Source organism: Microbispora sp. CA-102843 (genome assembly GCF_050936215.1).
Taxonomy (GTDB): Bacteria; Actinomycetota; Actinomycetes; order Streptosporangiales; family Streptosporangiaceae; genus Microbispora.
On the sequence record NZ_JBNJNF010000001.1, the window covers coordinates 3,320,064 to 3,377,734 of the forward strand.

Sequence of the window (57,671 nt, forward strand, 5' to 3'; positions counted from 1 at the left end):
GCTGCCGGGCTGGGGCCCCGACGGCAACGTGATCGGCTTCCTCGGGCGGATGGACGAGCCGCGCAAGGGCCTGGCCGTGCTGCTGGAGGCGTTCGCCCTGCTGGCCCCCGAGCGGCCCGCCCTGCGGCTGCTGATCGCCGGCCCGGGCGACCCCGACGACGTGCTCGGGCGGGTGCCCAAGCCCTACCGGGACAGGGTCGGGCTGCTCGGCATGGTCAGCGAGGCCGACAAGGTGCGCGCCTACCACTCCGTGGACGTCTTCTGCGCGCCCAACCTCGGCGGGGAGAGCTTCGGCATCGTGCTCACCGAGGCCATGTCGGCCGGGGCGCCGATCCTCGCCAGCGACATCCCCGCCTTCCGGCGCGTGCTGGGCGACGGGCAGGCGGGGGCGCTGTTCACCACCGGGGACCCCGCCGCCCTGGCCAGGGAGGCCGCCCGGCTGCTCGACGACGCCGAGCGTCGCGCGAAGCTCTCCGACGAGGCCCGCCAGGCGGTGTGGAAGTACGACTGGTCGACGGTCGCGCGGGAGGTCGTGCGCGTCTACGAGACGGTCACCAACGCCAGCGCGGGCGTGGTGGAGGACGTGCTGCCGTGACCACGACCCTGATCCTCGTGGCGGCCGTGGTCGTCGTGCTGTTCGCCGTCTACGTCTCCTGGCGGGCCGGTCGGCTCGACCGTCTCCACATCCGCCTGGAGACCGCGCAGGCCGCGCTCGACGCCGCGCTGCTGCGCCGCGCCGCGGTCTGCCTGGAACTCGCCGGCTCGCGCATCCTCGACCCCGCCACCTCGCTGGTGCTCGCCGCGGCCGCCCACGAGGCCCGTACGGCGGGGCCGGACGAGCGCGAGCACGCCGAGAGCGACCTGTCGAGGACGCTGCGGGCGGTGGTCGACCAGGAGCGGTTCCGCGAGAAGCTGGCCGAGCACCCCGCAGGGGCGGCGCTGCTGGAGGAACTGGCCACGGCGGTCGCCAAGGTCGTCTACTCGCGCCGGTTCTACAACAACGCCGCCGGCGTCACCCGTACGGCGCAGCGGCGCTGGCTGGCCCGCACGCTGCGCCTGGCCGGGCACACCGATCCGCCCCGGTTCTTCGACATCGACGACGAGCCGCCCGAATCCCTCGCTACTGCGTAGTCACTTTTTGTCGGGTATTTCGGGCTAATCCCGGTAAGCTCATGCCGGTTCATTGCCATGCTGGTCAACGGGTCCGCGTGTGCCAGGTCCGTCGTGCCTGGTGGCGGGGGCTCTCCACCGGGAGGAGCGGATACGGTGCGGGCAGGGATCGGCTTCACGCTGGCCATGGCGGTCATCCTGACCGGAACCGCGTGTTCGGGCGACGACAAGCCCGCCGCCCAATCCCAGGATGCGAGCCCGCTGGAGTCCCCGTCGCCGACACCGCCTCCCGAGCACCCGTTCACCGGCCGTCCCGTCGCCGCCCGCAAGCCGGTCCTCGCCGTGAAGATCGAGAACACCCACGCGGGCAAGCCGCAGATGGGTCTGCGCAGCGCCGACGTCGTCTTCGTCGAGCAGGTCGAGGGCGGGCTCACCCGGCTCATGGCGATCTTCTCCTCGAAGCTGCCCGCCCAGGTGGGTCCGGTCCGCAGCGCCCGCATCTCCGACCTGCACATCCTCCCGATGTTCGGCAAGCCGGCCCTGGCCTACTCCGGGGTGCAGACGAAGATGATCCCCTACGTCCAGAAGGCCTCGCTGTTCGACGTGTCCGACAGCCGGGTCCCCGGCGCGTACACCCGGGCGCAGGGCCGCGTCGCGCCGTACAACCTGGTCGGCAGCCCCCGGCAGCTGCTCGCCAAGGCGTCGCAGGCGAGCAAGGCCGACGACATCGGCTTCGTCTTCTCCGACGAACCGCCGGCCGGGGGCACGCCGCAGAAGAGCGTCAGCGTCCGCTATCCGGCGGCCCGCTTCACGTTCGCCTGGTCGGCGGCCCAGAAGCGCTGGCTGGTGACGCAGGACGGCGAGAAGGACATGGCCGCCGAGGGCGGCCAGCAGGGCGCCCCGACGATCGTCATCCAGTGGGTGAAGACCGACCGCTCGGAGTTCCACGACTTCACCGGCAGCTACACCCCGCTCGTGCACACGGTGGGCAAGGGCACCGGCGTCGTGCTCAGGGACGGCCAGGCCTACCGGGTGAAGTGGTCGCGCGCCTCGGAGAAGGAGGGCACCACCTACACCATGGCCGACGGCACGCCCATGCCGTTCGCCCGCGGTCAGGTCTGGGTCGTGCTCGCCTCGCGCAAGCCCGTCGCGCCATGATGGACAAAAGCCCTGCTCGACCCTGACATATGGGTGCGTCGGGGGCGGGATCGGCCAGCACCTACCATGGAGGGGATTCCGTAGGCCCGCCGTCGTGAGGTAGCACCGTGTCCAGCAGCACCCCCGAAGTCAACGAGACCACCGCAGTCGGCACCGCCCGCGTGAAGCGCGGCATGGCCGAGATGCTCAAGGGCGGTGTCATCATGGACGTCGTCACCCCGGAGCAGGCCAAGATCGCCGAGGACGCCGGAGCCGTCGCCGTCATGGCGCTGGAGCGCGTCCCCGCCGACATCCGCGCCCAGGGCGGCGTGTCCCGGATGAGCGACCCCGACATGATCGAGGGCATCATCGGCGCCGTCTCCATCCCGGTGATGGCCAAGGCCAGGATCGGCCACTTCGTCGAGGCCCAGGTGCTCCAGGCGCTCGGCGTCGACTACATCGACGAGTCCGAGGTCCTCACTCCGGCCGACTACGCCAACCACATCGACAAGTGGCAGTTCACCGTCCCCTTCGTGTGCGGGGCCACCAACCTCGGCGAGGCGCTGCGCCGCATCACCGAGGGCGCCGCGATGATCCGCTCCAAGGGTGAGGCCGGGACCGGCGACGTCTCCAACGCCACCACCCACATGCGCAAGATCCGGGGCGAGCTCAAGCGCCTCACCTCGCTGCCCGAGGACGAGCTGTACGTCGCCGCCAAGGAACTGCAGGCGCCGTACGAGCTGGTGGCCGAGGTCGCCAAGACCGGCAAGCTGCCGGTGGTGCTGTTCACCGCGGGTGGCATCGCCACCCCGGCCGACGCCGCGATGATGATGCAGCTCGGCGCCGAGGGCGTGTTCGTCGGCTCGGGCATCTTCAAGTCCGGCGACCCCGCCAAGCGCGCCGCCGCCATCGTCAAGGCCACCACGTTCTACGACGACCCCGACGTGATCGCCAAGGTCTCGCGCGGCCTGGGTGAGGCGATGGTCGGCATCAACGTGGACGACATCCCCGTGCCGCACCGCCTCGCCGAGCGCGGCTGGTAGACCCCTCCGGCGTGCCGGAAGTGAGACGAGACGCTCGGCTGGGACATCCCAGCCGAGCGTTCTTGCTGTCCGCGGCCTGACGCCGGCTCCGGGGCGCCGCCCGCTTCGTCTGTTCCAGGCCGCTCACCGTTATGGTGACCTGCTATGACGACCGACGACACCGGACGGCTCGCCGAGAACCTGTCACGTGAGCTGCGCCACATCGTGATGCTGCTGCGCCGTACGACGGCGGGGCAGCCGGTCACCGCCCAGCAGTACTCCGTGCTCGGCTCCCTGGAGGACGGCGCGCGCCGGATGACCGACCTGGCCGAGGAGCACGGCGTGCAGCTCCCGACGATGAGCGTGCAGGTCAACCGCCTGGAGGAGGGCGGTCTCGTCGCGCGGGGCACCGACGCCTCCGACGCGCGGGTGCGCACCGTCGAGCTGACCGGCGACGGCCGCGACCGCCTCCGGGCCGTACGGCGGGCCAGGATCGCCTACCTGTCCGGCCGTCTGAGCGCGCTGACCCCCGAGGAGCGCTCGGCCATCGCCCGCGCCCTTCCCGCCCTGGCCAAGCTAGGTCGTGTCTGACCTACCGTTTTGGGCGCGCAAGACCGCGGCCATACCCTGATTAGGGTCACCACAGGAAGGGAAATCGTGACGTCCGCACCCAAGATCGGCGTGCTCGCCCTGCAGGGCGACGTGCGCGAGCACATCCGCGCTCTGGAGGAGTCGGGCGCGACCGCCACGCCGGTGCGCAGGCAGGAAGAGCTCGCCGCGGTGGACGCGCTGGTCGTCCCGGGCGGGGAGTCGACCACGATGTGGAAGCTCGCCACCATCTTCGAGCTGCTCGAACCGCTTCGGCTGCGGATCAAGGAGGGCATGCCGGCCTACGGCTCGTGCGCCGGGATGATCATGCTGGCCGACCGGATCGAGGGCGGCATCGAGGGCCAGGAGACGCTGGGCGGCATCGACATGGTGGTCCGCCGCAACGCCTTCGGCCGCCAGGTCGACTCGTTCGAGGCCGATCTCGACTTCGCCGGGCGCGGGACGATCAGGGCCGTCTTCATCCGCGCGCCCTGGGTCGAGTCCGTGGGGCCCGACGTGGAGGTGCTGGGCCGCACCGAAGCTGGGGATAGGATCGTCGCGGTCCGACAGGGACCGCTGCTCGCGACGTCCTTCCACCCGGAGCTGACCGGCGACGCGCGGGTGCACTCGTATTTTGTCGAAATGGTGAGGGAGCTCTAGGCGATGTCCGGCCACTCCAAATGGGCGACGACGAAGCACAAGAAGGCGGCGCTGGACTCCAAGCGCGGCAAGCTTTTCGCCAAGCTCATCAAGAACATCGAGGTCGCGGCCAGGACCGGCGGGCCCGACCCGGACGGCAACCCCACGCTGTTCGACGCCATCACCAAGGCCAGGAAGAACTCGGTCCCGATCGACAACATCGAGCGGGCGCGCAAGCGCGGCGGCGGCCTCGAGGCCGGCGGCGCCGACTGGCAGACGATCATGTACGAGGGCTACGCCCCGGGCGGCGTCGCGGTCCTCATCGAGTGCCTCACCGACAACCGCAACCGCGCGGCGTCCGAGGTGCGTGTGGCGCTGACCCGCAACGGCGGCTCGCTCGCCGACCCCGGCTCGGTGTCGTACATGTTCAACCGCAAGGGCGTCGTGATCGTCCCCAAGGGGGCGCTGACCGAGGACGACGTGCTCATGGCCGTCCTCGACGCGGGGGCCGAGGAGGTCAACGACCTCGGCGAGAACTTCGAGGTGGTCTGCGAGGCCTCCGACCTCATCCCGGTGCGCAAGGCGCTTCAGGACGCGGGCATCGACTACGAGTCGGCCGAGATGAGCTTCGTCCCGACGCTCAACGTCCCGCTGGACGAGGACGGCGCCCGCAAAATCTTCAAGCTCATCGACGCGCTCGAGGACAGCGACGACGTGCAGAACGTCTGGGCGAACTTCGACGTGAGCGACGAGGTCATGGAGAAGATCGAGGCCTGACGCGGGAGCCGGGCAGGGAGGCGGAAAACCGGTGGCAGAGGCCGCCGGGGCCCGCATAGCTTGGCCCGTTGTGGAAATCCGTCATCTCACGAGCGACGACCTGGACGCCGTCCTCGACAACCGCAGGCGCGCCTTCGGCCCGCTGTCGGGCGGCGGCGCCGAGACCTGGCGCAAGCTCGTCTCCCCGATGCTGCCCGAGGGCCGTTACCTGGGCGCCTTCGACGGCCCCCGCCTCGTCGGCGCGGCCAGGATCAACCCGTATGTCCAGTGGTGGCACGGTCGCCCGCTGTCCATGGGCGGCGTGGCGGGTGTTACGGTGTCGCCGGAGGACCGCGGCAGGGGTGTGGGCCGGATGCTCACGCACGCGGCCATCGAGCGCTGCGCGGAACTCGGCCACGCGGTCTCCGCACTCTATCCGGCCACCACGCCGGTGTACCGGAGCGCGGGCTACGAGCACGCCGGCGTGCTCCAGCGGATCACCGTGCCCGCCGAGGCGCTGCGCACGCTGGGCGGCCCGGGCGGCGCGGCCGGCGCGGTCAAGCTGCGCCGGATGGGCCCCGCCGACGCGGCCGAGCTCGTGGCCCTGATCGGCAGGGTGCACGCCGCCACGCGCGCGAGCGGGCCGCTGTGCCTCGACGAGCGGACCTGGCGCCTGTGGCTGGAGGACGACGACGACTTCTGCTACCTGGCCGAGGACGGGTTCGTCGTCTACCGGTGGAGCGACGGGAACATCGAGGTCGACAACCTGCTGGCGGGGTCGGAGGCGACGGCCCGGGCCCTGTGGTCGGTGGTCGGCAGCGCCTCGACCGTCGCGAAGTCGGTGACCGCCTGCGTCGACCCGGCCGACCCGGTGCTCTGGATGCTGCGGGAGCGGTCGAAGGACGAGGTCACCCAGACCCGGTGGATGTTCCGGCTGATCGACCTGCCCGCCGCGGTCGAGGGGCGCGGCTTCCCCGCCGGGGTCCACGTCGAGACCCCCGTCGAGGTGACCGACTCCCGGCGCCCGGGCAACGCGGGCGCGTGGCTGCTGCGGGTGGACGGCGGCTCAGGCTCCGTGACGCGGCGGGACACGCCTCCCGGGGAGGCGGCGCGGCTCACGATCGGGGGGATGTCCGCGCTGTTCGCCGGCGTGCCCACGGCCACGCTCCGCCGCGCCGGTCTGCTGACCGGCGGCTCTCCCGACGCCGACGACGCACTGGACGCGGCGTTCGGCTGCGGGGCGTACATGATCGACTACTTCTGACGCGCCCGCGCGGCCGCTGATCGCGATAGAGTGACCGACCGAACAGGTGTTCGGCGCAGTGGCGGCCGCGCGGTGGCCGCGCCGCCCGGATCAGGGAGGCGTGCCGGTGCGGTTGCCCCAACTGCGGGTGATGGGCGTGGACCCGGGGCTGACGCGGTGCGGTCTCGGCGCCGTGGAGGGTCGTCCGGGCGCGCCGCTGAGCCTGCTGTCGGTCGGGGTGGTCCGCACCCCGGCCGACGACGACATCGGGTCCCGGCTGGTCGTCATCGAGGCGGAGATCGAGCGCTGGCTCGACGAGATCAGGCCGGACGCGGTCGCCGTCGAGCGGGTCTTCGCCCAGCACAACGTCCGTACGGTCATGGGGACGGCCCAGGCGTCGGCCGTCGCGATCGTCTGCGCGGCCCGGCGGGGGCTGCCGGTCGCGCTGCACACGCCGAGCGAGGTCAAGGCCGCCATCACGGGCAACGGCAACGCCGACAAGAAGCAGGTCGGCACGATGGTCACCCGGCTACTGCGGCTCGACGCCATGCCCAAGCCCGCTGACGCGGCCGACGCGCTCGCCCTCGCCATCTGCCACGTCTGGCGCGGCGGTGTGCAGCACCGCCTGGCCGACGCCCTGGCCAGGGCCCGTTCCGGCGGTGCGGGCACCGCGGGCTCTGGTAGGACTGGGACGCCCGGCGATGTCGCGGCCGGGCGTCCGGACCGGGGAGGGAGCACGCGGTGATCGCATCCGTTGCGGGGCAGGTGGCGGCGATCGGGGCCGACAGCGCCGTGGTCGAGGTCGGCGGCGTCGGGATGCTCGTCCACTGCGCCCCGGGCACCCTGGCCGGGCTGCGCGTGGGGGAACCCGCCCGGCTGTCCACCTCGCTCGTCGTCCGCGAGGACTCGCTCACGCTGTACGGCTTCGCCTCCGACGACGAGCGAACGGTCTTCGAACTGCTCCAGACGGCCAGCGGGGTCGGGCCGCGCCTGGCCCTGGCCATGCTCGCGGTCCACGCGCCCAACGCGCTGCGGGTCGCGGTGGCGAGCGCCGACATCAAGGCCCTGACGATGGTGCCCGGCATCGGCCAGAAGGGCGCGCAGCGCATCGTGCTCGAACTCAAGGACAAGCTCGGCACCCCGGCGGCGGCCGTCGACGCCGCGCTGAACGGCGCGGCCGCGCCGCCCGCATGGCGCGACCAGGTCCACTCGGGGCTGGTCGGGCTCGGCTACTCGTCGCGGGACGCCGACGAGGCGGTCGCGGCGGTGACCGCGGAGGCCGAGGCGGAGGTCGCGGCCGGTCGCGCCCCGCAGGTGGCCGCGCTGCTCAAGTCCGCCCTGCGCGCGCTGAGCGTGCGGTGACCTCGTGACGGGCCGCGCCTCGCCCGCCGTGCGGGGTGCGTGGTGGGTAATGGTTCGATGAAATTTTCACCGGGAAACAGACGGGTCCCGGCAGGCCGAGCGGATGGTGTCGAGTGAGCTTCGAGCGGGATCTCGTGTCGCCTGAACCCGAGGGCGACGAGCGGGTGATCGAGGCCGCGCTGCGTCCCCGGCGGCTGGACGAGTTCATCGGGCAGGGCCGGGTGCGCGAGCAGTTGTCGCTGGTGCTGGAGAGCGCCCTGCGCCGCAACCGCCCGCCCGACCACGTTCTGATGAGCGGCGGCCCCGGGCTCGGCAAGACGACGCTCGCCATGATCATCGCCTCTGAGCTGGGCGCGCCGCTGCGGATGACCTCAGGGCCGGCGCTGGAGCGCGCGGGCGACCTCGCCGCGATCCTGTCCACGCTGACCGAGGGCGAGGTCCTGTTCATCGACGAGATCCACCGCATGGCACGTCCGGCGGAGGAGATGCTCTACCTCGCCATGGAGGACTTCCGGGTCGACATCGTCGTCGGCAAGGGCCCAGGCGCCACCTCGATCCCCCTCGACATCGCCCCGTTCACGCTGGTCGGGGCCACCACCAGGGCGGGGCTGCTGCCCGCGCCGCTGCGCGACAGGTTCGGCTTCACCGCGCACATGGACTTCTACGAGGTGGCCGAGCTGGAGCTGGTGCTGCGGCGGTCGGCCCGGCTGCTGTCGGTGGAGCTGCCGGACGAGGGCGCCCACGAGATCGCCCGCCGCTCGCGCGGCACGCCCCGCATCGCCAACCGCCTGCTCCGGCGGGTGCGCGACTTCGCCGAGGTCCGCGCGGAGGGCGTGATCACCCGGGAGACCGCGGCGGCGGCGCTCAACCTGTACGAGGTCGACGCCGAGGGGCTGGACCGGCTCGACCGGGCCGTGCTCGGCGCGCTGCTGCGCAAGTTCGGCGGCGGCCCGGTGGGCCTGTCGACGCTCGCGGTGGCCGTGGGGGAGGAGCCGGAGACCGTCGAGGTCGTGGCCGAGCCCTTCCTGGTGCGGCAGGGGCTGCTGGCCCGCACCCCGAGGGGCCGCGTCGCCACCGCCGCCGCCTGGGCGCACCTGGGCCTGACTCCGCCTCCTGACGCGGTCGGCTCGGTGCCGGTGCCCGCGCTCTTCGACGAGTCATGACCGTCGCGGCGGCTGAAGCGGAAACTGGGGCAAAGAGGTAACAGACCGATTGCGAAGCCCATGAAACGGGAACTTTCCTGCCCGCCGGGCCGTGGGCTCGTTGCCGGGCTTCTGCGGGCTCGCATACACTGCGTGGCTTGACTGGCTGCTCACGCTGACATGAGAAAGCGTCGAGGTGGCCCGCGTGTGAAGCGCACAAGACCTCCGGCGTCAGGCCGGTTCATCACGTTACGGAAGGGTGGCCCCCGTGGGTAACAGCCCGCTTGGGACGTTCCTACCACTGATCTTGCTGGTAGTGGTGTTTTACTTCCTCCTGATCCGCCCGCAGCGCAAGCGGCAGCAGGAGCAGGTCCAGATGCAGAACTCTCTCACCCCGGGCGTCCGGGTCATGACTACGACAGGCCTGTTCGCGACGGTCGTCGCCCTCCAGGACGACGACGTCGTGCTGGAGGTGGCCCCCGGCGTCGAGACCCGCTGGGCCAAGGCGGCGATCGGCCGGGTGCTCACTCCCGTGGACGAGGTGACGGACGGGGAGGCCGAGGAGACCGTGACGGAGGGTTCCGACACGGGGAACGGTGACGATACGAGCACCAAGCACTCCTGAGTAGGCTGATCACAACCTTTCGACGAAAGAACTGACCTCCAGTGGCCCCACCGACCAGTAGCCAGAGCAAGCCTGGACGCACACTCCTGCTGCTCCTTGCGCTCATCCTCGTCATGGGCGCGACAGTCGCCCTCCAGAAGGCGTTCGTCCCCAAGTTCGGCCTCGACCTCGCGGGCGGCACCACCGTGACGCTCTCGCCGGTCACGGCGAACGGGAAGGCGCCGTCGCAGGAGAGCCTCGACCGAGCCGTGACGATCATCCGGCAGCGCGTCAACGGCACCGGCATCTCCGACGCCCAGGTCGCGAAGTCGAACGACAACATCGTGATCCAGATTCCGGGCGCGGGCCGGGACGAGGCGCTCCGGCTGGTGTCGACCACCGCCGAGCTGCGCATGCGGCAGGTGCTCGCGGTGGCCGCCGCCACGAACCAGCCGGCTCAGGTGCCCACCGCGGCTCCCACCCCCGACGGGTCGGCGACGGCGACGCCCGCGGCCACGTCGAAGGAGTCCACGCCGGCCAGGGAGAGCGCGCCTCCGAACGGCAACGCGTCTCCCGCAGGCCGTGCCCTGTCGAAGGCGCTGACCGCGCCGTCGCCGGAGCCGAGCACCTCGACGAGGGCCACGACCCACCACAGGGCGGGCGCGGGAACCGCCCGGGGCAACCGGGCCAAGGCGTCACCCTCGGCCACTCCCAGCCCCACGCCGACGGAGAGCCCGGAGGACACGGGCGACCCACTGGCAGGTCAGGACACCAGCGGCATCGACCCGGCGCTGATCGCCGAGTTCCGCAAGATCAACTGCACCGCGAAGAACCGCGGCCAGGGCGCCATCGACGACCCGAACAAGCAGATCGTCGCCTGCAGCGACGACGGCTCCGCCCGGTACATCCTGGACAAGGCCGCGGTGCAGGGCACCGAGATCAGCGGCGCGCAGGCGGGCACCGACCCCACCACCGGTGAGTGGATCGTCCAGGTCGACTTCAAGTCGAAGGGCGCCACCCTGTTCGCCGACATCACCCGGCGCATCACGAGCCTGCCGGCCCCGCGCAACCAGCTCGCCAACGTGCTGGACGGCGTGGTCATCGTCGCTCCGACGATCGAGGAGGCCATCCCCGGCGGCAGCGCCCGCATCTCCGGCAGCTTCACCCAGAAGACCGCCACCGAGCTGGCCGACCAGCTCAAGTACGGCGCGCTGCCGCTGAAGTTCCAGCAGAGCTCGGTCGTCTCGGTCTCCTCGACCCTCGGCCAGGACCAGCTCAACGGCGGCCTCATCTCCGGCGCGCTCGGCCTGATCGTCGTCATGATCTACCTGCTGCTCTACTACCGCGGCCTGGGGCTCATCGGCATGGCCAGCCTGGGTGTGGCCACCGTCTTCACGTACCTGACGGTGGACGTGCTGAGCCACAACGCCGGCTTCCGGCTCTCGCTGCCGCACATCATCGGTCTGGTCGTCTCGATCGGCATCACCGCGGACTCGTTCATCGTCTACTTCGAACGGATCCGCGACGAGATCAAGGAGGGCCACCGGACGCTGCGGTCGGCGGTGGAGGTGGCCTGGCGGCGCGCCCGGCGCACCATCCTGGTCGCCGACGCCGTCATGTTCATCGCCGCGGTGGTGCTCTTCTTCCTCGCGGTCGGCGACGTGGCCGGCTTCGCGTTCGCGATGGGCCTGACGACGCTCATCGACATCGTGGTGGTGTTCCTGTTCACCAAGCCGCTGATGTCCCTCGTGGCGCGGTTGCGGTTCTTCTCGAAGGGCCACAAGCTGTCCGGACTCGACGCGGAGCGCATGGGCCGCACCAGCCCCGCCGAGCAGACCCTGCAGGAGGCGTGATGCCGGGAGTGATCAGCCGCCTCTACCGCGGCGACATCAATATCGACTTCGTCGGCAAGCGTAAGACCTGGTACGGCCTGTCGATGTTCCTGCTGGCCGTCTCCATCCTGGGCCTGGCGCTGCACGGGCTGAACCTGGGCGTGGAGTTCCGCGGCGGCTCGGTCTTCGACTTCAAGCGCACGCCGGGATCCAGCCTCGAACAGGTCCGCGAGACCGTCGCGGACGCCGGAGTCCACCAGGTCATCGTGCAGCAGGCCGGTCCGAACTGGCGGGTCACCACCGAGAGCCTCAAGGGCGACGAGGTGACCAAGGTCCAGCAGACGGTCGCCCAGAAGTACGGCATCCAGGAGGAGCAGGTCAGCTCCCAGGTCATCGGCGCGACCTGGGGTGGCGAGGTCTCGCAGAAGGCCTGGATCGGCCTCGTGGTCTTCATGATCGCGATCATGCTGTACCTGTCGGTGGCCTTCGAGTGGCGGATGGCCCTCGCGGCGATCGTCGCCCTCGTCCACGACCTCGTGATCACCGCGGGCGTCTACGCCTGGTCGGGCTTCGAGGTCACCCCGGCGACCATGCTCGGCTTCCTCACGATCCTCGGTTACTCGTTGTACGACGCGGTCGTCGTCTTCGACATGATCAAGGAGGTCACGGGCAAGCTCGGCACGAGCGCGAAGATGACCTACACGCAGGCCGCCAACAACGCGCTCAGCCACACGCTGATCCGGTCGCTGAACACCTCGCTGGTGGCGATCCTGCCGGTGGCGGCGATCCTGTTCATCGGCACCACGCTGCTCGGCGCCGGCACGCTGAAGGACCTGTCGCTGGCCCTGTTCGTCGGCATGATCGTCGGCACCTACTCGTCCCTGTGCGTGGCGACGCCGATCCTGGTCACGCTCAAGGAGCGGGAGCCCAAGTGGCAGGCGCTGGCCCAGCGGGTGCACGCCAAGGAGGCCTCGGCCGCCAAGGCCGCCCGTGCGGCCAAGGAGCCCGTCTCCGCCGGCTCGCAGAACGTCACCACGACGACCACGGAGAAGCGCAAGAAGCGCTGATCCCGGCCCGTCGCAGGCGCCCCCGGAACCCGCCCGGTTCCGGGGGCGCCTTCGTGTTCCCCGATCGCATTAGGCTTGGGCGTCGTGACTGACTGGACGGCTCTCATCAGGGATGTCCCGGACTACCCCAAGCCGGGCATCCTCTTCAAGGACATCACCCCGCTGCTGGCGGACCACGCGGCCTTCACGCAGGTCGTGGACGAGCTCGGGGGCGGCCTGACGTTCGACAAGGTGGTCGGCATCGAGGCGCGGGGCTTCATCCTCGCCGCGCCGGTGGCCTACCGCAGCGGTGCGGGGTTCGTACCAGTACGCAAAAAGGGCAAATTGCCCGCCGACACGTACGAGGCGTCCTATGATCTGGAGTACGGCTCCGCGACGATCGAGGTGCACGCCGACGCCTTCGACCCCGGCGACCGGGTTTTGATCGTGGACGACGTCCTCGCCACGGGCGGCACGGCCCGGGCGGCCGTGGAGCTGGTCAGAAGGACGGGCGCGGAGGTCGTGGCCGTGTCCTTCCTGATGGAGCTGTCCTTCCTCTCCGGCCGCGACCGGCTGCCGGGCCTGGACGTCCGCACCCTGCTCACCGTCTGAGCCGCGCGGGCCGGTCAGGGGGCACGCGGCCGAGAGCGCTGTGGCAGCACGGATACACTGTGGAATCTGGACTCGACGTGAGGAGTCTGTGTGCCCCGTGATGTGGTCGTGCCCGACAGCGCGCGGGTCGATCGCGGAGTGACCTCCCGCGACGCCCCCGAGCCCGTCGCAGACGTGCCCCCCGACGCGGCGCGCGACCCTGCGGCGGTCCCGGAGGACAGGCCGGCGTCGCCGGCCACGCGACGGAGGCTCGCCCGTTTCGGGGGGCAGTGGGGTGCTATGAATCCGGTGTTGGAACCGCTCTTCAAGACGGTCCGTGCCACCCATCCCAAGGCGGACCTGCGGCTGATCGAGCGCGCGTACGACGTCGCCGCTTACCACCACCGCGATCAGAAGCGCAAGAGCGGCGACCCGTACATCACCCACCCGCTCGCGGTGGCGACGATCCTGGCGGAGCTGGGCACGGACGACGAGACGCTGTGCGCCGCCCTGTTGCACGACACCGTCGAGGACACCGCCTACAGCCTCGACGAATTACGAGCCGACTTCGGCGACAACATCGCGTTGCTCGTCGACGGCGTGACCAAGCTCGACAAGGTGAAGTTCGGCGACGCGGCGCAGGCGGAGACCGTGCGCAAGATGGTCGTCGCGATGTCGCGCGACATCCGCGTGCTGGTGATCAAGCTGGCCGACCGGCTGCACAACATGCGGACCATGCGCTACATGCCCGAGCACAAGCGCCAGCAGAAGTCCCGCGAAACGCTGGAGATCTTCGCGCCGCTGGCCCACCGGCTCGGCATGAACACCATCAAGTGGGAGCTGGAGGACCTCGCGTTCGCCATGCTCTACCCGAAGCGGTACGACGAGATCGCCCGGATGGTGTCGGAGCGCGCGCCGCGGCGCGACCTGTTCCTGCACGAGGTCATCGAGAAGGTCTCCGCCGACCTGCGCGAGGCGAAGATCAAGGCGACGGTGCGCGGCCGGCCCAAGCACTACTACTCGATCTACCAGAAGATGATCGCCAAGGGCGTGGCCTTCGACGACATCTACGACCTGGTGGGCATCCGCGTCCTGGTCGACACGGTCCGCGACTGCTACGCCGCGCTCGGAACGATCCACGCCCAGTGGAAGCCGGTGCCGGGGCGGTTCAAGGACTACATCGCGATGCCCAAGTTCAACATGTACCAGTCGCTCCACACGACGGTCATGGGACCCGAGGGCAAGGCCATCGAGCTCCAGATCCGCACGCGGGCCATGCACAACCGCGCCGAGTACGGCGTGGCCGCGCACTGGAAGTACAAGGAGGAGATGACCGGGTCAGGTCCCGGCAAGGTCAAGCAGGTCAACGACATGGCCTGGCTGCGCCAGCTCCTCGACTGGCAGAAGGAGACCTCCGATCCCGGGGAGTTCCTGGAGTCGCTGCGCTTCGACCTGTCGGTGTCGGAGGTGTTCGTCTTCACCCCGCGCGGCCAGGTGATCGCCCTGCCCGAGGGCGCCACCCCGGTCGACTTCGCGTACGCCGTGCACACCGAGGTCGGCCACCGATGTATCGGTGCGCGGGTGAACGGCAGGCTGGTCCCGCTGGAGTCCCGCCTCGGCAACGGCGACACCGTCGAGATCTTCACGTCGAAGTCGCCGGACGCGGGGCCGTCGAGGGACTGGCTCAAGTTCGTCAAGAGCGGCCGGGCCCGCAACAAGATCCGCCAGTGGTTCACCAAGGAGCGCCGCGAGACCGCCATCGAGGCGGGCAAGGAGGCGATCGGGCGGGCCATGCGCAAGCAGGGCCTGCCGCTGCAGCGGCTCATGTCCGGAGAGGCGCTGCTGGCCCTGGCCAGGGACCTGCGCTACGCCGACGTCTCGGCCCTGTACGCGGCCGTCGGCGAGGGGCACCTCACCGCACAGTCGGTCGTGGACAAGCTCGTACAGGCCCTGGGCGGCGTCGAGGGGGCCGAGGAGGACATCGCCGAGGCCCAGGTCCCCACGCGGCTCAAGGGCCGTCTGAGGGCCAACTCGAACGCCGGTGTGATGGTCGCGGGCGACCCGGACGTGTGGGTCCGCCTGTCGCGCTGCTGCACCCCGGTGCCGGGGGACGAGATCGTCGGGTTCGTCACGCGGGGGCACGGCGTCTCCGTGCACCGCACCAACTGCCCGAACGTCGGGCAGCTCAGCGCCCACGCCGACCGGCTGGTGGAGGTCTCCTGGTCGCCGGGGGACGACTCGGTCTTCCTCGTCGCCATCCAGGTGGAGGCCCTCGACCGGCCCCGCCTGCTGTCGGACGTCACGCGGACCCTGTCCGACCAGCACGTGAACATCCTGTCGGCCTCGGTGACGACCAGCCGCGACCGGGTGGCGATCAGCAAGTTCACCTTCGAGATGGGCGACCCCAAGCACCTCGGCCACGTGCTCAAGGCGGTGCGCAACGTCGGGGGCGTCTACGACGTCTACCGCGTCACCAGCTAGCGGAATCCCCGGAGACGGCGATCCCGGCGTGACTCGCGGTCACGCCGGGATCGAAGCGTCGTACTCCGGGCCGGTCAGGAGAACTCGGCGAGCGTCCGCTCCGCCTCCTGGAGCCAGGAACGGCGGGCGGCCAGCGCCTCCTCCGCCTCCTTGACGTCCTTGTCCCGGCCGGCCGTCTGGGCCTTGGTCAGCCGGGTCTCCAACTGGTCGATGGACCTGCGGAGCTGGTTGACCGTGTCCTGGGCGCGGGCCCTGGCCTCGGGGTTGGAGCGCTTCCACTCGGAGTCCTCGGCCCTGCGGACCGCGTCGTCGACCTTGCGCAGCCCGCCCTCCAGGCGGTCGCGCTGGTCGCGCGGCACCGGGCCGGCGGCCTCCCAGCGCTCCAGGAGGTGCCGCAGCGCCGTGCGCGCGGCACGCGCGTCGGTGACCGGCAGCAGCTTCTCGGCCTCGGCCAGCAGAGCCTCCTTCACCTCCGCGTTGGCCGCGAAGGAGGCGTCCCGCTCCGCGAACACCGCCGAGCGGGCCTGGAAGAACTGGTCCTGGGCGCCCTTGAAGCGCGTCCACAGCTCGTCCTCGACCTCACGGGAGGCGCGCCCCGCGGCCTTCCACTGGTGCATCAGCTCCCGGTAGGCCGCCGCGGTGGCGTTCCAGTCCGTCGAGTCCGCCAGCGCCTCCGCCTCGCTCACGATGCGCTCCTTGGTGCCGCGCACCGCGTCGCGCTGCTGGTCGAGCGAGGAGAAGTACGCCTTGCGCCGCTTGGCGAAGGCCGTACGCGCCGTGGACAGCCTCTTCCACAGCGTCGCCTCGGTGGCCCGGTCGACCCGCTCGGCGGCCTTCCACTCCTCGACGAGCTGCCGCAGCCGCTCGCCGCCGGACTTCCAGTGCGTCGTCTCCTCGGCGATGCGCTCGGCCTCGGCGACGATGCGCTCCTTCACCTCGCGCGCGTGCGCCCGGGCCTGGTCGCGCACCGCCCGCAGCTCCTCGCGCCGCTTGCCGACCAGCTCGGTCAGCGCCGTCAGCCGGTCCTGCAGCGAGCCGAGGTCGCCGACCGCGTGCGCCTCGGCCACCGACTCCCGCAGCTTGCCGATGCTCGCCTCGGCCTGGGCCGGCGCGAGGTCGGTGCCGCGCATCCGCTGCTCCAGGAGCTGCACCTGGCCCGCCAGCTCGTCGAACTTCCGGCGGTAGTAGGCCAGCGCTTCCTCCGGCTCGCCGGCCTGCCAGGACCCGACGGCCCGTTCTCCCTCAGCCGTACGCACGTAGACGGTGCCGTCCTCGTCTACCCGGCCCCACGGGTCGGTGCTCACCGTGTCCTCCCGCACTTGAATCAGCCTCCAGGGCTCGATGTGCCCTTGGTTGTATTACGTCAGCTCTTGCTGGTGATTGTCACGTCTTTGATGACCACAGGCTGCTTCGGGGCACCAGTGCCGTCCCCGCCGGCACTGGGGATGACGCCCTTCTTGGCGACCTTGTCCACGATTTCGAGTCCTTTGGTCACCGTACCGAAAGGCGTGTAGTCGGGGCTCAGCCCGGTGTCCCCGAACACGATGAAGAACTGGCTTCCGTTGGTGTTCGGGCCGCTGTTCGCCATCGCGATCACGCCCCGCGTGTACTTCGCGCCCGCCAGGTTCTCGTTGGCGAAGCGGTAGCCGGGGCCGCCCTGACCGTCGGTGGGGTTCTCGCCGTCGGCCTTGGCCAGCGGGTCGCCGCACTGCAGGATCGGGAAGTCCGTGCCCATCCGGTGGCACTTCGAGTTGTCGAAGTAGTCCTTGGAGGCCAGGAACTTGAACGAGTTGACCGTGCAGGGGGCCTTCTCGCTGTCCAGCCTCGCCACGATGTCGCCGAGGTTGGTCCTGATGGTCATGGTCGCCGGGGCGGTGCTCACCTTCTCCGGCGGCATGCCGACGTTCTTGACCTGGCCGCTGCCCTCGTCGGCGACGTAGCCGCAGGTGCCCTTGGCCGGGTCGTACGGCTTGGGGTCGTTCACGGCGGGCTTGCTGCTCGCCGACGCCGACGCGGCCGCCGTCGCGTCGCTGTCGTCGCGGCCGAGAAGGGTCGTCGCCGCCACCACGCCGCCGATCACCACCACCACGGCCGCGGTGGTGCCTATGATCGCGTTGCGCCGCGACTTCTGCTCGCGTTCCACGCGTGTCCGCAGCTGCCGTTCGTAGTGCTCACGGGCCAGCTGCTTCTGCCGGTCCTTGCCGGTGACCACTTCGACCTCCCGACTCGTCCTGTTTCCCATGGTCGTAACGCCCGGACGCGATCTCGCCGGCGCGTGTCCGCCACTCCCGGAAGGTGCTCCGGGAACGGCGGCCCGTTCTATAGCATCCGGCTCGACTGCTCCAAGAATGACTATTGAGGTGGGCGAATCGTATCGGCTGACGGGTATTGGTTCGCAGCCTGCCGACCCGCACCGGTACCCTTCGGTTACATTCGCTCGCGCAATCCTTGATTGATCCGTAGAGACGCAGAGGCCGCTTCCGTGCTCGTCGCCGGGTTTCCCGCAGGGTCGTTCCAGACCAACTGTTACGTCGTCGCTCCCGCAGCAGGCGAGGAGTGTGTGGTCATCGACCCAGGTCAGGACGCCGTGGAGGATCTCGACGCGCTGCTGCGCGAGCACAGGCTGAAGCCGGTCGCGGTGCTGCTCACCCACGGCCACATCGACCACGTGTGGTCGGTGGCCCCGGTGTGCGGCGCCCGCGACGTGCCCGCGTGGATCCACCCGGAGGACCGCGATCTGCTGTCGGACCCGGCGAAGGGATTCCCGCCGCAGGCGGGCCAGGCGTTCGGCGGGCTGAAACTTTCCGAGCCCGACGACGTGCGGGAGCTGGCCGACGGCGCCGTGCTGTCGCTGGCAGGGCTGGAGCTCACGGTCGAGCACAGGCCGGGCCATACCGGGGGGTCGGTGACGTTCCGGACGCCCGTCGAGGACTCCCAGGTCCTGTTCGCGGGCGACCTGCTGTTCGCCGGCTCCATCGGCCGTACCGACCTGCCCGGCGGCGACTACGCCGCCATCCTGCGCAGCCTCGCCAAGACGCTGACGCTGCCGGACGAGACCACGGTCCTGCCCGGCCACGGACCTCAGACGACTATCGGCCGCGAGCGCGCGACCAACCCCTTCCTCAGGGACGTCGCGCCGCACGCAGGCCCGACCAGGGGATTGTGATGACCTTTCAGGCGCCCAAGGGCACCTTCGACTGGATGCCCCCGCGTTCGGAGTGGGCTCTCGCCGTACGGGACGCCCTGGCCGCGCCGGCCCGCCGCGCCGGCTACGGCTACGTCGAGACGCCGGCCTTCGAGGACACGGCGCTGTTCTCCCGGGGCGTCGGCGAGTCGACCGACATCGTGACCAAGGAGATGTACACGTTCACGAGCCGGGGCGGCCAGTCGCTGACGCTGCGCCCCGAGGGCACCGCGAGCGTGATGCGTGCCGTGCTCGAACACGGCCTGTACGGCGGGCCGCTGCCGATCAAGCTCTGGTACTCGGGCAGCTACTTCCGCTACGAGCGGGCGCAGGCGGGGCGCTACCGCCACTTCTCCCAGGTGGGGGCGGAGGCCCTGGGGGCCGAGGACCCGGCGCTCGACGCCGAGCTGATCGTGCTGGCGATGGACGGCTACGCCTCGCTGGGCCTGCGCGGCGTCCGGCTGCTGCTGAACTCGCTGGGCTGCAAGGAGTGCCGCCCGGCCTACCGCGCCGCGCTGCAGGACTTCCTGCGCGGTCTGGACCTCGACGAGCCCACCCGCGACCGGATCGAGATCAACCCGTTGCGCGTGCTCGACGACAAGCGCCCCGAGGTGCGCGCGCAGCTGGAGAACGCGCCGCTGGTCACCGATCACCTGTGCGGGGCCTGCAAGGCCTACCACGAGGAGGTCAGGGGCCTGCTGACGGCCGCCGGCGTGGCGTACGAGGACGACCCCCGGCTCGTGCGCGGCCTGGACTACTACACGCGAACGACCTTCGAGTTCCTGCACGACGGCCTGGGCGCCCAGTCGGCGGTCGGCGGGGGAGGGCGCTACGACGGGCTGAGCGAGCAGATCGGCGGCCCGGCGCTGCCCAGCGTGGGCTGGGCCCTCGGGGTCGACCGCACGGTGCTGGCGATGGAGGCCGAGGGCCTGCTGGCCGAGCGGCCCGGCGGTGTCGAGGTGTTCGCCGTTCCGCTCGGCGAGGAGGCCAGGCGGCGCGTGTTCCCGCTCGTGAGCGAGCTGCGCCGGGCCGGTCTCGCGGTCGACATGGCCTTCGGCGGCCGTGGCGTCAAGGGCGCGATGAAGGCCGCCGACCGCAGCGGCGCGCGGTACGCGCTCATCCTCGGCGACCGAGATATCGAGGCGGGAGCCGTGCAAGTGAAGGACCTGACCACAGCCGACCAGACCGCGGTTCCGCTCGCGGAGGTCGTCGCGTTCTTGAAGGGGAAACTCTCGTGATCCGCACCCACGAGGCAGGCACGCTCCGCAAGGAGCACGCGGGCCAGAAGGTGACGCTGGCCGGATGGGTGGCGCGCCGGCGCGACCACGGCGGCGTGGTCTTCATCGACCTGCGCGACGCCTCCGGCTCGGCCCAGGTGGTCTTCCGCGAGGAGGACCACGCCCACGACCTGCGCGCGGAGTACTGCGTGAAGGTCACAGGCGAGGTACGCCAGCGCCCGGCCGGCAACGAGAACCCCGATCTGCCCACGGGCGAGATCGAGGTCGTCGCCTCCGAGGTGGAGGTGCTGAGCGAGTCGGCGCCGCTGCCGTTCCCGATCGAGGGCAGCTCGGGCGTGTCGGAGGAGGCCCGGCTGAAGTACCGCTACCTCGACATCCGCCGCCAGCGGATCGCCGACGCGCTGCGGATCCGCTCGCAGGCGACCTACCTCGCCAACGAGGTCATGCGCGAGCGCGGGTTCGTCTACGTCGAGACCCCGAACCTGACCCGCTCGACGCCCGAGGGCGCACGCGACTTCCTGGTGCCCGTACGGCTCCAGCCGGGCAACTGGTACGCCCTGCCGCAGTCGCCGCAGCTGTTCAAGCAGCTCCTCATGGTCTCCGGCCTGGAGCGTTACTACCAGCTCGCCCGCTGCTTCCGGGACGAGGACCTGCGGGCCGACCGGCAGCCCGAGTTCACCCAGATCGACATCGAGATGTCGTTCGTGGACCAGGACGACGTGATCGAGCTGGGCGAGGCGCTCATCGCGCGGATCTGGAAGGAGACGCTCGGCTACGAGCTGCCCACGCCGCTGCCCCGGATGACGTACGCCGAGGCGATGGCGCGGTATGGCTCGGACAAGCCCGACCTGCGCTTCGGCGTCGAGCTGACCGACCTCACCGACTACTTCTCCGGCACCTCGTTCCGCGTCTTCCAGGCGCCGTACGTGGGCGCGGTCGTGATGCCGGGCGGCGCCTCGCAGACCCGCAAGGAGCTCGACGCCTGGCAGGAGTGGGCCAAGTCGCGCGGGGCGCGCGGCCTGGCGTACGTGCTGGTGCAGGAGGACGGCACGCTGGGCGGCCCGGTGGCCAAGAACCTCTCGGAGACCGAGCTGGCCGGCCTCGCCGGGGCGACCGGCGCCAAGCCCGGCGACGCCATCTTCTTCGCGGCCGGCGCGCCCGCGGCCTCCCGCGACCTGCTCGGCGCGGCCCGCCTGGAGATCGGCCGCCGCTGCGAGCTGATCGACGAGTCGCAGTGGTCGTTCCTGTGGATCGTCGACGCCCCCATGTTCGAGCCTGTGTTTGACGAGAAGGGCGGCGAGGTCGGCTGGACCCCGGTCCACCACCCGTTCACCTCTCCGAAGCCGGAGTGGGCCGACACCTTCCAGGACAACCCCGGCGAGGCCCTGGCGTACGCGTACGACATGGTCTGCAACGGCATGGAGATCGGCGGCGGCTCGATCCGTATCCACCGCGCCGAGATGCAGCAGCGCGTGTTCGACGTGCTCGGCATCTCCAAGGAGGAGGCCGAGAGCAAGTTCGGCTGGCTGCTCGAGGCGTTCAAGTACGGCCCGCCGCCGCACGGAGGCATCGCCTACGGCTGGGACCGCGTCTGCATGCTGCTGGCGGGCGGCGAGTCGATCCGGGACGTGATCGCGTTCCCGAAGACGGCGTCCGGCTACGACCCGCTGAGCGGGGCGCCCACCCCGATCAGCGTGGAGCAGCGCAAGGAGGCCGGCGTGGACGCCACGCCGAAGGGCGACAAGCCCGAGCCCGCCGCACAGCAGAGCTGATCCAGACACAGGACGGCCCCCGCGACACCGGTCGCGGGGGCCGTCGCGCGTCGGGACGCTCAGACGATGGCCACGTCCTTGATCACGACCTTCCTCTTGGGGGCGTTGGAGCCCTCGCCCCGCACGTCGGCCGTGGGGTCGTCGTTGAACGGGATGATGCCGCCCTTGGCGATCTTGTCGATGACGTCCATGCCCTTGGTCACGACACCGATCATCGTGAAGGCGGCGCCCATGGCGGTCAGCTGCGTGTTCTCGTCCGTGAAGGAGATGAAGAACTGGCTGCCGTTGGAGTTGGCGTCCTCCGTGGCCTGCGCCAGCCCGACCGTGCCGCGGCTGAGCGGCAGGCCGCCGAGGTTCTCGTCGTTGAACAGGTATCCCGGGCCGCCCGAGCCGTCATCCTTGCTCTTGCCGTCGCCCTTGGCCAGAGGGTCGCCGCACTGCAGCATGCCGAGGCCGACGGTCTCCACCGTCGCGAGGCGGTGGCAGACGGTGTTGTCGAAGAAGTTCTTCTTGGCCAGGAACGCGAAGGAGTTCACCGCGCACGGCACGTCCTTGGTGGCCAGGTCGATGACGATCCGACCCTGGTTCGTGGTGATGACCATCTGCTTGGCCGCGATGACCGGCCTGCTCAGCTTGCTGGGCGGGAAGCCCACGAACTTCGACGGGGCGCCCGAGTCGTCCTTGCGGTACTCGCAGGTGACCTGGCGCAGGTTGGTGGGCTTGGCCTCCGGTGTGGGATCGGCCAGCTCGGTGTGCGTCACGGTGGGACCGTCCGACGCGGTGGGCGAGGCGGAGGCCGACGGAGTGGCCTCGGCTGTGTTCTCGGCCGAGCCGTCACTGCAGGCCACCAGGCTGCCCGCCAGCGCGAGGAGCCCCAGCCCGGCGCCGAGGGTGCCACGCAGGCGGCGACGAGGGGTGGTCGCGCGCCCGGCCGTGCTCACGCGCGAAGCCGGTTGCTTCTGCCGATCAGTGTCGGTCACCGCTATGCCTTCCCTTTCCCCTTTTGTTATGACTGATGCGCCACTCTATCCGTGATCCCGTCGGCTTCGTGTAAAGCAGACGTCCCAGGGGTATCAGGACAGTTTGCGCTCATCTTGCTCTCAGATCTGCCTGGGAACCTCCTGCCGAGCGAATCCGTACACCGGATACGGCCCGCAATCCGCGTCCCCGGTTGCCGTCTCAGGAGCGATGCACGATGTTCGATCAGGTCTTCGGACTCCCAGCCCATGCTCTCATCGTCCACGCGGCGGTGATCTTCGCGCCGCTCCTCGCGGCGCTGTCGATCGCGTACGCCGCGCTGCCCCGCCTGCGGCACAAGCTCGACTGGGCCCTGGTCGTGACCGCCGTGGTGGCCCTCGGCGCGGTGTTCGCGGCCAAGGAGAGCGGGGAGGCGCTGGAGCACCGGATGTTCCAGGGCCGGCCCTCCCCGGCGATCGGGGTCCACAGCGGGTTCGCGGAGACCCTCGTGCCGATGACCGCGCTCCTGACCGTCGCGTCCCTGCTGATGGTGTGGCTCACCCGGGCCCGCCGCGCCCCCCAGGGCGCCGGCTCGCGGGTGGGCGTCCTGCTCGTGTCGGCCGCCGCCGTGATCCTCGCCGTGGCCGTCGGCTACTACGTCGTACGGACCGGGCACACCGGGGCGACGGCCGTGTGGGGCGGCTGACGGTAGTGTCGGCGATGTGGAGAGCCTGTTCGATTCGGCCGCCGAGGAGGCGCACCGGGGCCAGGAGCCGCTGGCCGTGCGGATGCGGCCGCGCTCGCTGGAGGAGGTGATCGGCCAGCGGCACCTGCTGGGATCCGGCACGCCGCTGCGCCGGCTGGTGGAGAGCGACGCCCCGATGTCGCTGTTCCTGTGGGGACCCCCGGGCACCGGCAAGACCACGCTGGCGTACGTCGTGGCGGGCGCGACCAAGCGGAGGTTCGTGGAGATCTCCGCCGTCTCCGTCGGGGTCAAGGACGTGCGCGCCGCCATCGACCAGGCCCGTCGCGAGCTCGGCATGACCGGCAGGCAGACCGTGCTGTTCGTGGACGAGGTCCACCGGTTCAACAAGGCGCAGCAGGACGCGCTGCTGCCGGCGGTGGAGAACCGCTGGGTCACGTTCATCGGCGCGACCACGGAGAACCCGTTCTTCTCCGTCATCTCCCCGCTGCTGTCCCGCTCGCTGCTGCTCACCCTGGAGCCGCTGGCCGAAGACGACGTCCGCGCCGTCCTGGAGCGCGCGGTAGTCGACCCGCGCGGCCTCGGCGGGCGCGTCACGCTGCACCCCGACGCCCTCGACCAGCTCGTACGGCTGGCCGGCGGCGACGCCCGGCGCTCGCTGACCTACCTGGAAGCCGCGGCGATGCTGGCCGACGACGTCACGGTCGAGGTCGTGGAGAAGGCCGTCGACAAGGCGGCCGTGCGCTACGACCGGCAGGGCGACCAGCACTACGACGTGGTCAGCGCGTTCATCAAGAGCATGCGGGGCTCGGACGCCGACGCGGCGCTGCACTACCTCGCGCGGATGGTGGAGGCGGGGGAGGACCCGCGGTTCATCGCCCGCCGGATCGTGATCTTCGCCAGTGAGGACGTGGGGATGGCCGACCCCACGTGCCTGCAGGTCGCGGTGGCCGCCGCCCAGGCCGTGGAGTTCATCGGCCTGCCCGAGGGCAGGATCAACCTCGCCCAGGCCGTCATCCACTGCGCGCTGGCGCCCAAGTCGAACGCGGTCGTGAAGGCGATCGGCGCGGCCTCCGACGACGTGCGGCGCGGCATGGTGGGCCGCGTCCCCGACCACCTGCGCGACGCCCACTACCCGGGCGCGAAGAAGCTCGGCCACGGCAGGGGCTACCAGTACCCGCACGACTTCGAGCACGGCCTCGTCCGCCAGGACTACGCCCCCGAGGAACTGCGGGAGCGCCGCTACTACGAGCCGACCACGCACGGAGCGGAGTCGCGGTTCGCCGAGCGCTGGGCGAAGATCCGGAGCTTCCTGCGGGGAGGCTGAGCGCCGCCGGTGTGCGGTCCGGTGTGTGTGGTGCGGAACGGCGGGCAGGGCGTTCGCGGTAAGGTCTTGCCATTCCAGCTCCGTTGATCTAGGGAGATCGGCACATGCTTACCGCGGGAGAGCTGGCGGGCCTCGTGGTCGCCATTTTCTGGGTGATCCTGGTCTGCTTCATGGTCGTCGTACTGGTCAGACTGGCCAGACTGCTGACCGAGACCCGCAAGTCGGTGGCCGAGCTGAGCGACCGCATCGCCCCCCTCCTCGACGACATGAGCCAGACCGTCTCCGAGGCCAACCGGCGGCTGGTGGCGGCCGAGGAGATCACGGACAACATGCGTGACGTCAGCGGCAACATGGTCAAGATCACCGGGGTGGCGTCCACGCTGTTCGCCGGTCCGGTGCTCAAGATCTCCGCATTCCGGGACGGCTTCCGCCTGGCGCTGGCCCGGCGCGCCGCCCGCAGGGCCCCGGCCCGGAGGGTCGCCCGCGGCGGCCCGCGCACCGGGGACAGGATCAGCGAAAGGCACGCGGCCGAGCGCGCCGTGGAGCGCCGGGCGATCGGGAGGGGACGCGGATGATCCGACGGCTCTTCTACATGTCCCTGGGCGCGTTCCTCACGGTCTGGACCATGCGTAAGCTTCAGACGTTGCGGCCCGACCACGTCGCCAGGCGCACCGCCGACCGCGCGGTGACCCTCGCGGACCAGCTCAGGGACTTCGCCGGCGAGGTGCGCCACCTGTCGGCGAGCAGGGAAACCGAGTTGCGTGCCGAGTTCGGACTCGACACGGTTGATGGAACCACCACAGGCAAGACCACCACAGGCAAGACCACCACAGGCAAGAACAGAATCTACGACGTAAAGGACGGCCGCTGAAATGGAGTCGGCAGAGATCGCGCGCCGCTTCCTGCGCTTCTTCGAGGAGCGCGGGCACACAGTCGTGCCCTCGGCCAGCCTGGTCGCCGAGGACCCGACACTGCTTCTCGTGAACGCGGGGATGGTCCCGTTCAAGCCCTTCTTCCTGGCGCAGCAGACGCCGCCGTACCGGCGGGCGACCAGCGCGCAGAAGGTCATGCGCACCCTCGACATCGACGAGGTCGGCAAGACCACCCGGCACGCCAGCTTCTTCCAGATGCTCGGCAACTTCTCCTTCGGCGACTACTTCAAGGAGCAGGCGATCCCGTTCGCCTGGGAGCTGCTGACCCGGCCCGAGTCCGACGGCGGCTTCGGCTTCCCCGAGGACCGCCTGTGGGCGACCGTCTACCTGGACGACGACGAGGCCCAGGACATCTGGCACCGCAAGGTGGGGCTGCCGCTCGACCGCATCCAGCGCCGCGACCTCGCCGACAACTACTGGCACATGGGCGTCGCCGGGCCCGGCGGGCCGTGCTCGGAGATCTACTACGACCGCGGCCCCGAGTACGGCCGCGAGGGCGGGCCGATCGCCGACGAGAACCGCTACCTCGAGGTGTGGAACCTCGTCTTCATGCAGTTCCAGCTCAGCAAGGTCCGCAGCAAGATCGACTTTGACGTCGCGGGCGAGCTGCCGGCGAAGAACATCGACACCGGCATGGGCCTGGAGCGCATGGCGGCCATCCTGCAGGGCGTCGACAACATCTACGAGATCGACACGACGTACAAGATCCTCGACACGGCGGCCGAGCTCACCCGGTCGCGCTACGGGCGCGACAAGCGCGCCGACGTGTCGCTGCGGGTGATCGCCGACCACATGCGGGCGGGCGTCATGCTCGTCGGCGACGGCGTGCTGCCGTCCAACGAGGGCCGCGGCTACGTGCTGCGCCGCATGCTGCGCCGCGCGATCCGCAACCTCCGCCTGCTCGGCGCGGGCGAGGAGCGGCACCTGCACGCGCTCACCGCCGTCACCATCGACGTGATGGGCGAGCAGTACCCCGAGCTCAAGGCCGACGCCGCCAACATCCACACGGTCGTCGACGCCGAGGAGGCGTCGTTCCTCGGCACGCTCCGCACCGGCACGGCGATCTTCGACGTCGCCGTGGAGGAGACCAAGCGCAAGGGCGTCGCGACGCTCAGCGGCGACCAGGCGTTCCAGCTCCACGACACCTACGGCTTCCCGATCGACCTCACCCTGGAGATGGCGGCCGAGCAGGGCCTCCAGGTGGACGAGGAGGGCTTCCGCCGGCTCATGAAGGAGCAGCGGGACCGGGCCAAGGCCGACGCCGCGGCGAAGAAGACCGGCAACGCCGACATCTCGGTGTTCACCGGCATCCTGGAGAAGGCCGGGAAGGTCGACTTCCTCGGCTACGACCACACCACCGCCGAGGCGAACGTCATCGGCCTGCTCGTCGACGGCGCGTCCGTCCCGGCGGCCGGCGCGGGGACCACGCTGGAGGTCGTGCTCGACCGCACCCCGTTCTACGCGGAGGGCGGCGGTCAGCTCTCCGACCAGGGCCTGATCCGCACCGGCGGCGCGGAGATCGAGGTCGTGGACGTCCAGTCGCCGGTGCCCGGCCTGGTCGTGCACCGCGGCAAGGTGCGCACCGGCGAGGTGCGGGTCGGCGACCAGGCGCAGGCCGACATCGACCTGGAGCGGCGCCGCGCGATCTCCCGCAGCCACACCGCGACCCACCTGGTCCACCGCGGGTTCCGCAACGCCCTCGGCGAGTCGGCGGCCCAGGCGGGCTCGGAGAACTCCCCGGGCCGCTTCCGCTTCGACTTCACCGCGGCCGGGGCGGTCTCCCCGTCGATGCTGCGCGACGTCGAGGACGAGGTGAACGCCATCCTGATCAACGACCTCAAGGTCAACGCGTTCTACACCAGCCAGGCGCAGGCCCGCGCGATGGGCGCGCTCGCGCTGTTCGGTGAGAAGTACGGCGACGAGGTCCGGGTGGTCGAGGTCGGCGACTACTCCCGCGAGCTGTGCGGCGGCACGCACGTGGCCAGCTCCGGCCAGCTCGGCCTGGTGAAGGTGCTGGGCGAGTCGTCCATCGGCGCCGGCGTGCGCCGCGTGGAGGCGCTCGTCGGCATCGATGCGTTCCGGTTCCTGGCCCGCGAGAGCGTGCTGGTCGCCCAGCTGAGCGAGCAGCTCAAGACCCGCCGCGAGGAGCTGCCCGAGCGCATCGAGGGCATCGTCACCCGGCTGCGCGCCGCAGAGAAGGAGCTGGAGAAGCTCCGCTCCGCCCAGGTGCTCGCGGTGGCAGGCGAACTGGCCGCGCAGGCCCGCGACGTGCAGGGCGTCTCCGTGGTGACGCACCGCGCGCCTGATGGCACCTCCGCCGACGACCTGCGTAAACTCGCCCTCGATGTGCGCGGCAGGTTCCCTGGCGACCGCGCCGCGGTCGTCGTCGTCTCCGGCGCCCCCTCCGACCGGCCGGTCGTCGTCGCCGCGGTCAACGAGGCGGGACGCGAGCGGGGCCTGAAGGCGGGCCGGCTCGTCGGCGTGGCCGCCAAGGCACTCGGGGGTGGCGGTGGCGGCAAGGACGACGTGGCCCAGGGCGGCGGCACGCGGCCCGAGGCGATCGGCGACGCGCTTCGCGCGGTCGAGGAGGCCATCTCCTCCGCGGTGGCGTGAGCGGCCGATGAGGCACGGCGTCAGGATCGGGGTCGACGTCGGCTCCGTCCGCATCGGCGTGGCCCGTAGCGACCCGTCGGGTCTGCTGGCCACGCCGGTGGAGACCGTACGGCGTGGCCGGGGCGACCTGGCGAGGATCGCGGAGATCGCGGCCGAGCACGAGGCGATCGAGGTCGTGGTCGGGCTGCCCACGTCGCTGTCGGGCAAGGAGAGCCACGCCGCCGGGGCTGCGCGCGAGTTCGCCGCGCGGCTGGCGCCCAGGGTGGCTCCCGTTCCGATCCGGCTCGTGGACGAACGGCTCACCACGGTCAGCGCCCAGCAGGGCCTGCGTTCCAGTGGTGTGAAGGCCCGCAACCAGCGTGACGTGATCGACCAGGCGGCGGCCGTCGTGCTGCTGCAGGCCGCGCTCGACGGCGAGCGGGCCACCGGCAATCCCCCCGGCAGACCTCTCGAACCACCGCGGCCCGGCACCGGGCCCGGTGAGGAAGCGAGCGGCGGGACCGCACGGTGAGGCGGACCGCGGCCGCCGTGGCCGGGGGGCTCGCCCTGGTCGCGGTGGCGGTGGCGTACGGCGTGCACCAGGTGATCGGGCAGTCCGGCGAGGCTCCCGACTACTCGGGCGGCGGCGCGGGGTCGGTCACGATCGAGATCACGCCGGGCGCGAGCGCCGCCGAGATCGGCCAGACGCTGGAGAAGGCCGGCGTGGTGGCCAGCGCCCAGTCGTTCGTCGAGCAGGTGATCACGCGCTCCAAGGAGAGCGGCCTGCACCCGGGCCGTTACACCCTGCGGCGCCGCATGGCCGCCGCCAGCGCCCTCGATCTGCTGCTCGCGCCCTCGAGCAGGGTCGTGCAAACGGTCACCGTGCCCGAGGGGCTGCGCACGAGCGAGGTGCTGCACACGCTCGCGAGCGGGACCGGCATCCCCCTGAAGGACTTCACCGAGGCGGTCGCCCAGCCCCGGCGCCTGCGCCTGCCCGCGTACGCCGAGGGGGCGGCCGAGGGGTTCCTGTTCCCTGCGACGTACGAGATCGAGCCGGGGATGACCGCCATCGATCTGCTCAGGAAGATGGTGGCCCGGTTCCGCGTCGCCGCCGTGAAGGTGAAGCTGGAGGAACTGGCGCCGCGCGTGCGGCTCACGCCCAAGCAGGCGGTGACGGTCGCCAGCATCGTGCAGGCCGAGGGCGGCGTTCCGGCCGACTACCCCAAGATCGCCAGAGTGGTGTACAACCGTCTCGCGCGCGGCGCGAAGCTGGAGATGGACAGCACGGTCAACTACGCGCTGAACCGCCACACCCTCAAGGTCAGTATGGAGGACACGCGGGTCGACTCGCCGTACAACACCTACGCGCGCCCCGGGCTGCCGCCCGGGCCCATCGGCAACCCGGGGGAGAGCGCGCTGACGGCCGCCCTCCACCCCGCCGAGGGCGCGTGGTACTGGTTCGTCACCACGGATCCCCGGCGTAAAATCACCAAATTCACTGACAAAGAGGATGAGTTCAGGAAATATCGGGAGGAGCTGAACAGGTATCTCGGGACGAACTGATCGCCTCCCGGGGCATCCGCGCGGCGCCGTGCCGCGGGTGATTCCGGAGCGCGATCAGGTGCGTCGCACGGCCCCGCCGCCCCCGGGCGGGGCTCGACATATCGGGGACGCCCCCCGCAGGACCCCCTTTGCCCCGATTCCCCCTTGCCCCGATTTCCCCCCTGCCCCGAATCCCCTCGGTCTGGCACACTCGCTTGACGGGAGGCCTCTCGTACCGAGAGATTGGCCAGCGCACTATGAATGATCTGGACATGGACTTCCTGCTCGGCGCCGAGGACGACGACGGTTCTCCCCGGCGCCGGCCCTCTGGTAGCCGGACCCAGCAGCGACGCAGCCGCAGACGCCGCAAGAAACAGCGGCGCAAGGGCAGGGTCGCCACGCTGTTCGCCGTCGCCATCATCATCGGAGTCCTCGGCGGCCTCGGCTACTTCGGATTCACCTGGGCGCGCAGCGTGATGATCCCCAAGGACTACACCGGGGAGGGGCGCGGGGAGGTCGTCGTCGAGATCGAGGAGGGCGAGAGCGCCACCGACGTCGCCCAGATGCTGGAGGACGAGGGCGTCGTGGCCAGCGCGCGGGCGTTCATCAACGCCATCGGCGCGGCCGGTAAGAGTTCCTCGCTCCAGCCGGGCCAGTACGAGATGCGCAAGGGCATGTCCGCCGCGTCGGCCCTGACCCTGCTCGACCCCAAGAACCGGATGCTCAACCGGCTGACCATCCGCGAGGGGCTGCGGCTCAGCAAGATCTACGAGGAGCTGTCCACCGCCACGGGCAAGCCGGTCGACGACTTCAAGAAGGCCGCCCGCACCGACATCGGGCTTCCCTCATATGCCAAGGGCCGTCTTGAGGGCTTCGCGTTCCCGGCGACGTACGAGATCAGCAGCAAGCTCACCCCGCAGCAGATCCTCACCAAGATGGTCGACCGGTTCAACCAGACCGCGGATCGGGTCGACCTGGAGGGCCAGGCGAAGCAGCTCGGCTTCACCGCCAAGCAGATCATGACTATCGCCAGCATCATCCAGGCGGAGTCCGGCAGCGCCGAGGACATGCCGAAGGTCGCCCGGGTCATCTACAACCGGCTGACCTCCAACCCCCAGATGAAGCTGGGCATGGACAGCACGGTTATGTACGGCCTGAACAAGTACGGCATCGCGGCCTCGCACGCCGATCTGGAGAGCACCTCGCGGTACAACACGTACAAGTACTTCGGCCTGCCGCCCGGCCCGATCAGCAACCCGGGCGACCACGCGATCGAGGCCGCGCTGCATCCGGCGGACGGCAACTGGCTGTACTTCGTGACGGTCGACCCCAAGCGGGGCATCACCAAGTTCACCGACAAGGAGTCGGAGTTCTGGAAGCTCCGCGAAGAGTTCAACAGGAACAACAAGTGACCACGACCCGGGCCGCCGTCCTCGGCTCCCCGATCGCCCACTCGCTGTCCCCGGTGCTGCACCGGGCGGCGTACGCGGCGATGGACCTGCGCGACTGGCGCTACGACGCGATCGAGTGCGCAGAGAACGAGCTGGCCGACCTGGTCGGCGGGCTCGGCCCGGAGTGGGCGGGGCTGTCGCTCACGATGCCGCTCAAGCGCGCCGTGCTGCCGCTGCTCGACACAGTGTCCGACCTCGCCGTGGCGGTCGGCGGGGCCAACACGGTGGTTTTCCGCGACGGCGCGCGGCACGGCGAGAACACCGACGTGCACGGCATCGTCCAGGCGATCGCGGAGGCGGGCGTGCCCGCGCCGTCATCCGCGGTCGTCCTCGGCGGCGGCGCCACCGCGGCCTCGGCCGTCGCCGCCCTGCGGGAGACGGGCCTCGCGGAGGTCACGCTGGTCGTGCGCGACCCGGGCCGCGCGGGAGAGACCCTGCGGGTCGCCGACCGCCTCGGCACGACGGTGACCGTGCGCTCCTTCGACGACTTCGACCCCGCGGCCGACCTGGTCGTCTCCACACTGCCGTCCGGCGCGGCCGACGCGCTGGCCGAGCGGGTCGCGGCCCGCCTGCCCGAGAAGGCGGCGCTGTTCGACGTCGTCTACGCGCCCTGGCCGACGGCGCTGGCCGCGGCCGTAGGGGCGCGGGGGCGCACCGTGATCGGCGGCTTCCCGATGTTGCTGCACCAGGCGGTGCGGCAGGTCGAGCTGATGACCGGCCGCGCGGACGTGCCGGTGGAGGCGATGCGCGCCGCCGGCGAGGCCGAGATCGCGCGGCGCGCGGCCTCGTGAGCGGCGCCGGGGCGGCCCCGGAATACACCGGGAGACCTTCGTGTTTGTGGTAGCGTAGGAACTCGATCGGTCCGGCATGAGCTGGACGCGCAAGCGGAGGTCCTCCTCCCACCTGCTCCGCCGAAAGGCGGACGGGTTTCAGGATCACACCGGAGTTTTCGGCAGGAGAGCTCAGTGACCCCGCATGCGTGCCGTGCGGGGTTTTTGTTTTGTCCCGCGCGGTCGAGACAAGCGGAAGTCTTTTGGAGGTCCCATCAGCACCGAGCCCCGCATCAACGACCGTATTCGCGTGCCCGAGGTGCGCCTCGTCGGCCCGAACGGCGAACAGGTCGGCATCGTCTCCATTGGCGACGCGCTCAAGCTGGCGCAGGAGAGCGATCTCGACCTGGTGGAGGTCGCGGCCACGGCCCGCCCGCCCGTCTGCAAGCTCATGGACTACGGCAAGTTCAAGTACGAGTCGGCCATGAAGGCGCGCGAGGCCCGCCGTAACCAGGCGCATACGATCATCAAGGAGATCAAGCTCCGGCCGAAGATCGACCCGCACGACTACGAGACCAAGAAGGGTCACGTCGTGCGCTTCCTGAAGGCGGGAGACAAGGTCAAGGTCACGATCATGTTCCGGGGTCGCGAGCAGTCCCGGCCAGAGCTGGGCTTCCGGCTCCTGCAGCGCCTCGCTGAGGACGTCACCGACCTGGGGTTCGTCGAGTCGCAGCCGAAGCAGGACGGTCGCAACATGATCATGGTGATCGGGCCGCACAAGAAGAAGGCCGAGGCGAAGGCCGAGAAGGCCGCCGCCAAGGCCCGCGGCACCGACGAGCTGGAGGCGGAGCCCGCCGAGGAGCAGGCCGCCCAGCCGCAGTGACGCCCGCCTGAACCACCAGGCGGGGCGCCGCAGACGTACACGGAAACCGAGACCGGGACGGTCTCGCGGAGTAAGACAGGCCGCTGGCCCGGGTTACCGGCCCGGGCCGTCGGCACGGACGAAAGAGGAGAGACGGCTGAGATGCCGAAGATGAAGACGCACAGCGGTGCGAAGAAGCGGTTCCGGCTCACCGGATCCGGCAAGGTTGTCCGCCGCCGCGCCAACCGGCAGCACTTGTTCGAGCACAAGCCGTCCACTCGCACGCGCCGTCTCGAGGGTGTCGTCGTCATGTCCGACGCCGACACCAAGAAGATCAAGAAGCTGCTCGCGAAGTAACGACCCGGGGAGATAGAACAACATGGCACGCGTGAAGCGGGCGCTCAACGCCAAGAAGAAGCGCCGGGTCGTTCTCGAGCGGGCGAGCGGTTACCGCGGGCAGCGGTCGCGGCTCTACCGCAAGGCCAAGGAGCAGATGCTCCACTCGATGACCTATGCGTACCGGGACCGCAAGGACAAGAAGGGCACGTTCCGCCGGCTGTGGATCCAGCGGATCAACGCCGCCGCCCGCGCGAACGGCATGACCTACAACCGGTTCATCCAGGGCCTGCGCCTGGCCGGCATCGAGGTGGACCGCAAGATCCTCGCGGACCTCGCGGTGAACGACAACCAGACCTTCGCCACGCTGGTCGAGTCCGCCAAGAAGGCGCTCCCGTCCGACGTGAACGCGCCGGTCGCCTGACACCTGCTCAAAGACGAGGGCCCGCCGCCTGCGGCGGGCCCTCATCCACGTCGAGGGGACAAGCGGGCATGGCGGAGCTCACCAACATCAAATCGCCGCGCGTCAAGGCGGCCCGCAGGCTGACCAAGCGCGCCTTCAGGGACCGCGACCGGGCGTTCCTGGCCGAAGGGCCGCAGGCGGTCCGCGAGGCCCTCGCGCTCAAGGACGTCACGGTCGAACTGTTCGCGACGGTCGAGTCGGAGACGCGGCACGCCGACATCGTGGCCGCCGCCGTCGCGGCGGGCGTCCCGGTGCACCGCGCGAGCGGCGAGGTCATGTCGGAGCTGACCCAGACGGTCACCCCGCAGGGCCTGCTGGCCGTGTGCCGGTTCGTGCACGTCCCGCTGGCCGAGGCGGTGCCGCAGGGAGCACGGCTGGTGGCGATCCTCGCCCACGTGCGCGATCCCGGCAACGCGGGCACGGTCCTGCGTACGGCCGACGCCGCGGGCGCCGACTCGGTGGTGTTCACCGACGCCTCGGTGGACCCGTACAACGGCAAGTGCGTGCGGGCCAGCGCGGGCAGCCTGTTCCATCTGCCGGTCGTGACCGGCACTCCCGTGGCGGACGCCGTACGGCACGCGCGGGAGGCGGGGCTGCGCGTGCTCGCGGCCGACGGCGCGGGCACCCGGACGCTCGACGAGGTCGCCCTGGACGTGCCCACCGCATGGCTGTTCGGCAATGAGGCGTGGGGGCTGCCGCCCGAGCTCCTCGCGCTGGCCGACGAGGTGGTGCGCGTCCCGATCTACGGACGGGCGGAGAGCCTCAATCTCGCCACCGCGGCCGCGGTCTGCCTGTACGCTTCCGCGCGCGCTCAGAGGCAGACCTTACAATCCGTGGAAGATCCCACTACCCCCGCGCTCTGAGGCTGCTGCCGAGCCCGGGAAACCCGCTATTGTCGGCGAAGGAGTCGCGCAGGACGCGGCGGCGCGCGCAGTTCCGGAGCTCGAGGAGGCGGTCTCGTGCGAGGTGACGACACCCCCGGCGGCACCCCTGAGGGGGACGCCGGAGGGCGGGCGCGCATCGACGTCGACGACCTTCCCGACGGCCTCGTCGCCACCGACGCCGACGGTGTGATCCTGATGGTCAACCGGGCCGCCGAGCGGCTGACCGGGGTGACTCATGAGGCGGCGGTGGGCAGGCTCATCGGCGACGTGCTGCCGATGCGCGACCAGGACGCCCGCGACTGGTGGAAGTGGCTCGACCCGCAGGGCGGGCTGTCCACCCGCAGCCGTCAGCCGGAACGGCCGCTGCACCTGCCCGGCCGACAGGAGATGCTCGTCGCCGCGCGCTTCGTCCGCACGCCGCCGCGCGGCGGGCGCGTGGAGCGCGTGGTGATCACGCTGCGCGACGCCTCGGCGCGCGCCCGTATCGAGCGCAGCCGCGCCGACCTGGTCTCGACCGTGGCCCACGAACTGCGCTCGCCGCTGACCAGCGTCAAGGGGTTCACCGCGACACTGCTGGCCAAATGGGAGCGCTTCACCGACGCCCAGAAGCGCGTCATGCTGGAGACGGTCAACGCGGACGCCGACCGGGTGACCCGGCTGATCACCGAACTGCTCGACGTCTCGCGCATCGAATCGGGCAGGGTGGAGATCCACCGCCAGATCGTGGACGTGCCGGCCCGGGCCCGCAAGGTCATCGCGGGCCGGGTGGCGGCGGGGGAGCCGGAGGACCGCTTCCGGCTCGAGGTCCTCGGCGAACTGCCCGAGATGTGGCTCGACCAGGACAAGATTGACCAGGTTCTCGCGAACCTGGTGGAAAACGCGGTGCGCCACGGACGCGGTACGGTGACCATAGTGGTGGAGCCGGTCGAATGGGGAGTGGCGGTGTCGGTGCGGGACCAGGGTGAGGGCGTGTCGCCCGAGCTGGTCGGCCGCGTCTTCCGCCAGTTCTGGCGAGGCAACGGCCGCCGCCGCGGGGGGACCGGCCTCGGCCTGTTCATCGTGAAGGGCCTCGTCGAGGCCCACGGCGGCACCATCAGCGTGCAGCGCGCGCCCGGCGGCGGCGCGGAGTTCCGATTTACCTTGCCCACCGGCACCCCTGACTTCGCCTGAGCCTTTTCCACAGGCCGATCGCGCGGAGGACGGCCCGGTGGGCTGATCGGACTAAACTGACCACGCTGAGCGCAGGGCGCTCGCAGGCCCCTGGATACGGAGCTCTCTCTTGTCGAACACCTATGACCCGGTCGAGGTGACGCCGCTGCACGCCGACGAGGTCGCGCGGGCGCAGGCCGACGCCCTCGCCGCCATCGCCGCGGCGCGCGACCTCGACGATCTGAAGCAGGCCAGGCTCGCGCACGTGGGCGACCGCTCGCCCATCGCACTGGCGAACCGTGAGATCGGCGCACTGCCGCCCGCCGCGCGCGCCGAGGCGGGCAAGCGGATCGGCACCGCGCGCAAGGCGATCGGCGAGGCGCTCGCCGCCCGCCAGGCCGAGCTGGAGGCCGAGCGGGACGCGCGGGTCCTCATCGAGGAGACCGTCGACGTCACGCTGCCCTGGGACCGGGCGCCGCGCGGCGCCCGGCACCCGCTGACCACCCTGCAGGAGCGCATCGCCGACGCGTTCGTGGCGATGGGTTACGAGGTGGCCGAGGGGCCCGAGCTCGAAGGCGAGTGGTTCAACTTCGACGCGCTGAACATCGCCCCGGACCACCCGGCCAGGTCCGACCACGACACGTTCTTCGTGGAGAGCGTCGACTCCGGGAAGGTGCTGCGCACCCAGACCTCGCCGGTGCAGATCAGGGCCCTGCTGTCGCGCCCGCTGCCCGTCTACGTGGTGTCGCCGGGCAAGACCTTCCGCACCGACGAGCTGGACGCCACGCACACGCCGGTCTTCCACCAGGTCGAGGGCCTGGCGGTCGACAAGGGGCTGACGATGGCCCACCTGAAGGGCACGCTCGACCGGTTCGCCGAGGTGATGTTCGGCGCGGGGATCACCACCCGCTTCCGGCCGCACTACTTCCCGTTCACCGAGCCGTCGGCCGAGCTCGACCTGCGCTGCTTCGTCTGCCGCGGATCGTCGGCGGTGCCGGGCAACCCGCCCTGCCGCACCTGCAAGTCGGAGGGCTGGATCGAATGGGGCGGCTGCGGCATGGTCAACCCGCGCGTGCTGCTCGCCTGCGGCGTCGACCCCGCCGTCTACTCGGGATTCGCCTTCGGCATGGGCGTGGAGCGGACGCTGATGTTCCGCCACAACGCCGAGGACATGCGTGACATGGTCGAGGGCGACATCCGGTTCACCCTGCCGTTCGGGATGGAGGTCTGATGAAGGTCCCGCTTTCATGGCTGCGGGAGTACGTCGATCTCCCCGCGGTCACCGCCCAGGAGGTGGCCGACCGGCTCACCGCCGCCGGCCTCAAGCTGGAGGCCATCCACTCGCACGGCCACGAGATCAAGAACGTCGTGGTCGGCCGGGTCCTCGAGATCGAGGAGCTGACCGGGTTCAAGAAGCCCATCCGGCACTGCAAGGTCGAGGTGGGGGAGGCGACGCCGCGCGAGATCGTCTGCGGCGCCACGAACTTCTCCGAGGGCGCCGTGGTCCCGGTCGCGCTGCCCGGCGCGGTGCTCCCCGGTGGTTTCGAGATCGGCTCCCGCAAGACCTACGGGCGCCTCTCCGACGGCATGATCTGCTCGGAGGCCGAGCTCGGCATCGCCGAGTCCTCCCCGGGCATCCTGCTGCTGCCGCAGGACACCCCGATCGGCGCCGACGTGGTCGAGCTGCTCGGCCTGCGTGACGATGTGCTCGAACTGGAGGTCGCCACCGACCGCGGATACGCCCTGTCGATCCGCGGCGTCGCCCGTGAGGCGGCCACCGCGTTCGGCGTGCCGTTCCGCGACCCGGCCACGACCGAGGCGGAGTACGGCGGCGGCGAGTCCTGGCCCGCGTCGATCGCCGATCCCACCGCCTGCGACCGGTTCGTGCTGCGCACGGTCACCGGCTTCGACCCGGCCGTCGAGTCCCCGCTGTGGATGCGGGTGCGGCTGACCCGCGCCGGCATGCGCTCGGTCTCGCTGGCCGTCGACATCACCAACTACGTGATGCTGGAGCTCGGCCAGCCCCTGCACGCCTTCGACCGGTCGCGCCTGTCCGGTCCGATCGTCGTACGGCGGGCCCGGCCGGGGGAGACGCTGGAGACGCTCGACCACGTGGTGCGCAAGCTCCACGATGAGGACATCCTCATCACCGACGACTCGGGTCCGATCTCGATGGCCGGCACCATGGGCGGCCTGCACACGGAGATCTCCGAGGTCTCGACCGACATCGTCATCGAGGCGGCGCACTTCTCCGCGACCGGCATCGCCCGCGAGTCCCGGCGGCACAACCTCGTGAGCGAGGCGTCCAAGCGGTTCGAGCGCGGCGTCGACCGCGAGCTGCCCCTGGCCGCGTCGTGGCGTGCCGTCCAGCTCCTGGTCGAGCTGGGCGGGGCCGTCGCCGATCCCGGAGTGACCCACGCCCAGGTGGAGGTCTCGCCGGTGCGGATCACCATCCCGGCCGACCACCCCAGCCGTGTGGCGGGCGTGACGTACGAGCGGGAGAGCGTGATCCGCAGGCTCGAGCAGATCGGCTGCGTGGTGACGGAGGGCGCCGCCCCCGCGGCCACGGCCGGACACGGCGTCGCGGCCACCGGCGTGCTCGCCTCCGGCGACCTCGCCGACCGGCTGGCCGTGCACGGCGACGACCTGATCACGGTCACCCCGCCGACGTGGCGCCCCGACCTGACCGACCCGAACGACCTCGCGGAGGAGGTCATCCGGCTGGAGGGGTACGACCGCATCCCGTCGGTCCTGCCGCCCGCTCCGGCCGGTGGCGGGCTGACCGAGGCGCAGCGGCTGCGCCGCCGGGTGGGCCGTGCCCTGGCCCAGGCGGGGTACGTGGAGGTGCTCGCCTACCCGTTCATGGGGCCGCGCGACCTCGACAACCTGCTGCTGCCCGAGCAGGACCCCCGCAGACGGGCGACCAGGCTGGTCAACCCGCTCAGCGAGGACGAGCCGTACATGCGGACCACGCTGCTGCCGGGCCTGCTGAAGACCCTGGTGCGCAACGTGGGCCGCGGGTTCGCCGACGTGGCGCTGTTCGAGTCCGGGCTGGTCTACCGGCCCGAGCCGCAGGCCCCCGCGACGGCTCCGGTCCTCCCGGTCGACCGCAGGCCCACCGAGGAGGAGCTGGCGGCGATCGAGACGGCGCTGCCGAGGCAGCCGCTCCGGGTGGCCGTGGTGCTGGCGGGAGAGTTCGAGCGCTCCGGCTGGTGGGGTGAGGGCCGGCAGGCGTCCTGGGCGGACGCCGTCGAGGCGGCCCGCGCGGTCGCGCGGGCGGCGGGCGTGGAGCTCGGCGTCCGGGCCGACCAGCACGAGCCGTGGCATCCCGGGCGGTGCGCCGCGCTGACCGTCGCCGACGCGGAGACCGGCGAGCCGGTGCTGGCCGGTCATGCCGGTGAGCTGCACCCGCGGGTCGTCGAGGCCTACGGGCTGCCGCCGCGCACCTGCGCGATGGAGCTGGAGCTGTCGCTGCTGAGTCCCGCCGGGCCGGTGCAGACGCCCGGTGTGTCCGCCTACCCTGTGGCCACGCAGGACGTGGCGCTGACCGTCGCAGACTCCATCCCGGTCGCCGAGGTCGAGGCCGCCCTCAGGGCGGGGGCGGGCGAGCTGCTGGAGTCGATCAGGCTGTTCGACGTCTACACGGGCCCGCAGGTGGGCGAGGGCAACAAGTCCCTGGCGTACACGCTGCGGTTCCGGGCGTCCGACCGGACGCTCACGGTCGAGGAGACCACGGCGGCGCGTGACGCCGCCGTCGCCCTCGCCACAGAGCGCACCGGAGCTCAGCTCCGCGGCGCCTGAGCGTGATCGCCTGAGCGGGTGCCGGCACGGTGTGTATGAACGCCGGTGTGAATGAACACCGGATTGAATGAACACCGGATTGAATTAACACAGTGCCGGCACCCGCGGTCGTCTCTCCCGGAGGAGCGGTGCGTCACCTGCTGGTTTTCCCCGAGCGGGACAGCGCGGAGGAGTCAGCCGAGACCGTGGCCGAGCTGTTCCCGGCACTCGGCGTCCCCACCGTCGTCCGTGAGCTGCTCGCGGGCGAGGACGACGCCGAGGACGCCCAGTGGGTGGTCGTCGTGGACGATCTGGACGGCGCCCTCGGCCCGGGCGACCTCTCCCGGCTCGACGCCCTCGCCGAGGAGGGCGAGGGCTGGCGCGAGCCGGGCTGACCGTCCTCCTATCTGCCGTACACCTCCAGGGAGTACAGCGAGTAGCCGTAGCCGGTGGCGCGCTTGACGCCCTGCATCCGCACGTAGCGCGTGCTGACCGGTGCGAACGTGACGTTGTCCACGCCGCCGTCGCCCGTGGTCGTCTGCGCGACGGTGGTCCACGTGGAGCCGTCGGGCGAGGTCTGGATCCGGTACGACGAGCCGTAGGCCGCCTCCCAGCGCAGGATCACCCGTCCCACGGTCTTCGCCGAGCCGAGATCGACCTGGACGTACTGGTTGTCGCTCCACCCGCTGGCCCACCGGCTGGCCGGATCCCCGTCCACGGCCTTCGCCGCGCTGTTGGAGCCCTGGGTGCTGGACGCGCTCGCCGTACGGCCCAGCGCGAGGTCGGCCACGTCGTCGCCGCGGTGCGCAGGGAACGAGACGACCTGCTGGTAGGTCGGCCGGTTCTGCCAGGAGATCAGCGAGTGCTTGACGCCGCCGAGCGGCGACTGCCGGACGGCGTCGGCGCACCACTGGTCGCCCGCCGAGCAGGAGTCGTCACCCGGATAGGTCGTCGCCGCCGGCTCCGCCAGCGCCGCCGACAGGCTGTCCAGCAGGACCGTACGGCAGGCCGCCACGGTCGCCCCGCAGTACTTCGCCGGCAGGGGAGCGGCCACAGGGTCGCCCAGCACGGCCCGGATGTCCTTGTCCACGTAGCCCCACCAGCCGTACTGGAACGACGACCCCTTGTGGGCCTGCGCCTCGTTGGCCGAGCCGGGCAGTGAGGAGACGTCGCCCTGCTGGTGCCCGGACGGCGACTCGTTGATCTGCAGTGCGTTGACCAGCGACTGGTAGAGGCCGTCGCCCAGCCCGGACCGGAACTGCGCCCGGACCAGCTTCGGCCACCACGCGTCGAAGATCCGGATGGCGTCGGCGTGCGTGTAGGTCTTGCTGCCCTTGGCGGTCTCCTCCCGCTTGGCGCCCGCGCTGGCCCAGGCGGACAGCTTGGAGACGGCCGAGGCCAGGGCGGGGTCGGAGACGGACACGCTGTTGATCACGCGCAGCAGCTTCGGCAGCACCTTCCACCCGCGCAGGTCGGTCGTCGCGGCCGACGCCATGATCTTCACGACCCCGGCGCGATCGAGGGTGCCCGAGGACAGGGCCGCCTTGACCGGGGCGTCGAGCAGGTCGGCCCGGTGGACCGGCCCGAAGCTGAAGTTGCCGTCGGCCGCGCCGAAGTCCTTGGCCTGCTTGTTGTTCCAGCTCACGAAGTAGTCCTGGTTGGTCGCCTGCGGGTGGGCCGAGGGCGGGATGTAGGACGCCGTGTTTGCCGCCGGGTCGAAGCCGCTCCACTCGTGCGCGGCGTCGCCCGCCATGGGCAGGTTCGGGTCGGACACCGCCGACCGCACGGGGACGTTGCCGGACATGAAGTACGCCGCGTCGGAGGAGTTCACGTAGAACCAGTTGAACGCGAAGCCGATGGTGGAGGCCGAGTTGCGGAAGGCCGCCGCCGAGGCCATCTCGGCCGGGTCGTTGAACATCTGGAAGCCGATGGCGGAGTCCGCCTCGTGCTGGTAGGTCGAGCGCAGCGCGGTGAACGCCGTCGGCACGCCGCCGACCGTGCCCCGCCAGGTGACCAGGCCATACTTGGTCCGCTTGATGACCAGGTCGTACGATCCGGCGGCGGTGGAGTCGGCCGTGTTGGGCTTCCAGGAGTTGGTCTTCTTCAGCGTCTCCATGGCCGTGCAGGTGCCGTGGTAGAGGTAGTGGTCGCTGGAGACGGTGGGCGTGCCGCCGTTCGGGTCGCACAGCGTCACGGCGTACGTGTCGGTGATGTCCTCGGCGGCGGAGGTGGCGCTCCAGGCGTAGTCGGTGCCGCGTCCGAGCAGCACGTAGAGGTTGAGCCCGGCGAAGGCCGCGCCGCGCGCCCGGATGCCGGGCCCGGACAGCTCCTCCAGCATGAGCAGTTGCGGCGCGAAGTAGCCGGTCTGCGGGCCGAACACGGCGATCGGGTGGCCGCCGGTCGCCTTGGCGGCCGAGACCACGATGGCGTTGGACATGTCCGGCTTGGAGTTGTCCACGGTGAGGCCGGTCAGCGCGCTTTTGACCTGCGTGGTCGCGGACGTCGCGGTGCCGGTCTCGTTGGCCGTGATGTCGACCGGCACGGTCGCGCCGGCGTCGGGCAGCACCACCCCGGTCGCGCCGGCCGGGGCCGCCCCGAAGGGGAAGCTCTGCCCGCTGTGCAGGGTCAGCACGGTCTCCGGGTCGTTCTGCGAGCGGAAGGCCGCCCAGACCCGGTCGCCCTCGGCGGTGCCGTACTTCGCCCGCGCGGCCACGCGTACGAGGGCGGACTGCATCTCGGCGCCGCCGCCACCGCCGAACAGGCCGCCGATCACGCCGGAGATCGCGATCAGGTCGGTCATCCGGAAGTCCTCCGGGCCGCCCTTGTTCGTGATCGCGTCGAGGTGGCCGGTGAGCACGTACTCACCCGGGCAGTCGCGGCTGGCCATGCAGTGGTCGATGTACGCGTTGATCCCGGAGACGTAGTTCTGCACGTCCGCGTAGAGCTGGGCGCCCCGGGAGCCCGCGCTCTTCAGCCGGTCGATCTGGGCCTGCAGGTCGGCCTCGGTGTAGGGGGAGTTGCGCCAGACGCTCTGCTCCAGCTCCCTGTTGCCCGCCGCGCCACCGGCGAACGGCGTCAGCTCGCCACGGCCGACGTGGCGCATGAGGTCCATCAGCCACAGGCGGTCCTGCGCGCCGGCGTATCCGGCGCCGAACATGGTGCCCTCGCGGGTGGTGCCGGTGACGTGCGGGACGCCGGTCGCCTTGTCGCGGACGATGGTGACGTCCGAGCGCGGGCTCACCGTGCTGTCGACCTGGTTCGCCGGCACGCCGAACGAGCTGTCGTTGAAGAACGCGGAGATCTGCTCGTCGGTCAGGCCGCTGTAGCCCGAGATCAGGTCGGCGTACTTGCCGAGCTGGTCCTTGCTGTGGGCCGGGTACGTGCCGAGGGCCTGGTTGCCCAGGATGTCCACGAGTGTGGCGTTGCCGTTCTGGCCGGGCGGCAGGATGTCCGCGCACTGGCCCAGGCAGTAGTCGTCGGGTGGGTAGTAGGGGGCCGCGGCGGCCGGCGTCGCCGGCAGGCCGACGGCGACGAGGGCCAGCGCGGCGGCAGCGGTGATCGCCCGTCGAAGGCGCGCGTGCATGGGGAAACTTCCCTTCGCGGTGTCGGGGGGTGAAGGGACCGAGGTTGGTGCTGTTCACGCGCGTGAATGTGAGCGGTGCTCAACTCTCTGGACGATACGCGCGGGTAACCTGAGGATCAATGGGTGATTCCTCGCGGGTGGCGGCAGCCCCGTATCCGCTCTGCCGCCTGCTCGTTAAGGCGAAGCTCAGAGAGCGTCGAGCTCGGTGAGGTCGATGTCGATCTCGAAGGGCACCGGCAGCTTGAGCCGGTCGTGGTAGATCCCGGTCAGCGCGTACGACGCGGTCGCCGGGTCGAGTTCGTAGACGTAGACCGTGGGCCGCCCGGCCTGGTTCTCGATTCGCCAGAAGTGGGCGAGCCCCGCCTCCGCGTAGAGTTGCGGCTTGCGCTTGCGGTCCCGCTCCTCCGAGTCCGGCGAGACGACCTCGACGACCAAGAGCACGTCACTCGCCTCGTACGAGGTCTCACTCGTCCCCTGCGCTGCCTCGGCGCGAAGGATCACCAGATCGGGCTCGGGCCTTTGGCGAAGCCCGAGGACAACACTCATCTCACGGCGCACGCGCAGGTGGGCGGGGCAGAACCGGCGCAGTTCCCGCTCCAGCAGGAACAGCATGAGGCTGTGAAAGGAGGCTTGGGGGCTCACGAAGACCAAGCTTCCATCAATCAACTCTGTGTGCGCAGGAAGTTGCGGCATGTGATCGAGGTCGGTCGCCTTGAAGCCTTCCACCGGAGGGAAGATCCAGTTCGGGAGACCGTGCGTGTCACTCAATGGCGCTTCGCTCCATGCCTCTGCCGTCATGCGCTCACCGTAGCAACGCATGAGCGCCTCGCGATGTCTTTCCCCGCTGGCGCGGCGCCGGAACACTCCTACGTTCGCAGAGCGACGTGCAGACGACAGGAGGTGCGGCGCTCCCCCGGAAGAGCGCCGCACCTCGGTGTGGGGTCAGCCGACCCGGCAGGAGACGGACGGCCAGGTCCAGTTGCCGTTGTGCTGGATGGTCACGCCCCAGTTGTTGCCGCTGCCGTTGGGCTTCGCGGTCAGCACCTGGGCGCTGGGATAGCTGGCGCTGATGTTCCAGGTGGCGATGATCTTCGCTGGGGACGGCACGTTCATCGTCACGGTCCAGTTGCTCGAGCCGCTGACCGAGACGTTGAGGTTGTACCGGTCGCTCCACTGCTGACCCGCGGACAGCGTCGCGGTGCAGCTGCCCCCGCCGGGGTTTGTGGGCGTGACGGTCGGCTGGCCGGTCGGGCCGCCGCTGCCGCCGTCGGGGGCCACGGCCCGCCCGGTGGACGGCGAGATCATGCCCGCGCACAGGTTGCGGCTGCGGAGGTTCGCCGCGATCTGCGAGATGGCGGCGACGGTGGTGGCGTACTGGTCGTGCATGAGGATGATCTGGCCGTTCTGGAGCTGGCCGGCGGCCTGCACGATCTGGGCGGTGCTGGCGCCGTTCCAGTCCTGGGAGTCGACGTCCCAGATGATCTCCTTGAGGCCGAGCTGCTGCTCGATCGACTTGAGGGTGGAGTTGGTCTCCCCGTAGGGGGGCCGGAACAGTTTGGGCGCGGAGCCGGTGGCCTGCTGGATGGCCTGCTGGGTCTGCTGCAGCTCCGACTGGATCTGTGAGCTGCTCATCTGGGTCAGGTGCGGGTGGGTCCAGCTGTGGTTGCCGACCCACATGCCCGCGTCCACCTGGGCCCTGACCAGGGACGGGTTGTTCTGCGCGTTCTGCCCGATGTTGAACATGGTGGCCCGCAGGCCGTTCGACCTGAGGGTGTTCAGCAAGGTGGTGGTGTTGCTCGGGTTGGGTCCGTCGTCGTAGGTCAGGCCGACGTATCCGGCGCTGCAGTCGGCCGCGCTCGCGGGCGCGGCGGACAGGGCCACGGCGGCGAGCGCCGCGGTGAGCACGCTCGCGATCGCGGTGGCGAGAGTCTTGCGTAAGCGGGGACGTCTTCCGATGGGCACGGCGCTGTCGACCATGTCTGCTCCTCCAGTCGGGGACCCTGATCGGGCATCGGGGACAGGCCCGGCGGTGTATCGCCATGCGGGGAAGGCGCCGCCCGGCCCGGGGTTCGCCGGGACATCATTCTGTGAAGCGCCGTTGAAACATGTCAAAGGATCAGTAGAAATATTTCAGTTTGATGAACCGATCAAGTATGCGTCGCCCTGCCGAAACGCCGATGAACATTTCACGCCGTCGTGGACTCCGGCCGGCGGAGGGCGAGCGCGTGCTCGTCGGTCCGCGCGTCGTACCGGCGGAATCTGGGCAACGCGGCCGCCATCACACCGACCGCGCCCACGCAGAGCAGGCCGCCCACCCCCAGGGAGAAGCGGGCACCGCCCAGCTGGGCCATGAACCCGGCCCGCGCGTCGCCCAGCATCGGCCCGGTCGAGTAGGACAGCAGTTCGATGCCGGTCAGCCGTCCGCGATAGGAGTCCGGAATCGTCTGGTTCCAGATGGTGCCGCGGAACAGGCCGCTCACCATGTCGGCGCCGCCGGCGACGGCGAGGAACAGGAAGACCAGCCAGATGTCCGGCATCAGGGCCGCGAGCGCCACGGCGACGCCCCACAGGGTGGCCGAGACGATGACGGCGAGCCCGTGCCGACGGACGTGGGCCGTCCAGCCCGAGGTGAGTGAGGCGATCACCGCGCCCACGCCGCCGGCCGCGTACAGCACTCCGACAGCCTCGGACGCGCCGAGGTTCTCGGCCAGGAAGGGGAACAGCGCGGTGGAACTGGCGAAGGCCATCGCGGCGATGTCCACGAGGTAGGTGCCCATCAGGTCCGGCCGTCGCAGCGCGTACCGCACGCCTTCCAGCAAGGAGCGCAGCGACGCGGGGGTGGGCTCCTCGGCGCGGGAGACGGCGCCGACCCTGACCAGCAGCGCGAGGGACAGCAGGAACGTGGCGACGTCGACGCCGTAGGAGGCGGCCGGACCGAGCGTGGCCACGATGAGACCGCCCGCGGCCGGTCCCGCGATCATGGCGCCGTTGCGGACCAGGCCCTGCAGGGCGAACGCCGCGGGCATCCGGTCCAGCGGCAGCACCCGATTGATCATCGCCTGCTCGCTGGGCGAGCGTATGCTGCCGAGCCCGGCGGCCAGCGCCCCGGCGGCGTACAGCACCCACACCTGCGGCCGGGGGAGTAGCGCGTTGACGAGCAGGAGCACCGAGGACAGGCACAACCCCAGCTCGCTGAGGATCACGATCCTGCGCCGGTCGCGCGCGTCGGCGATCGCACCGCCCCACAGGCCGCACACCACCATCGGTACGAACTCGGCCATGCCCACCAGGCCCACCGCGACGTAGGACTCGGTGAGCTGCTTCATCTGGTACGGCACGGCCACGGTCGTGATGACCGTGCCGAGCATCGTGATCAGCCCCGAGCCGAGCAGGAGGCGGAAGTCGCGGAACTCGCGCAATGGGCTGAGATCCAGCCTCAGCCGCCGGGCGAGGGATTTCAGGGAGCGATCAGCGCTTTCGGCCACGACGAGCCATCTCAACGATCCACCCCTGCGAGGGCAACTGCTTTTCCCTCCTCACCGGGGGGCCGGTGCCGAGGCCTGCCGGCGGGCAACGCGCGCGTGATGCTCTCGCGCCGATTCGGTTCGAGCCGCGGCCGGGAACGCGACGGCCGTACGGCGAGGAGGTCGTCCCCTCCCGCCGTACGGCCGTTCGGTCTCTCCGGTATCAGGGGCGTGCCGTCGAGGTGTCCGTCAGGACGCGCTGCAGGTCAGCGTCGGCGTGGCGGCGGTGCCGTTGGCGACGAAGCCGAAGGTGGTGGAGGCGATTGCGCCCAGGCTGCCGTTCCATGACTCGTTGCGCACGCTGACGGAGGAGCCGGAGCCGGACTGGAGGCCTCCCCACAGCTGGCTGATGGACTGGGAACCGGGCCAGCTCCAGGTCACCGTCCAACCTCTGATCGCCGAACTGCCCGCGCGCACCGTCACATCGGACTGGAACCCGCCGGTCCAGGAGTTCACGGTCTGCATCGTCGCGGTGCACCCGCCCGATCCCGGCGGAGGCGTGAGCGTGGGAGTGGGGCTTGGGGACTGCGGGTTCGACGGGGACGGAGAGACGGGGCCGCCGCCGTCGGGGGCCACGGCCCGCCCGGTGGACGGCGAGATCATGCCCGCGCACAGGTTGCGGCTGCGGAGGTTCGCCGCGATCTGGGAGATGGCGGCGACGGTGGTGGCGTACTGGTCGTGCATGAGGATGATCTGGCCGTTCTGGAGCTGGCCGGCGGCCTGCACGATCTGGGCGGTGCTGGCGCCGTTCCAGTCCTGGGAGTCGACGTCCCAGATGATCTCCTTGAGGCCGAGCTGCTGCTCGATCGACTTGAGGGTGGAGTTGGTCTCCCCGTAGGGGGGCCGGAACAGCTTGGGCGCGGAGCCGGTGGCCTGCTGGATGGCCTGCTGGGTCTGCTGCAGCTCCGACTGGATCTGCGAGCTGCTCATCTGGGTCAGATGCGGGTGGGTCCAGCTGTGGTTGCCGACCCACATGCCCGCGTCCACCTGGGCCCTGACCAGGGACGGGTTGTTCTGCGCGTTCTGCCCGATGTTGAACATGGTGGCCCGCAGGCCGTTGGCCTTCAACGTGTTCAGCAGGTTCGTCGTGTTGCTCGGGTTGGGGCCGTCGTCGTAGGTCAGGCCGACGTAACCGGCGCTGCAGTCCGCCGCCTGCGCGGCCGTGGCGGACAGGGTCACGGTCGCGAGCGCCGCGGTCAGGACGCCCGCGAGCGCCGTGGCGAGCGTTCTGCGTAAGCCTGCACGTCTGGCGGTGGGCACGGCGCTGTCGGCCATGTCTGCTCCTCCGATCGGGGGGAGGGCCGGGCGGCGCGAATCGCCGGTAGGGGAGCGCCGCCCGGCCCCGGGGTTCGCCGGAGGATCATCTTTGAAAACGGCTCTGAAACATGTCAAAGATAAGCTGAAAAGTTTCGGCCTCATTAACCGATAAAGGACGGTTTGTAATGCTGAAACACCAATGAACTTTTCATGCCTTTGCGGATTGCATCCGGCGAAATCCGCACGACCGGCAGCGCGAGGAACGCGGCGACGTGGTCGGCCTTCCGGAGCCGCCCGGGAGCGGAAGTCCCGGCCGGACTCCGGAGCCCGGGAGCACGATCAGGCGGGAACCTTGTCGAGGAAGCCGTACACGTTCCGGATCCGGCCGTCCTCGGCGAGCGCCACGACGTCGAAACCGATCACGACGGGCTCGGCCGCGCCTTCCGGACCCAAGTGCCAGGTGAAGCGCGCGGTGTCGTGGTGGCCGTCCGCGGGCCCGCCCAGGGTGAAGACGAACCCGGGGAACATCTCCTGCGCCCCGGCGATCACCGCGGCGATCTCGTCGTGCCCGGCGACGGCGGCCAGCGGGTCGGTGTAGCCGCCGTCCTCGGTCCACAGCTCCGCCACCGCCTTCGCCCTGGCCTCGGCGTCGCGCTCGTTCCAGGCGGCGATGTAACGCTCGGCCAGGGCGGTGTAGTCGGTCATTGTCCACTCCTTCAGGGATGTCTTCCGTGACGACACGTGAACGGTGTCACGGAGCCCCGAAGAGAGGCGATTACGCGGGAGGTAACCCTAAAGGCCCAGGGTCTCCTTGCGCAGGTGGGTCTTGAGGACCTTGCCGCCGGGGTTGCGCGGCAGTTCGGCCTCCCTGAACCAGAACCGCACCGGCACCTTGAACGCCGCGATGCGGCCGCGCAGGAACTCCTGAAGCTCCTCGCCGGTGGCGCCGGCGCCCTGCTTGAGCCGTACGACCGCGCCGACCTGCTCGCCCAGCTCGTCGTCCGGGATGCCGATCACGGCCGCGTCGTCCACCGCGGGGTGCTCGAACAGGGCGGCCTCGACCTCGGCGCAGTAGACGTTCTCGCCGCCTCTGATGACCATGTCCTTGGCGCGGTCGACGATGTAGACGTAGCCGTCCTCGTCGATGCGGGCCAGGTCGCCCGTGTGCAGCCAGCCGTCCACGAACGTCTCCGCCGTGGCCTCCGGGCGGTTCCAGTAGCCCATGATCACGATCGGCCCGCGCATGCACAGCTCGCCGACCTCGCCGGGCGGCAGCTCCGCGCCGAGCGGATCGCAGACCTTGACGTCCACGACGGCGAGCGGCAGCCCGATGCTGTCGGGCTTGGCCAGGTAGTCCCTGCCGCTGTTGTAGATCGCGAGCGCGGTCGTCTCGGTCATCCCGTACCCGTTGGCGGGCGTGCGGTTGGGGAGCGTCTCGGTGATCCGCTCCAGCAGCTTCGGGGGGGCAGGGGCGCCGCCGTACGAGATGGAGCCGAGCGAGGAGATGTCGTGCTTGTCCAGGTCGGGGTGCGACAGCAGCTGCCAGGCGTTGGTCGGCACGCCGCTCATCACGGTGACCTGCTCGCGCTCGATGAGCTCCAGGGCCCGCTTGGGGTCCCACCTGTACATCAGCACGAGCCCGCCGCCGCTGAACATCGTGGTCATCAGTACGGCGAAGCACCCGGTGACGTGGAAGAGGGGCACGGTCAGCAGGGTGATCCTGCGCTTTTCCGCCGCCGCGGCCACGTCCTTGCCGGCCATCGCCACCGAGCGCATCATCGCGTACGCGACGGTCATCGGCGCCTGGCCGAGGTTGCGATGGCTGCCCTGGGCGCCCTTGGACCTGCCGGTGGTGCCGGAGGTGTAGAAGATGGTGGCAGGGTCGTCGGGGCCGAGCTCGACCTGCGGCAGCGTCACGTCGGGCCGGACCTCGCCGAGGACCTCGGCCCAGTTGGCCCCCTCGCCGCGGGTGACGATCATCGGCAGGCCGCTGCCGGCCATCCGGGCGGCGCGCTCGCCGTCGGCGATCACGACCTTGGCGCCCGAGTCGCTCAGGCCGTATTCCAGCTCCTGCTCGGTCCACCAGGCGTTGAGCGGCACGGCCACCGCCCCGGCGGCGAGCACGGCGGAGAAGGAGACGATCCACTCGGGGTAGTTGCGCATCGCCACGGCGACGCGGTCGCCCTTGCGCACGCCGTAGTCGTCCACCAGGCGGTTGGCGAGCGTCGCGGCCAGCCGGAAGTGCTCCTCGTAGGTGATGCGCTCGTCCTCGTAGACGATGAACACCTTGTCGCCGTGGAACCGGGTGATCTCCAGGAGGGCCCGGAAGGTCGCCGGAGCGTGCTTCCACGCCCGGATCTTGTGACCGCCGACCTCGACCTCTTCCATCTCGAAGAGCTGCCCGGGCGCCGTGAGCTGGGCCTGGACCTGTTCGTTCGTGATCGTCATGCTGGCGCACTCCCGGATTCGTTCGTTAACCGGAGGTTTCACGATACCGACCGGTAGGTACGTCGGCTAGATGTCCATACCTCGGAACGCTGCTTGCATGCTCATGCTTTGCGATGCATACTCTCTACACCAGCAAGAACATGAGGTCTGTTGCATGATCATGCAGGGATCGCGAAGAATCGGGGGGCGCGGATGAGGGCGGCGATCGCCGGAGCCAGCGGCTACGCGGGAGGAGAGCTGCTCCGCCTGCTGCTCGGACACCCCGCCGTCGAGATCGGCGCGCTGACCGCCGCGTCGAGCGCGGGCACCAGGCTCGGCGCCCACCAACCCCACCTGCCGTCGCTGGCCGACCGGGTGATCGAGCAGACCACCCCCGACGTGCTCGCCGGTCACGACGTCGTCTTCCTCGCCCTCCCGCACGGCCAGTCGGCCGCGGTCGCCGCCGAACTCGGCGACGGCACGCTCGTCGTCGACTGCGGCGCCGACTTCCGGCTGACCAGCGCGCAGGAGTGGACAGCATTCTACGGCGGCGTCCACGCCGGCACGTGGCCCTACGGCCTGCCCGAGCTGCCCGGTCAGCGCGAGGTCCTGCGCGGCGCCCGGCGCATCGCCGTCCCGGGCTGCTACCCGACGGCGGCGACGCTGGCGTTGTTCCCCGCCTTCGCGGCCGGGCTGGCCGAGCCCGACGTCGTGGTCGTCGCCGCCAGCGGCACCTCCGGAGCGGGCCGGGCGCCCAAGGCCCACCTGCTCGGCAGCGAGGTCATGGGCTCGGTCAGCGCGTACGGCGTGGGCGGGGTGCACCGGCACACCCCGGAGATGGAGCAGAACCTGTCGGCGGTCGCCGGACGGCCGGTCCGGGTGTCGTTCACGCCGACCCTCGCGCCGATGAGCCGCGGCATCCTCGCCACCTGCACGGCTCCCGCCGTCTCCGGCGTCACGCCCGCCGCGGTCCGGGAGGCGTACGAGACGGCGGTGAAGGACGAGCCGTTCCTCCACCTGCTGCCCGAGGGGGTCTGGCCGGCGACCGCGATGACGGTCGGGGCCAATACCGCGGTCCTGCAGGTCACCCTCGACGAGCGAGCCGGGCGGATCGTCGCCGTCGTCGCCATCGACAACCTCACCAAGGGCACCGCCGGCGGCGCGATCCAGAGCGTCAACCTCGCTCTCGGCCTTCCGGAAGAAGTCGGCCTTCCCACCAATGGAGTCGCCCCGTGATCAAGATCGTCCCCTGTGAGGAGCGCGCATGAGCGTGACCGCACCGCTGGGCTTCCGCGCCGCAGGAGTCGCCGCCGGGATCAAGAGCGGCGGCGCCCGCGACCTGGCCCTGGTCGTCAACGACGGCCCCTCGCGTGCCGCGGCCGGCGTCTTCACCCGCAACCGCTTCAAGGCCGCGCCCGTCCTGTGGTCGGCTGAGGTCCTCAACGGCGGCCGGGTCAGGGCCGTCGTCCTCAACTCCGGCGGCGCCAACGCCTGCACAGGCCCGCTGGGCTTCCAGGACACCCATGCCACCGCCGAGAAGGTGGCGGAGGTCCTGGACGACTCCGCGGCCGAGATCGCGGTCTGCTCCACCGGCCTGATCGGCGAGCGGCTGCCGATGGACGCGCTGCTCGGCGGCGTGGGGACCGCGGCCGCCCAGCTCAGCCGCGATGGCGGCCTCGCGGCGGCCGACGCCATCCGGACCACCGACACCGTCAGCAAGATCTCTTTCCGCCGCGGCGATAACGGCTACATGGTGGGCGGCATGGCCAAGGGCGCCGGGATGCTCGCACCCGCGCTCGCCACGATGCTGTGCGTGCTGACCACCGACGCCGACCTCACATCCGAGGAACTCGACACGGTGCTGCGCAGGGCGACCTCCGCGACGTTCGACCGGCTCGACACCGACGGCTGCATGTCGACCAACGACACCGTGCTGCTGCTCGCGAGCGGCGCGTCGGGCGTGCGCCCCGACCTCGCCGAGTTCGAGAAGGTCGTCACCGCCGTCTGTGCGGACCTGGCCCGGCAGCTTCTGGTCGACGCCGAGGGCGCCTCGAAGGCGATCGCCATCGAGGTCGTCGGCGCGGCGTCGGAGGAGGACGCGGTGACGGTGGGCCGGGCGGTCGCCCGCTCGAACCTGCTCAAGTGCGCGATCCACGGCGAGGACCCCAACTGGGGCCGGGTGGTCAGCGCGGTCGGCACCACCGACGCCGTGTTCGACGCCGAACGGGTCAACGTGGCGGTCAACGGCATCTGGATCTGCCGCGGCGGCGCGGCGGGGGACGACCGCGCCAAGGTCGACCTGCGGCCCCGCGACGTGACCATCACCATCGACCTGTCCGCCGGCCCGCACACCGCGACCGTGCACACCACCGACCTCACGGCGGCGTACGTGCACGAGAACTCGGCGTACGCGTCATGAACGTCAGGCGGAACGGCGCCCTGGACAAGGCGCACACCCTGATCGAGGCGCTGCCCTGGCTGGCGCGCTTCCACGGCGCGACCGTCGTCATCAAGTACGGCGGCAACGCGATGACGGAGGAGCACCTGCGGGCCAAGTTCGCGGCCGACGTGGTGTTCCTGCGCTACGCGGGGCTGCGGCCGGTGATCGTGCACGGCGGCGGCCCGCAGATCCAGTCGCACCTCGACCTGCTCGGGATCGACAGTCACTTCGTGTCCGGGCTGCGGGTGACCACGCCCGAGGCGATGCAGGTCGTCCGGATGGTCCTGGTCGGTCAGGTCAACCGCGACGTGGTCGGACTGATCAACGGGCACGGGCCGTTCGCGGTCGGGATGTCCGGCGAGGACGCTCACCTGTTCACCGCCGAGCGCAAGCACGTGGTCGTGGACGGCGTCAAGGTGGACATCGGCCAGGTCGGGGAGATCGTCCGGGTCGAGGCCGGAGCCGTGCGGGCCCTGCTGGACGACGGCCGCATCCCGGTGGTGTCGTCCGTGGCCCGCGGCGAGGACGGCGGGATCTACAACGTCAACGCCGACACCGCCGCGGCCGCTCTCGCCGTGGCGCTCCAGGCGTCGAAGCTGATCGTCCTCACCGACGTCGAGGGGCTGTACGCCGACTGGCAACCTCCTGTCGAAGGCGGGGAATCAGGCTCGGGTGAGGAAGTCGTCAGCCGGATCAGTGCGTCCGAACTCGCCGCGTTGCTGCCGTCGCTGTCCAGTGGCATGGTGCCGAAGATGGGGGCATGCCTGGCCGCCGTGCGTGGTGGCGTCCCACAGGCCCACGTGCTCGATGGGCGGGTGCCGCACGCGCTGCTGCTGGAGGTCTTCACCGACGAGGGCATCGGGACGATGGTCGAGCCCGACGACGCCGTCCCGGCGGTGCGGGACGGGATCGGGGCGACGGCGGACGGTGCCGCGAACGGGGAGGTTGCCAGGTGACCATCAACGACGCACTGCGCGGACGCTTCGAGGCGGCGTTCATGCACAACTACGGGGTGCCGCCCGTCGCCCTCGCTCGCGGTGAGGGCTGCGCCGTCTGGGACGTGGACGGGCGCCGCTACCTCGACCTCATCGGCGGCATCGCGGTGACCTCGCTCGGGCACAACCACCCGGCCCTGGTCGAGGCGGTGTCCCGGCAGGTGGCCACCCTCGCCCACAGCTCGAACCTGTACCTGCACGAGCCCGAGGTGCTGCTCGCCGAGAAGCTGCTCGCCCTGCTCGGGGAGCCCGCGCGGATCTTCCTCGCCAACTCCGGCACGGAGGCCAACGAGGCGGCAGTCAAGATCGCCATCAAATACGGCAGGACCCACGGCCGCGGCTACATGGTGGCAATGGAGAACGGCTTCCACGGCCGCACGCTCGGCGCGCTGTCACTGACGGGCAAGCCCTCGATCCGCGACCAGTTCGGGCCGTTCCCGCTCGACGTCAGGTTCGTCCCGTACGGCGACGCGGACGCGCTCAAGAACGCGGTGACCGAGGACTGCGCCGCGGTCTTCCTGGAGCCCACCCAGGGCGAGGCGGGTGTCATACCGCCGCCCGGCGGCTATTTCCGCACCGCCAGGGAGATCTGCTCCTCGGCGGGGGCGCTGCTCGTGGCAGACGAGATCCAGTCGGCCATCGGCCGCACCGGGCACTGGTTCGCCCACCAGGCGGAGGGGGTCGTCCCCGACGTCCTGACGCTGGCCAAGGGCCTCGGCGGAGGACTGCCGATCGGCGCCTGCATCGGCTTCGGCGAGGCCGGCGAGGTGTTCGCCAAGGGCGACCACGGCTCGACCTTCGGCGGCAACCCGGTCTCGTGCGCGGCGGCGCTCGCCGTGCTGGACACGATCGAGCGCGACGGACTGCTCGGCAACGTCGTGAAGGTGGGGGCGCTGCTGTCCGAGGGCATCGCCGCCGTGCGGCATCCGTTGCTCAAGGGGGTCAGGGGTCGCGGGCTCTGGCTGGCCGCCGTGCTCACGGCGCCGAAGTCGGCGCAGGTGCAGGCGGCGGCTCAGGAGGCCGGGTTCCTCGTCAACGCCCTTCAACCCGATGCGGTACGGCTCGCGCCGCCGCTTGTGATCACCGAGTCCGACGTGCAGACCTTCCTCGACGCGCTGCCCGGCATCCTGGAGGCCGCAGATGCCTGAGAACGACCACGTGAACCCCGCCGCCGACCCGCGCCGGGGCGGTCATATGGGGCGGGTGAGGCAGGGCGCGGACCCGGCGCGGGTGAGGCAGGGCGCGGACCCGGCGCGGGTGAGACACTTCCTGCGCGACGACGACCTGTCGCCGGAGGAGCAGGCGCAGGTGCTCGACCTCGCCGAGGCGATGAAGAAGGACCGGTTCGGCTACCGGCCTTTCGAGGGCCCCCGCACGGTCGCCGTGCTCTTCGACAAGCCCTCCACCCGCACCCGGGTCTCCTTCACCGTCGGTGTCGCGGAGCTGGGCGGCCAGCCGCTGCTCATGGACCGCGGCACGTCGCAGATGGGACGCGGCGAGCCGATCGAGGACACCGCGCGGGTGCTGTCCCGGCAGGTCGCGGCGATCGTGTGGCGGACGGCGGGCCAGGAGCGCATCGAGGCGATGGCGGCCCACTCGTCGGTGCCGGTGGTGAACGCGCTGACCGACGAGTTCCACCCCTGCCAGATCCTCGCCGACCTGCAGACGATCCGGGAGCACAAGGGCTCGCCTCGGGGCCTCACGCTCGCCTACCTCGGCGACGGCGCCAACAACATGGCCCACTCCTACCTGCTGGGCGGGGCCACGGCCGGCATGCACGTCCGGATCGGGGCGCCGGTGGGCTACCTGCCCGACGCCCTGGTCATGGAGCGGGCGGCCGAGATCGCGGCGGCCACGGGCGGATCGGTCACGGCGGTGAGCGATCCGGAGGCCGCGGTGGCCGGGGCGCATGTCGTCGCGACCGACACCTGGGTGTCCATGGGCCAGGACGGCAAGGACGAGCGGGTCGCGGCCTTCGCCTCCTACCAGGTGACCACGGCTCTGCTCGGCCTGGCGGACTCGGACGCGATCGTGCTCCACTGCCTCCCGGCGTACCGGGGGCTGGAGATCGCCGCGGACGTCATCGACGGGCCGCACAGCGTGGTGTGGGACCAGGCGGAGAACCGGCTGCACGCCCAGAAGGCGCTGCTGCACTGGCTGGCGACGCGGGGTGCGGAGGGGTCGTGACCATCCCGCTGACCAAGGCGGCCCGGCACGCACGCATCGTGGAGCTGCTGACCAGGCACAAGGTCCGCTCGCAGCCCGAGCTGGCCAAGCTCCTGGCGGAGCAGGGAGTGGAGGTCACCCAGGCCACGCTCTCCCGCGATCTCGACGAGCTGGGCGCGCTGAAGCTGCGGGCCGACGACGGCACGCTGGTCTACGCGCTGCCCGGCGAGGGCGGGGGACGGATACCGCTCTACCGGACCGGTGCCGCGAACGGCTTGCAGGAGAACCCCGACGCGCGGCTGCGGAGAATCGCGGAGGAGCTCCTGGTGTCGGCCGAGGCGTCGGCCAACCTGGTGATCCTGCGGACGCCGCCGGGAGCGGCACAGTTCCTCGCCTCGGCGATCGACCACGCGGGCTGGGAGTCCATCCTCGGCACGGTGGCCGGCGACGACACGATCCTTGTCATCAGCCGTGACCCGACCGGGGGGCAGGCGCTGGCGGAGACCCTGCTCAACCTGGCCACCCGCCGCCCGCCCGACGTGACCAGGCACAAGCTCGCCGTGGAGGTCCGTGACCACGGCAGCGAGAAGCAGGAACCATGACGGACAGGGTCCGCTCGCGGGCGGACTCGGCATGGCGGCGGCCATCCCCTTCCTCGCCGGGACGGCCGGCGCGGAGGGCGTCGGAGAAGGGCCTGCCGATCGACGTCGGCAGGAGATCGCCGTACTCGACGGACCACCACGAAATCCCGGCCGCGCGGGACGCCGGCCAGGCCTGATTCACTCGGTGTACGCCCCGGTTCCGGTGCAGGGACCGGGGCGTACGTCGGCTAAGGTCGCGGATTAGTCCCGCGAAAGGATCCGCGTGAAGGATCCGCGTCAGGTTCATCCGAGAAAACCGGAGAAGGCGCAAGGATCCACGTACGACGGCCCCGGGCGGGAACGGCGCGCGGTCATTTTTTGGCAGGGACTCGAACATCGGAGGGAGAAGACGGTGGCGGACAACAAGCCGATGCGGCTCTGGGGTGGCAGGTTCGAGGGGGGACCCGCGGACGCCCTCACGCGCCTGTCGGTGAGCGTGCAGTTCGACTGGCGGCTCGCGCCGTACGATCTGCTGGCCTCGCGCGCGCACGCGCGCGTGCTGCACCGCGCCGGGCTGCTGACGCAGGAGGAGCTCGACCGCATGCTGAGCGCCCTCGACGACCTCGACCGGGCCTGCCGGGCGGGGGAGTTCCGCCCCACCGTGGCAGACGAGGACGTGCACACGGCGCTGGAGCGCGGCCTGCTCGAACGGCTCGGCTCGCTGGGCGGCAAGCTCCGCGCCGGCCGCAGCCGCAATGACCAGATCGCCACCGACCTGCGACTCTACCTGCGCGACCACGTCCGCATGATCGTCTCCCGGCTCGTCGAGCTGGAGACGGCGCTGATCAGCCAGGCCGAGGAGAACGCCGAGGTCGCCGCGCCCGGCATGACACACCTGCAGCACGCCCAGCCCGTGTCGTTCGGCCACCAGCTTCTCGCCCACGTCCACGCGATCACCAGGGACGTGGACCGCCTCCGGGACTGGGACAGGCGCGCGGCTGTCTCGCCGCTCGGCTCGGGCGCGCTGGCCGGCTCCTCCCTGCCGCTCGACCCCGCCGCCGTCGCCGCCGAACTCGGGTTCGACGCACCCGCGCCGAACTCGATGGACGCCGTCGCCGACCGCGACTTCGCGGCCGAGTTCCTGTTCTGCGCGGCGCTGATCGGTGTGCACATCTCCCGGCTCGGCGAGGAGATCGTGCTGTG

At 70.9% G+C, this 57,671-nt stretch carries 54 protein-coding genes (2 of these 54 cut by a window edge); 44 read left to right on the forward strand and 10 right to left on the reverse strand.

The annotated features are described in order from the left end of the window. The 16 genes from ACQEVJ_RS15640 to ACQEVJ_RS15715 form a co-directional block, all read left to right on the forward strand. Positions 1-595 carry the 3' portion of a glycosyltransferase family 4 protein gene (locus tag ACQEVJ_RS15640; protein WP_433101503.1) on the forward strand. The gene continues 539 nt to the left of window position 1, outside the view, so the window shows 595 of its 1,134 coding nt (coding positions 540-1,134); the start codon falls outside the window, past its left edge; the stop codon is at positions 593-595. Further along, positions 592-1,131 (forward strand): hypothetical protein, encoded by a 540-nt coding sequence (locus ACQEVJ_RS15645; protein ID WP_433101505.1) that lies wholly within the window; start codon positions 592-594, stop codon positions 1,129-1,131. Before ACQEVJ_RS15640 ends, ACQEVJ_RS15645 begins: the two co-directional genes overlap by 4 nt. A 135-nt stretch (positions 1,132-1,266) precedes the next feature. Beyond that, positions 1,267-2,268, forward strand: a complete 1,002-nt coding sequence (locus ACQEVJ_RS15650; protein WP_433101507.1) for a DUF3048 domain-containing protein — start codon at positions 1,267-1,269, stop codon at positions 2,266-2,268. Positions 2,269-2,375: 107 nt separating this feature from the next. Beyond that, a complete protein-coding gene (pdxS, locus tag ACQEVJ_RS15655) occupies positions 2,376-3,290 on the forward strand; it encodes a pyridoxal 5'-phosphate synthase lyase subunit PdxS (protein ID WP_433101509.1) in 915 nt (304 codons plus the stop codon). A gap of 144 nt (positions 3,291-3,434) precedes the next feature. Further along, the gene (locus tag ACQEVJ_RS15660; RefSeq protein ID WP_433101511.1) at positions 3,435-3,860 is read left to right on the forward strand and encodes a MarR family winged helix-turn-helix transcriptional regulator; all 426 of its coding nucleotides are present in this window, start codon (positions 3,435-3,437) and stop codon (positions 3,858-3,860) included. A gap of 66 nt (positions 3,861-3,926) precedes the next feature. Continuing rightward, positions 3,927-4,517 (forward strand): pyridoxal 5'-phosphate synthase glutaminase subunit PdxT, encoded by a 591-nt coding sequence (pdxT, locus tag ACQEVJ_RS15665; RefSeq protein WP_139575029.1) that lies wholly within the window; start codon positions 3,927-3,929, stop codon positions 4,515-4,517. A 3-nt stretch (positions 4,518-4,520) separates the two neighbouring features. After that, positions 4,521-5,273 (forward strand): YebC/PmpR family DNA-binding transcriptional regulator, encoded by a 753-nt coding sequence (locus ACQEVJ_RS15670; RefSeq protein ID WP_433101513.1) that lies wholly within the window; start codon positions 4,521-4,523, stop codon positions 5,271-5,273. Positions 5,274-5,343: 70 nt separating this feature from the next. Next, positions 5,344-6,516: a GNAT family N-acetyltransferase gene (locus ACQEVJ_RS15675; protein ID WP_433101515.1), complete on the forward strand. Its 1,173-nt coding sequence runs from the start codon at positions 5,344-5,346 to the stop codon at positions 6,514-6,516. A 121-nt stretch (positions 6,517-6,637) separates the two neighbouring features. Next, entirely contained in the window at positions 6,638-7,240 is a 603-nt protein-coding gene (ruvC, locus tag ACQEVJ_RS15680; RefSeq protein WP_433112754.1) for a crossover junction endodeoxyribonuclease RuvC, read from the forward strand. Next, on the forward strand, positions 7,237-7,857 hold the full coding sequence (gene ruvA, locus ACQEVJ_RS15685; RefSeq protein WP_433101517.1) for a Holliday junction branch migration protein RuvA: 621 nt from the start codon (positions 7,237-7,239) through the stop codon (positions 7,855-7,857). The genes ruvC and ruvA overlap by 4 nt, the downstream gene beginning before the upstream one ends. A gap of 113 nt (positions 7,858-7,970) precedes the next feature. Beyond that, positions 7,971-9,020 carry a Holliday junction branch migration DNA helicase RuvB gene (ruvB, locus tag ACQEVJ_RS15690; RefSeq protein WP_433101520.1) on the forward strand — a complete coding sequence of 350 codons (1,050 nt, stop codon included), beginning with the start codon at positions 7,971-7,973 and terminating at the stop codon, positions 9,018-9,020. 247 nt (positions 9,021-9,267) lie between these two features. Beyond that, entirely contained in the window at positions 9,268-9,624 is a 357-nt protein-coding gene (gene yajC, locus ACQEVJ_RS15695; protein ID WP_433101522.1) for a preprotein translocase subunit YajC, read from the forward strand. A 113-nt stretch (positions 9,625-9,737) separates the two neighbouring features. Next, positions 9,738-11,456, forward strand: coding sequence for a protein translocase subunit SecD (secD, locus tag ACQEVJ_RS15700; protein ID WP_433101524.1), 1,719 nt, complete (start codon positions 9,738-9,740; stop codon positions 11,454-11,456). Then, positions 11,456-12,502 (forward strand): protein translocase subunit SecF, encoded by a 1,047-nt coding sequence (gene secF / locus ACQEVJ_RS15705; protein ID WP_433101526.1) that lies wholly within the window; start codon positions 11,456-11,458, stop codon positions 12,500-12,502. Before secD ends, secF begins: the two co-directional genes overlap by 1 nt. A gap of 84 nt (positions 12,503-12,586) precedes the next feature. After that, a complete protein-coding gene (locus ACQEVJ_RS15710; protein WP_433101528.1) occupies positions 12,587-13,093 on the forward strand; it encodes an adenine phosphoribosyltransferase in 507 nt (168 codons plus the stop codon). A gap of 279 nt (positions 13,094-13,372) precedes the next feature. Continuing rightward, positions 13,373-15,553: a RelA/SpoT family protein gene (locus ACQEVJ_RS15715; RefSeq protein ID WP_433101530.1), complete on the forward strand. Its 2,181-nt coding sequence runs from the start codon at positions 13,373-13,375 to the stop codon at positions 15,551-15,553. A 74-nt stretch (positions 15,554-15,627) separates the two neighbouring features. Here the strand turns inward: ACQEVJ_RS15715 and ACQEVJ_RS15720 are convergent, their stop codons facing one another. Then, positions 15,628-16,857, reverse strand: a complete 1,230-nt coding sequence (locus ACQEVJ_RS15720; protein ID WP_433101532.1) for a DUF349 domain-containing protein — start codon at positions 16,855-16,857, stop codon at positions 15,628-15,630. 59 nt (positions 16,858-16,916) lie between these two features. Then, positions 16,917-17,765: a peptidylprolyl isomerase gene (locus ACQEVJ_RS15725; RefSeq protein ID WP_433101534.1), complete on the reverse strand. Its 849-nt coding sequence runs from the start codon at positions 17,763-17,765 to the stop codon at positions 16,917-16,919. A gap of 270 nt (positions 17,766-18,035) precedes the next feature. On the opposite strand from ACQEVJ_RS15725, the gene ACQEVJ_RS15730 reads away from it, so the two are divergent. From ACQEVJ_RS15730 to aspS, 3 genes are read left to right on the forward strand one after another with little or no spacing between them, the layout of a single operon-like run. Beyond that, the gene (locus ACQEVJ_RS15730; RefSeq protein ID WP_433112757.1) at positions 18,036-18,719 is read left to right on the forward strand and encodes an MBL fold metallo-hydrolase; all 684 of its coding nucleotides are present in this window, start codon (positions 18,036-18,038) and stop codon (positions 18,717-18,719) included. Beyond that, positions 18,719-19,975, forward strand: coding sequence for a histidine--tRNA ligase (hisS, locus tag ACQEVJ_RS15735; protein ID WP_433101536.1), 1,257 nt, complete (start codon positions 18,719-18,721; stop codon positions 19,973-19,975). Before ACQEVJ_RS15730 ends, hisS begins: the two co-directional genes overlap by 1 nt. Next, on the forward strand, positions 19,972-21,747 hold the full coding sequence (gene aspS / locus ACQEVJ_RS15740; protein ID WP_433101538.1) for an aspartate--tRNA ligase: 1,776 nt from the start codon (positions 19,972-19,974) through the stop codon (positions 21,745-21,747). The genes hisS and aspS overlap by 4 nt, the downstream gene beginning before the upstream one ends. Positions 21,748-21,806: 59 nt before the next feature. Here the strand turns inward: aspS and ACQEVJ_RS15745 are convergent, their stop codons facing one another. Next, the gene (locus tag ACQEVJ_RS15745) at positions 21,807-22,727 is read right to left on the reverse strand and encodes a peptidylprolyl isomerase (RefSeq protein WP_433101540.1); all 921 of its coding nucleotides are present in this window, start codon (positions 22,725-22,727) and stop codon (positions 21,807-21,809) included. Between the two features lie 215 nt (positions 22,728-22,942). Between ACQEVJ_RS15745 and ACQEVJ_RS15750 the strand changes: the two genes are divergently transcribed. The 17 genes from ACQEVJ_RS15750 (at position 22,943) to ACQEVJ_RS15830 (ending at position 39,890) form a co-directional block, all read left to right on the forward strand. Next, complete coding sequence (locus tag ACQEVJ_RS15750) at positions 22,943-23,410, forward strand: hypothetical protein (RefSeq protein ID WP_433101542.1); 468 nt, start codon at positions 22,943-22,945, stop codon at positions 23,408-23,410. 16 nt (positions 23,411-23,426) lie between these two features. After that, complete coding sequence (locus ACQEVJ_RS15755; RefSeq protein ID WP_433101544.1) at positions 23,427-24,734, forward strand: replication-associated recombination protein A; 1,308 nt, start codon at positions 23,427-23,429, stop codon at positions 24,732-24,734. A gap of 104 nt (positions 24,735-24,838) precedes the next feature. After that, a complete protein-coding gene (locus ACQEVJ_RS15760) occupies positions 24,839-25,309 on the forward strand; it encodes a DUF948 domain-containing protein (RefSeq protein ID WP_433101546.1) in 471 nt (156 codons plus the stop codon). After that, the gene (locus ACQEVJ_RS15765; RefSeq protein ID WP_433101548.1) at positions 25,306-25,605 is read left to right on the forward strand and encodes a hypothetical protein; all 300 of its coding nucleotides are present in this window, start codon (positions 25,306-25,308) and stop codon (positions 25,603-25,605) included. Before ACQEVJ_RS15760 ends, ACQEVJ_RS15765 begins: the two co-directional genes overlap by 4 nt. A 1-nt stretch (position 25,606) precedes the next feature. Next, positions 25,607-28,279, forward strand: a complete 2,673-nt coding sequence (gene alaS, locus ACQEVJ_RS15770; protein WP_433101550.1) for an alanine--tRNA ligase — start codon at positions 25,607-25,609, stop codon at positions 28,277-28,279. 7 nt (positions 28,280-28,286) lie between these two features. Next, positions 28,287-28,790: a Holliday junction resolvase RuvX gene (gene ruvX, locus ACQEVJ_RS15775; protein ID WP_433101552.1), complete on the forward strand. Its 504-nt coding sequence runs from the start codon at positions 28,287-28,289 to the stop codon at positions 28,788-28,790. Then, positions 28,787-29,821, forward strand: coding sequence for an endolytic transglycosylase MltG (gene mltG, locus ACQEVJ_RS15780; protein WP_433101554.1), 1,035 nt, complete (start codon positions 28,787-28,789; stop codon positions 29,819-29,821). The genes ruvX and mltG (ACQEVJ_RS15780) overlap by 4 nt, the downstream gene beginning before the upstream one ends. 251 nt (positions 29,822-30,072) lie before the next feature. Then, positions 30,073-31,212: an endolytic transglycosylase MltG gene (mltG, locus tag ACQEVJ_RS15785; RefSeq protein WP_433101556.1), complete on the forward strand. Its 1,140-nt coding sequence runs from the start codon at positions 30,073-30,075 to the stop codon at positions 31,210-31,212. Beyond that, positions 31,209-32,042, forward strand: coding sequence for a shikimate dehydrogenase (locus ACQEVJ_RS15790; protein ID WP_433101558.1), 834 nt, complete (start codon positions 31,209-31,211; stop codon positions 32,040-32,042). Before mltG (ACQEVJ_RS15785) ends, ACQEVJ_RS15790 begins: the two co-directional genes overlap by 4 nt. Before the next feature lie 184 nt (positions 32,043-32,226). Then, positions 32,227-32,904 (forward strand): translation initiation factor IF-3, encoded by a 678-nt coding sequence (gene infC / locus ACQEVJ_RS15795; protein WP_433101560.1) that lies wholly within the window; start codon positions 32,227-32,229, stop codon positions 32,902-32,904. Positions 32,905-33,045: 141 nt separating this feature from the next. Next, entirely contained in the window at positions 33,046-33,240 is a 195-nt protein-coding gene (gene rpmI, locus ACQEVJ_RS15800; RefSeq protein WP_030504936.1) for a 50S ribosomal protein L35, read from the forward strand. 22 nt (positions 33,241-33,262) lie between these two features. Continuing rightward, positions 33,263-33,643: a 50S ribosomal protein L20 gene (rplT, locus tag ACQEVJ_RS15805; RefSeq protein WP_433101562.1), complete on the forward strand. Its 381-nt coding sequence runs from the start codon at positions 33,263-33,265 to the stop codon at positions 33,641-33,643. A gap of 68 nt (positions 33,644-33,711) precedes the next feature. Further along, on the forward strand, positions 33,712-34,545 hold the full coding sequence (locus ACQEVJ_RS15810) for a TrmH family RNA methyltransferase (protein WP_433101564.1): 834 nt from the start codon (positions 33,712-33,714) through the stop codon (positions 34,543-34,545). A 96-nt stretch (positions 34,546-34,641) separates the two neighbouring features. Then, positions 34,642-35,736: an ATP-binding protein gene (locus ACQEVJ_RS15815; RefSeq protein ID WP_433101566.1), complete on the forward strand. Its 1,095-nt coding sequence runs from the start codon at positions 34,642-34,644 to the stop codon at positions 35,734-35,736. Between the two features lie 109 nt (positions 35,737-35,845). Then, on the forward strand, positions 35,846-36,946 hold the full coding sequence (gene pheS, locus ACQEVJ_RS15820; RefSeq protein ID WP_433101568.1) for a phenylalanine--tRNA ligase subunit alpha: 1,101 nt from the start codon (positions 35,846-35,848) through the stop codon (positions 36,944-36,946). Further along, positions 36,946-39,516: a phenylalanine--tRNA ligase subunit beta gene (locus tag ACQEVJ_RS15825; protein ID WP_433101570.1), complete on the forward strand. Its 2,571-nt coding sequence runs from the start codon at positions 36,946-36,948 to the stop codon at positions 39,514-39,516. The genes pheS and ACQEVJ_RS15825 overlap by 1 nt, the downstream gene beginning before the upstream one ends. 128 nt (positions 39,517-39,644) lie before the next feature. Then, positions 39,645-39,890 (forward strand): hypothetical protein, encoded by a 246-nt coding sequence (locus tag ACQEVJ_RS15830; protein ID WP_433101572.1) that lies wholly within the window; start codon positions 39,645-39,647, stop codon positions 39,888-39,890. Between the two features lie 8 nt (positions 39,891-39,898). On the opposite strand, the gene ACQEVJ_RS15835 is transcribed toward ACQEVJ_RS15830, so the two are convergent. The 7 genes from ACQEVJ_RS15835 to ACQEVJ_RS15865 form a co-directional block, all read right to left on the reverse strand. Beyond that, the gene (locus tag ACQEVJ_RS15835) at positions 39,899-43,078 is read right to left on the reverse strand and encodes a penicillin acylase family protein (RefSeq protein WP_433101574.1); all 3,180 of its coding nucleotides are present in this window, start codon (positions 43,076-43,078) and stop codon (positions 39,899-39,901) included. A 186-nt stretch (positions 43,079-43,264) separates the two neighbouring features. After that, complete coding sequence (locus tag ACQEVJ_RS15840; protein ID WP_433101576.1) at positions 43,265-43,876, reverse strand: Uma2 family endonuclease; 612 nt, start codon at positions 43,874-43,876, stop codon at positions 43,265-43,267. Between the two features lie 144 nt (positions 43,877-44,020). After that, positions 44,021-45,055 (reverse strand): polysaccharide deacetylase family protein, encoded by a 1,035-nt coding sequence (locus ACQEVJ_RS15845; RefSeq protein WP_433101578.1) that lies wholly within the window; start codon positions 45,053-45,055, stop codon positions 44,021-44,023. Positions 45,056-45,264: 209 nt separating this feature from the next. After that, positions 45,265-46,578: an MFS transporter gene (locus ACQEVJ_RS15850; RefSeq protein WP_433101580.1), complete on the reverse strand. Its 1,314-nt coding sequence runs from the start codon at positions 46,576-46,578 to the stop codon at positions 45,265-45,267. A 213-nt stretch (positions 46,579-46,791) separates the two neighbouring features. Beyond that, positions 46,792-47,877, reverse strand: a complete 1,086-nt coding sequence (locus ACQEVJ_RS15855) for a polysaccharide deacetylase family protein (protein ID WP_433101582.1) — start codon at positions 47,875-47,877, stop codon at positions 46,792-46,794. A gap of 321 nt (positions 47,878-48,198) precedes the next feature. Continuing rightward, the gene (locus ACQEVJ_RS15860; protein ID WP_433101584.1) at positions 48,199-48,564 is read right to left on the reverse strand and encodes a nuclear transport factor 2 family protein; all 366 of its coding nucleotides are present in this window, start codon (positions 48,562-48,564) and stop codon (positions 48,199-48,201) included. 87 nt (positions 48,565-48,651) lie between these two features. After that, complete coding sequence (locus ACQEVJ_RS15865) at positions 48,652-50,307, reverse strand: class I adenylate-forming enzyme family protein (RefSeq protein ID WP_433101586.1); 1,656 nt, start codon at positions 50,305-50,307, stop codon at positions 48,652-48,654. Positions 50,308-50,499: 192 nt separating this feature from the next. On the opposite strand from ACQEVJ_RS15865, the gene argC reads away from it, so the two are divergent. From argC to argH, 8 genes are all read left to right on the forward strand, one after another. Beyond that, complete coding sequence (argC, locus tag ACQEVJ_RS15870; RefSeq protein ID WP_433101588.1) at positions 50,500-51,522, forward strand: N-acetyl-gamma-glutamyl-phosphate reductase; 1,023 nt, start codon at positions 50,500-50,502, stop codon at positions 51,520-51,522. Between the two features lie 28 nt (positions 51,523-51,550). Further along, positions 51,551-52,705: a bifunctional glutamate N-acetyltransferase/amino-acid acetyltransferase ArgJ gene (gene argJ / locus ACQEVJ_RS15875; protein WP_433101590.1), complete on the forward strand. Its 1,155-nt coding sequence runs from the start codon at positions 51,551-51,553 to the stop codon at positions 52,703-52,705. Beyond that, entirely contained in the window at positions 52,702-53,682 is a 981-nt protein-coding gene (argB, locus tag ACQEVJ_RS15880; protein ID WP_433101592.1) for an acetylglutamate kinase, read from the forward strand. The genes argJ and argB overlap by 4 nt, the downstream gene beginning before the upstream one ends. A 41-nt stretch (positions 53,683-53,723) precedes the next feature. Further along, positions 53,724-54,869 carry an acetylornithine transaminase gene (locus ACQEVJ_RS15885; RefSeq protein WP_433112760.1) on the forward strand — a complete coding sequence of 382 codons (1,146 nt, stop codon included), beginning with the start codon at positions 53,724-53,726 and terminating at the stop codon, positions 54,867-54,869. A gap of 46 nt (positions 54,870-54,915) precedes the next feature. Continuing rightward, positions 54,916-55,908: an ornithine carbamoyltransferase gene (gene argF / locus ACQEVJ_RS15890; RefSeq protein WP_433112763.1), complete on the forward strand. Its 993-nt coding sequence runs from the start codon at positions 54,916-54,918 to the stop codon at positions 55,906-55,908. Further along, the gene (locus tag ACQEVJ_RS15895; protein ID WP_433101594.1) at positions 55,905-56,489 is read left to right on the forward strand and encodes an arginine repressor; all 585 of its coding nucleotides are present in this window, start codon (positions 55,905-55,907) and stop codon (positions 56,487-56,489) included. The genes argF and ACQEVJ_RS15895 overlap by 4 nt, the downstream gene beginning before the upstream one ends. After that, positions 56,486-56,665 carry a hypothetical protein gene (locus ACQEVJ_RS15900; protein WP_433101596.1) on the forward strand — a complete coding sequence of 60 codons (180 nt, stop codon included), beginning with the start codon at positions 56,486-56,488 and terminating at the stop codon, positions 56,663-56,665. Before ACQEVJ_RS15895 ends, ACQEVJ_RS15900 begins: the two co-directional genes overlap by 4 nt. Before the next feature lie 233 nt (positions 56,666-56,898). Continuing rightward, positions 56,899-57,671, forward strand: partial view of an argininosuccinate lyase gene (argH, locus tag ACQEVJ_RS15905; RefSeq protein ID WP_433112766.1) — the 5' portion only. It continues 640 nt past the right edge of the window; 773 of the gene's 1,413 nt are visible here — the first part of the coding sequence; its start codon is at positions 56,899-56,901; its stop codon lies off the right edge, out of view.

Coding starts and splice junctions, on each gene's coding strand:
- ACQEVJ_RS15660 (WP_433101511.1), top strand. CDS start 3,435: ATGACGACCGACGACACCGGACGGCTCGCCGAGAACCTGTCACGTGAG.
- ACQEVJ_RS15670 (WP_433101513.1), top strand. CDS start 4,521: ATGTCCGGCCACTCCAAATGGGCGACGACGAAGCACAAGAAGGCGGCG.
- secD (WP_433101524.1), top strand. CDS start 9,738: ATGGGCGCGACAGTCGCCCTCCAGAAGGCGTTCGTCCCCAAGTTCGGC.
- secF (WP_433101526.1), top strand. CDS start 11,456: ATGCCGGGAGTGATCAGCCGCCTCTACCGCGGCGACATCAATATCGAC.
- ACQEVJ_RS15715 (WP_433101530.1), top strand. CDS start 13,373: ATGAATCCGGTGTTGGAACCGCTCTTCAAGACGGTCCGTGCCACCCAT.
- hisS (WP_433101536.1), top strand. CDS start 18,719: ATGACCTTTCAGGCGCCCAAGGGCACCTTCGACTGGATGCCCCCGCGT.
- ACQEVJ_RS15750 (WP_433101542.1), top strand. CDS start 22,943: ATGTTCGATCAGGTCTTCGGACTCCCAGCCCATGCTCTCATCGTCCAC.
- ACQEVJ_RS15760 (WP_433101546.1), top strand. CDS start 24,839: ATGCTTACCGCGGGAGAGCTGGCGGGCCTCGTGGTCGCCATTTTCTGG.
- ACQEVJ_RS15765 (WP_433101548.1), top strand. CDS start 25,306: ATGATCCGACGGCTCTTCTACATGTCCCTGGGCGCGTTCCTCACGGTC.
- alaS (WP_433101550.1), top strand. CDS start 25,607: ATGGAGTCGGCAGAGATCGCGCGCCGCTTCCTGCGCTTCTTCGAGGAG.
- ruvX (WP_433101552.1), top strand. CDS start 28,287: ATGAGGCACGGCGTCAGGATCGGGGTCGACGTCGGCTCCGTCCGCATC.
- mltG (WP_433101556.1), top strand. CDS start 30,073: ATGGACTTCCTGCTCGGCGCCGAGGACGACGACGGTTCTCCCCGGCGC.
- infC (WP_433101560.1), top strand. CDS start 32,227: ATGCGTGCCGTGCGGGGTTTTTGTTTTGTCCCGCGCGGTCGAGACAAG.
- rpmI (WP_030504936.1), top strand. CDS start 33,046: ATGCCGAAGATGAAGACGCACAGCGGTGCGAAGAAGCGGTTCCGGCTC.
- rplT (WP_433101562.1), top strand. CDS start 33,263: ATGGCACGCGTGAAGCGGGCGCTCAACGCCAAGAAGAAGCGCCGGGTC.
- ACQEVJ_RS15810 (WP_433101564.1), top strand. CDS start 33,712: ATGGCGGAGCTCACCAACATCAAATCGCCGCGCGTCAAGGCGGCCCGC.
- ACQEVJ_RS15825 (WP_433101570.1), top strand. CDS start 36,946: ATGAAGGTCCCGCTTTCATGGCTGCGGGAGTACGTCGATCTCCCCGCG.
- ACQEVJ_RS15835 (WP_433101574.1), bottom strand. CDS start 43,078: ATGCACGCGCGCCTTCGACGGGCGATCACCGCTGCCGCCGCGCTGGCC.
- ACQEVJ_RS15840 (WP_433101576.1), bottom strand. CDS start 43,876: ATGACGGCAGAGGCATGGAGCGAAGCGCCATTGAGTGACACGCACGGT.
- ACQEVJ_RS15845 (WP_433101578.1), bottom strand. CDS start 45,055: ATGGTCGACAGCGCCGTGCCCATCGGAAGACGTCCCCGCTTACGCAAG.
- ACQEVJ_RS15855 (WP_433101582.1), bottom strand. CDS start 47,877: ATGGCCGACAGCGCCGTGCCCACCGCCAGACGTGCAGGCTTACGCAGA.
- ACQEVJ_RS15860 (WP_433101584.1), bottom strand. CDS start 48,564: ATGACCGACTACACCGCCCTGGCCGAGCGTTACATCGCCGCCTGGAAC.
- ACQEVJ_RS15865 (WP_433101586.1), bottom strand. CDS start 50,307: ATGACGATCACGAACGAACAGGTCCAGGCCCAGCTCACGGCGCCCGGG.
- argC (WP_433101588.1), top strand. CDS start 50,500: ATGAGGGCGGCGATCGCCGGAGCCAGCGGCTACGCGGGAGGAGAGCTG.
- argJ (WP_433101590.1), top strand. CDS start 51,551: ATGAGCGTGACCGCACCGCTGGGCTTCCGCGCCGCAGGAGTCGCCGCC.
- argB (WP_433101592.1), top strand. CDS start 52,702: ATGAACGTCAGGCGGAACGGCGCCCTGGACAAGGCGCACACCCTGATC.
- ACQEVJ_RS15885 (WP_433112760.1), top strand. CDS start 53,724: ATGCACAACTACGGGGTGCCGCCCGTCGCCCTCGCTCGCGGTGAGGGC.
- argF (WP_433112763.1), top strand. CDS start 54,916: ATGGGGCGGGTGAGGCAGGGCGCGGACCCGGCGCGGGTGAGGCAGGGC.
- ACQEVJ_RS15900 (WP_433101596.1), top strand. CDS start 56,486: ATGACGGACAGGGTCCGCTCGCGGGCGGACTCGGCATGGCGGCGGCCA.